Consider the following 56,631-nt stretch of genomic DNA (forward strand, 5'->3'; position numbering starts at 1 on the left):
CCCCGACAGGTGGATGCCGCACTCGGTCTTGGCGTGCCCCGCCCAGCGGCCGCTGCGGGCGTCCTCGCCAGGCTGTACCGGCTGCGTGCACGGGAAGCAGCCGATCGAGAGATAGCCATAGGCGACCAGCGGATTTTCGCGCAGCGCATGCGCGCGCATGTAGTCGGCCTGGTCCGATGTCGTCCAATGCGCCAGCGGATTGATGCGGATGCGCGAGCCGACCGCCTCGAAGACCGGGAGTGCCGCGCGCGTCGAAGCCTGGAAGCGCTTGCGCCCTGTGAACCAGGCGCGGAACGGCTCGACGCCCCGCGCCAGCGGCTCGACCTTGCGCACGTTGCAGCAGGCATCGGTGTCGGTTTCATGCAGCCTGCCTGTCGGATCGACGCGTTCGAGCGCGGCTTCCTCCGGCTTGATCACCCTGACATCGGTCAGGCCGAAATCGGCGACCAGCGCGTCACGGTAGCCGAGCGTCTCCTCGAAATGCTTGCCGGTGTCGAGGAAGATCACCGGCAGCGAGCGGTCGATCTTGGCGATCATATGCAGGAGCACCGCCGAATCAGCGCCGAAAGACGACACGGCGGCGACCTCGCCGCGGAAGAATTCGCGCGCCGAGCGCTCGATGATCTCGATCGGCTTCAGATGGCCGAGTAGCGCGTCGAGCCCTGCCGCTTCCGCGGCAACGCCGGCCTCGACGTCTACGATACGGTCAAGCGGCCTTGGTTTCGCCAGCATAGAGCGCCTCCTTGAACGGCGCGGGACCGACACGGCGGTATGCGTCGATAAAACGTTCATCGGGATTGAGCCGAAGGCCGAGATAGGTGTCGACGATCTGCTCGATGGCATCGGTGATCTCCTCCGAGGAGAAGCCGCGGCCGATGATCTCGCCGACCGACGTGTTCTCGTCGGCCGAGCCGCCGAGCGTCACCTGATAGAGTTCGGTGCCCTTCTTCTCGACGCCGAGGATGCCGATGTGGCCGACATGGTGGTGGCCGCAGGCATTGATGCAGCCGGAGATCTTCAGCTTCAATTCGCCGATCTCGCGCTGCCGCTCCAGCGAGGCGAAGCGGCGCGAGATTTCCTGCGCCACCGGAATGGAGCGCGCCGTAGCCAGCGCGCAATAGTCGAGGCCCGGGCAAGAGATGATGTCGCTGATCAGGTTGGAATTGGCGGTCGCCAGGCCGATCTCGACCAGCGCGTCATAGACCGCCTTGAGGTCGGCGCGCGCCACATGCGGCAGGATCAGGTTCTGCTCATGGCTGACGCGCAGCTCGTCGAAGGCGTATTTCTCGGCGATGTCGGCAACTGCTTCCATCTGGCTGTCGGTGGCGTCGCCGGGCACCTCGCCGATACCCTTGAGCGAGATGGTCACCGCCGCATAATCGGGGTGTCGATGCGTCACCACGTTCTGGTCGAGCCATTCCGAAAAACTCTTGGAATCGAGCCGCGCCTGCTTCACATGCGCATCGCCCTCCGGCCGGTCCGGCAATGCCGGCGGTGCGAAATAGGCGTTGATCGCCTGGATATCGGCTTCCGGCAGCTTCAGCTCGGCGTCCTTCAACTCCTGCCATTCGGCCTCGATCTGGCGAGTGATTTCCTCCACGCCGGTTTCGTGGACGAGGATCTTGATGCGCGCCTTGTACTTGTTGTCGCGGCGGCCATAGAGGTTGTAAACGCGCAGGATCGCCGTGCAGTAGGACAACAGATCGGCTTCCGGCAGGAAGTCGCGGATCTTCTTCGCCACCATCGGCGTGCGGCCCTGGCCGCCGCCGACATAGACGCCAAAGCCGAGCTCGCCGGCAGCATTCTTCTTCAGGTGCAGGCCGATGTCGTGCGTCTGGATGGCGGCGCGGTCACGCTCGGCGCCGGTCACCGCGATCTTGAACTTGCGCGGCAGGAACGAGAATTCCGGATGCACCGAAGACCATTGGCGCAGGATTTCCGCATAGGGACGCGGATCGGCGACCTCGTCGGCGGCCGCACCCGCGAAATGGTCCGCGGTGACGTTGCGGATGCAGTTGCCGCTGGTCTGGATGGCGTGCATCTCGACGCTCGCCAGGTCGGCGAGGATCGCCGGAATGTCGGACAGCGCCGGCCAGTTGAACTGAATGTTCTGGCGCGTGGTGAAGTGGCCGTAGCCCTTGTCGTATTTGCGGGCGATGTGGCCGAGCATGCGCAACTGCCGGCTGTTCAGCGTGCCGTAGGGCACGGCGATGCGCAGCATGTAGGCATGCAATTGCAGATAGACGCCGTTCATCAGCCTCAGCGGCCGGAACTGGTCCTCGGTGATCTCGCCGGCAAGCCGGCGCTGCACCTGGTCGCTGAACTCGGCGACACGGGCGTGAACGAAATCTTGGTCGAACTCGTCGTAACGGTACATGCTTCGTCTTTCAGGGCGCGTCCGCCCGCTCTTTCCTTGAACTTATGCCGCGCGCGCCGCTGCCGGGCTCGCCTGCTTGCCGATGTCGGTACGGATGGTGGGACCCGCGGCGCGGATTTTTTCGCGCAGCCGCACCGGCTCGACCAATCCATTGACCACGGTGACGTCGATCAGATTGACGTCGACCACCTCATTGTTGGCGGCGGCCGCGGCGCCGACCGCTTCGAGCCGGTCCTCCGCCGCCTTGTCATGGGCGATGTCGGCATGACCGACCGTTTCCGCCCAGCCGCCATCGGCGTACCAGACGGCGATGCCGTCGGAGAGCCTGTTCGCGGTCAAAACCTTCATTGCCGTACTCCTTCGGCCACCGTGCTGGCGGCGGCCCCTTCATGCCTGTGTGTCGCGAGCGGTTCGGACCGTTCGAAATTGGCGCCGGCGACTGCGTCGCCGATGATGGTCATGACCGGACCGGTGAGATCGACGCGCGCTTCGAGCGACGGCAGGTCGGCCAGCGTGCCGTGGAAGCGGCGGCGATTGCCCAGGCTGGCATTCTCGACGACGGCGACGGCAGTATCCGGCGACAGCCCGGCTTCGATCAGCCGGCCGGCGACTTCGGCCGCCACCGAGCGCCCCATATAGACGGCGACGGTGGCGCCGGAGATGGCAAGCTTGGCCCAGTCGGGCAGCGAGTTGCCCTTGAGATCGTGGCCGGTGGTGAACACCATCGAGGAGGTCACACCACGCAGCGTCAGCGGCAGCTCGAAATCGGCAGCGGCGGCGAAGGCTGCAGTGACGCCTGGAACCACCTCGTAGGCGACGCCGGCTTCACGCAGCGCGGCCATCTCCTCGCCGGCCCGGCCGAACACCAGCGGATCGCCGGACTTCAGCCGCACCACGCGCTTGCCGGCGCGGCCAAGCTCGATGAGCAGCGCGTTGATCTCTTCCTGGCTCTTGGAATGGCAGCCCTTGCGCTTGCCGACGGGCAGGCGCTCGGCGTCGCGGCGGCCCATGGCGACGATCGCCTCCGGCACCAGCGCGTCATAGACGATAGCGTCGGCCTCCATCAGCAGGCGGTGAGCGCGCAGCGTCAAAAGGTCTTCCGCGCCCGGACCGGCGCCGACCAGCGCGATATGGCCCGCCGCTGGCGCATGCGAAGCCAGAAGGTCGAGCGCAGCCCTATGCGCCCTGTCGAACTCTCCGGCTTCAACCGCCTTGGCCGGAGCGCCGGCGAAGAAATCGCTCCAGAAGCTGCGGCGGCGATTGCCCTTCGGCAGCCGCTCGGCAGCAATGCGGAACGACACCGCCAGGGCGGCCAGCCGGCCGAGCGAAGGCGACAGCAAGCGATCGATGCGGGCGCGCAGCAGCTGTGCCAGCACCGGGCCGGCGCCTTCGGTGCCGATGGCGATGGCGACCGGTGCGCGATTGACCAGCGCCGGGGTGAAGAAATCGCAGAGCTCCGGCCGATCGACGGCGTTGACCGGGATTCCCAGCGTGCGGGCATCTTCGGCGACGCGGCGGTCGAGCGCCTCATCGCCGCTGGCGGCAAACACCAGGGCGACCCCTTCGAGCTGCGCGGCATCATAGGCGGCATCGACATGGACGGCGCCGGCGGTGGCGATGAAACTCAGAAGTTCGGGATCGGCATTGTCCGCGATGATGCGCAGCGCAGCGCTCGACTGCGCAAGCAGCCTCGCCTTGGCCAGCGCCTCCTCGCCATTGCCGACGATGGCCACGGCTTCGCCGTCGACCCGCATGAAGACGGGGAAGGCGTTGAGCTTGGCGTTGGTTGGCGACATGGCGATAAGCCTTGTAACAACAGTCTGGCAGTTTTATGCGGGCGCGGCAAAAACCAGAAGGCAAGCACTCGCGCATCCCTTGATGGCAGGCAATCGCTTTTTCGCAACCGCGAAAGGCAGGAGAAAAAAATTCTACGCTGCAGCGTTGAGGTGGCCAGACACCTCGCCGGCACCCACTGATCCAGCGTAATTTTTAGCGTCGCCCGCTCAGCATGGCAAAATAGTTTTTTCCAATTTCTACTAAGTTAGTAGATTAAAGCCGTATGCTCGCGGGGCGGCCGGTTGATGCCCGTGCAAGAGATGATCGGGCAGTCATCGCCGACTGGAACAATCACGCTTGGCGGCACGTTTGGCTAGCGATCCCGTCCCCGCCGACAGATCGCATTCTGAAGCGCGGTCGACAGGCCCGAAAGCTGCAAAGGAGGAGCGCAATGAACATCAGGCTGAAACACGATCTTTGGGTCATCGTGGCTGACGGCGAGAAGGCGCTTTTCCTCCGCAACGAGGGCGATACCAAATATCCAAATCTGCAGGTCGTGCAGGAAATGGAGCAGGAAAATCCTGCCACTCGCGAACAGGGCACCGACAAACCGGGCCGGTACGCCGAAGGGCCTCGCAGCGCTATCGAGGAGACCGACTGGCACCGTATCGGCAAGGAGCGCTTTGCCGACGATATCGCGGAGCGGCTTTACAAACTTGCGCACCAGGGCGAGTTCGACGAGGTCGTGCTGATCGCACCCCCCAGAGTGTTGGGCGAGATGCGGCAGAAGCTGCACAAGGAGGTCTGCGACAGGGTGAAGGCGGAGATCCCGAAAACGCTGACCAACCACACCATCTTCGAGATCGAGAAGCTGCTTCAGGCGGCCTGAGCCGGACGGAGAGAATTGAGCTTAGCGCCGAGCGCCGATGCCGCTCGACCGAACGGCGCTAAGCCGACTGCGATTTTCGTCCTCCGGCGGCATCCTCGGCGCCGATTTCTACGCGACAGCGGTTGCATCATCGCTGCCCGCTCCATCATATTGCGAAAGGCGACAGCCTCGGCGGGCGCCCATCCGACATCGAGATTTTCGAAAGGCGCTCCATAGCAAATGCCGCATGACACCCCCCTTATCGCCACCATCGTCGCCGGTTTGGGGCTTGCCTTCGTCTTCGGAGCATTGGCCAACCGTTTCCGCATCCCGCCGCTGGTCGGCTATCTGGTAGCCGGCGTCCTGGTCGGGCCGAACACGCCGGGCTTCGTCGCTGATGCCGGGCTCGCCAACGAACTCGCCGAAATCGGCGTCATCCTGCTGATGTTCGGCGTCGGCCTGCATTTCTCGCTGAAGGACCTTTTGTCGGTTCGCGCGATCGCTGTGCCGGGCGCTGTCGTGCAGATCGGCTTTGCCACGCTGCTCGGCGTCGGGCTGGCCTGGCTATTGGGATGGTCGTTGGGAGCCGGCCTTGTCTTCGGCCTGGCGCTCTCCGTCGCCTCGACCGTCGTGTTGCTGCGCGCCATGCAGGAGCGGCGGCTGATCGAGACCGAACGCGGCCGCATCGCCGTCGGCTGGCTGATCGTCGAGGATCTGGCCATGGTGCTGGCGCTGGTGCTTTTGCCGGCGCTTGCCGGCGTGCTCGGCGGCCAGCCGCAGGCGGACGACCATGCGAGCCTGCTGTCGCTGCCCGCCAGCTACGGCATATGGGGCGTCGTCGGCATGACGCTCGCCAAGGTTGCCGCTTTCGTCGTCGTCATGCTGGTCGTCGGCCGCCGGGTCATCCCCTGGATCCTGCACTATGTCGCCCATACCGGCTCGCGCGAGCTGTTCCGGCTCTCCGTGCTTGCCATCGCACTCGGCGTCGCCTTCGGCGCGGCGAAACTGTTCGGCGTCTCGCTGGCGCTCGGTGCCTTCTTCGCCGGCATGATCATGAGCGAGTCCGAGCTCAGCCACCGGGCGGCCGAGGAATCGCTGCCGCTGCGCGACGCCTTTTCCGTGCTGTTCTTCGTCTCGGTCGGCATGCTGTTCGACCCGTTCAGCCTGGTCAGCAACGGCCTGCCGATCCTGGCGACTTTAGCCATCATCGTCATTGGCAAGTCGCTCGCCGCCTTCGTCATCGTCATCGCCTTCCGCTATCCGATCGCGACGGCGCTGATGATTTCGGCCAGCCTCGCCCAGATCGGCGAATTCTCCTTCATCCTGGCCGAGCTCGGCGTCGGGCTGAAGCTGTTGCCGGAGCAGGGCCGCGACCTGATCCTTGCTGGTGCCATCCTGTCGATCCTGCTCAACCCGCTGATGTTCCTCATCGTCGACTGGATGAAGCCGTGGCTGGAAAAGCGCGCAGGCAAGGCTCCCGAAGAGGTAAAGCCGATCGGCCCGGCGACCGAGCCGGGCCAGGTGGCTTCGGTGGCGCCGGCTCCGGAGAAGGAGGACGGCCCGCCGCCACGGACGACGCAGACCGGCCATTCCATCCTGATCGGCTATGGCCGTGTCGGCAGCCTCGTCGGGGCGGCGCTGAAGGAAGCCGCCCTGCCCTTCCTGGTTATAGAAGATGCAGACAAGACGCTGGCGAAGCTCAAGGCGGACGGCATCGAAACCGTCGCCGGCAATGCCGCCAACCAGGAGGTCTTTTCCGCCGCCAATCCGGAAGGCGCGAAGCGCTTGATCCTTGCCATCCCGAACGCTTTCGAAGCCGGGCAGGTCGTGCTCAGGGCCCGCGCCGCCAATCCCGGCATCAGCGTCATTGCGCGTGCCCATTCCGATGCCGAGGTCGAGCATCTCAAAAGTCTCGGCGCCGACACGGTGGTCATGGGCGAGCGCGAGATAGCGCGCGGCATCGTCGAGGTGGTGACGGGCAAAGCCACGGTCCCGGTCGAGCCCGCCATCGAGGTCAAATCGCAACCTGCTTGATCGATATCAGGCCGAGAATGCGGAACCGCCGTGCTGCGCGATATCGCTGAGATATCTTGCCGGCGGCTTGCCCAGAGCCTTCTTGAACATGGTGATGAAGGCCGTGACGGATTCATAGCCGAGATCGCCCGAAACCTGCTGCACGCTGGCGCCCGAGGCCAGTTCTCTCAGCGCGACGATCAGATGCAGCTGCAGGCGCCAGCGTCCGAAGGTCAGCCCTGTTTCCTTCACGACGAGGCGCGCCAGGCTGCTCTCGCTGAGCGCCACCCGGTTTGCCCATTCCGAGAGCGTGCTGCGGTCGGCCGGATCCTCGGCCAACGCTTCAGCGATCCGCCGCAAGCGTGGCTCGGACGAAATCGGCAGATGCAGTTGCTGCACCGGCATGCGCGGCAGTTCAGCGAGCAAAATCTTTCCCAGGAAACCGCATCTCGCATCGTCCGGCGCGCAGTCCGACAATTCGACGATCAGCTCGCGCAGCAGCGGCGAGATCGACAGCGTGCAGCACCGGTCCGGCAGATCGGCAGCTCCGGGCTCGATATAGACGAAGAAAATCCGGGCATTGGCGGTGGCGATATTGCTGTGCTTCATGGTGCTTGGCACCCACACACCGCAATGCGGCGGCACCATCCATAGGCCGCTCGGAACACGGCATGTGACACCGCCTCCCAGCGCGAAGACGAGTTGTCCCTTGCGGTGCCAGTGGTCGGGCACCTCCGCCCTGGTCTCGCTCACGTCGACGCGCACGGCGATTGCCGGCGCAAGCACGTCATCGACATCGAAATCCGGCCACGGCCAGCGGAGCGGTTGTCTCATCATTGCCTGTTTTTAGCGATTAAATGCCATAATAGCTGAATTCTTGAAAAGGGAAAGTCGTTAGGCCGCTCACGACAATCAGCCAAGGAGGTACGGTCCCATGCTCGCCCTGGTCACGTCTCACGATAGCGCCGCCGGACTGAGGCTCGCCGAAGTCGAGGAACCTCAGCTTCTCGCGAACGAGGCGCTTGTCTCGATCCGCGCAACCTCGTTGAACCGCGGCGAGTTGCGCCTGCTCGCCATACGTCCGGACGGCTGGATACCCGGCCAGGACGTCGTCGGGGTCGTCGAACGGCCGGCCGCCGACGGCTCGGGGCCAGCCGTCGGCACCCGGGTTGCGGCTTTGGTCGACCAGGCCGGCTGGGCCGAACGTGTCGCCGTTCCGACCGACCGTCTCGCCATCCTGCCGGATGGCGTCAGCTTCGCCTCCGCAGCCACGCTCCCCGTTGCCGGCACGACGGCGCTGAGGACTTTGCGCCACGGTGATGATCTGGCCGGTCGGCGGGTTCTGATCACCGGCGCAAGCGGCGCGGTCGGCCGTTTCCAGATCCAGATCGCCCGCGAGCTAGGCGCTTCGGTGACCGCGATCGCCGCCTCCCGTCATGCCGAGGATCTGCGTGGGCTGGGAGCCGAGCAGGTCGTCGAGCAGGTCGAGCTGGCCGACGGGCCATTCTCGCTGATCACCGAATCGGTCGGCGGCAAAAGCCTCGCCGACGCGATCGAGCGCATCGCACCTGGCGGAACCATCGTCATGTTCGGTTCGAGCAGCGGCGAACTCACGCCGGTCGGGTTCCGCCAGTTCGTTCCGGGTCACGAGGGAGCGAGGCTCCAGACGTTCGCGTACTATACGTCCGGCTCGGGCATTGGCGCCGACATCGCCTCGCTGCTTGGCTTAGTCGCGGCCGGCCGGCTGGAAACCCGCGTGGCCCTGACCCTGCCGTGGACGGACATCGGCCAAGCCTTGGACGCGCTGCGGCAGCGCAGCATCAGTGGCAAGGCCGTTCTCACCATGACCGGATGAGGCCTTAGCCTGTGGCCAGCCGTCTCACACGTGCTGGCCGCCGTTGATGTGGATTTCCGAGCCGGTCACGTAGGACGCCTGGCCCGAGCACAGGAAGAAGATGATGTCGGCGACCTCCGAGGTGGCGCCGAGGCGCCTGAGCGGGATCGTCTCGACGATCTTGTCGGTGCCGGGCGAAAGGATTGCGGTGTCGATCTCGCCCGGGGCGATCGCGTTGACGCGGATGCCGTGCGGGCCGAAGTCGTGCGCCATCTCGCGTGTCAGCGAGCCCAGTGCCGCTTTCGATGTCGCGTAGGCCGTGCCGGCGAACGGATGCACGCGCGTGCCGGCGATCGAGGTGACGTTGACGATCGAACCCTTGGCCGCGGCCAGTTCCTTGAACAGGCCTCTCGCCAGCATGATCGGCGCGAAGAAATTGACCTGGAACACATCGCGCCAGACATGCATCGGCGTCTCGATCGAGTTCATCCGGCCGCCGTCCTTGAGCTTCGGCGAGATGCCGGCATTGTTGACCAGCGCGTGCAGCTGTCCGCCATGCGCTTCCAGCCGGTGGCGAATCTCCGAGACAGCAATGCCGACATCCTCCTGGTCGGCGAGGTCGACCTTGATGTGGTCTTCAGGGCCGGCCGGCCACGGACAATCCTCGGCGAAGGCCTGTCGCGAGCAGGTGATGACGCGCCAGCCCTCGCGTGAAAAGCGCTTCACCGTCGCATGGCCGATGCCGCGGCTGGCGCCGGTGAGCACGATGGTTTTTCTGCTGTCTGTCTCGGCCATGGCTTGATCTCCGGCCGGACATGTAGCCGAAGGCGCCATTCATTGCGAGAGGCGAGTTGTTGTTCAGCCGCCGCTGAGGATATCGAGTATCGAGGTCTGCCGCCGCTTCTTCGGGCCGCCGACGTCGCCTGGCGGCACCGGATGCCCGACCGATGCGGTGGTGCCGCCGTCGCTCGGCATGCCAAAGCCGTCGGCATCGACCGTCTGGGCCGGACGCGCCTGGCGTGCGGGCGCTTGAGCGACAGGCGCGGACGACTGGCCGACGGCTGCCGGCGGTGTCGGCGGCGGCTGCGAGTTATCCGCCGAGGGTATCTCGTCCGGCACGACAGTATCGGATGGCGTCGACTTCCAGGTGCCGGGCAGCGGCCGCACCGGCACGCCCTCATGCGCGGCGACCATGAATTCGTGCCAGGCCTGGGCCGGCAAGGCGCCGCCGGTCACCTTCTTCATCGCGCTGCCGTCGTCATTGCCGAACCACACGCCGGTGGTGAGGTTGGCGGTGTAGCCGACGAACCAGGCGTCGCGCGAATTCTGGCTGGTGCCGGTCTTGCCGGCCGACGGCCAGTTGAAGGCCGCCTTCTTGGCGGTTCCGACCTCGACCGTGCCGGTCATCATCGAATTCATCATGCCGACGATATCGGCCTTGAGGACGCGCGGCGCGCCGCCGCCATTGTTCTCGTAGAGCACCTTGCCGCCGGCCGTGGTGATGCGCTGGATGAAATGGATGTCCGGCTTGTAGCCGCCATTGGCGAAAGGCACATAGGCGGCTGTCAGCTCGAGCGGCGTCACCTCGGAAGTGCCGAGCGCAATCGAGGTGTTCGACTGCAGTTCGGACTGGATGCCCATGCGGTGCGCCGCCTCGACCACCGCGTCGGGGCCGACCTCCATGGTGAGCTGCGCGGCCACCGAGTTCAGAGACTTCGCCAGCGCGGTCGCCAGCGTCACCTTGCCATAATATTTGCCGCCGTAATTGTCGGGCGTCCATTTGCCGATTTTGATCGGCGCGTCGTTGCGCACGCTGTCCGGCGTGCGGCCGGCCTCCAACGCCGCCATGTAGACGAACGGCTTGAAGGCCGAGCCGGGCTGGCGCCGCGCTTCCGAGGCGCGGTCGAACTGGCTGGTCGAATAGTCGTAGCCGCCGACCATGGCGCGCACGGCGCCGGAATCGTCGATCGACACCAGCGCCCCTTGCGTGACGTTGAGCTTCTTGCCGCTCTCGTCGATCAGCCGGCGGATCGACTGCTCGGCAAGCTTCTGCAGGGTGATATCAACGGTGGTGTCGATGACGATGTCGCCGCGCACGTCGCCGATCAGGTCCGGAAGCTCTTCCATGACCGTGTCGGCGACGTAGTTCTCCGAGCCGGTCCAGTAGGACGGCGCGCGCGTCGCCGGCGCGCTCAGCGCCACCTTGTATTCCTTGTCGCTGATCTTGCCTTCCTCGCGCATGGCGGCGAGCACGAGTTGCGCGCGCTCTTCCGCCGCCTTGGGATCGCGCGCCGGCGAGAGCCGCGACGGCGCCTTGAGCAGGCCGGCGAGCAGCGCCGCCTCGGAAAGCGAGACATCGCGCGCGCTCTTGCCGAAATAGCGCCGCGAGGCGGCTTCCACGCCATAGGCGCCCGAGCCGAAATAGACCCGGTTGAGATACATTTCGAGGATCTGGTCCTTGCTGTGCTTGTGCTCCAGCCAGAGCGCGAGCAGCACCTCCTGCACCTTGCGCTCCAGCGTGCGGTCCGGCGTCAGGAACAGGTTCTTGGCCAGCTGCTGCGTCAGCGTCGAGCCCCCCTGCGAGAAATGCCCGCCAAGAACGTTGGTGACCATGGCGCGCGTGAGGCCAATGGGGTCGATGCCGAAATGCGAATAGAAGCGCCGGTCCTCGATGGCGACCACGGCTTCGGGGATATAGGGCGACATTTCATGCAGGCCGACGGCCTCGCCGCCGCTCATGCCCCTGTTGGCGATGAGCTGCCCGTCGACCGAGACGATCTTGATGTTGGGCGCACGGTCGGGGATCGACCATGTCGTCGCCGCCGGCATCTTGGCACCGTAATAGACGACGACGCCCGCCACCGCGATGCCGCCCCAGATGCAGAGCACGAAGCACCAGTAGAGCAGCCGGCCGAAAATGGAAACCAGCCCACGCCGGTTGCGATCACGCCCCCGGCCGCGCGACTTCGCCTTGGCGGATTTGCGTTTTGCGGTGGATTTACGGTTACCCGGCACGACGCGATCCTCCTCGCTGACCGAAAAGCCGTCGGAGGATTTCGCCCGCGGCGACCCCTCGAAGCTCGGTTCGATGCGACTGTCTCTGCGGTTCGCCATGCGCTGTGCTTGCTGTCCCCGGTGCCGATGGCGCTCGGGTTGCAGAGTAGATGCGGCGGTTTAAAGGCGGGTTAAATTGGCACTCGGCCAGCCCTTTGAGATTCCTTACGAAATTCTTAATCCGTTACCGTGTGTTACCGCTCTGTTCACGGCACTTAAGCCGAGCCTCGGCGAAGCGATCGGCGGCCGTGGTCGGAGGCGAAGAAGCTACAGCGGCCCGCGCCGGACGATGCGTGGGTGATCATCGATAAGCCGTCGAGGCAGATCAAGTTTCCCACCGAGCCGCCGGCGCAAAGGAGAACTGCCGTGAATCACATGATCATCGCTCAGGCCCCTGCCCCAACGGAATAAGGGGCTATGTCTTTTCGTCATTCAGACCAATGCCGCGGGCAGGGTGGACCTCCGTCGATTGCGGACTTGCTGGCAAATCGGACAGTCTGCGCTCGCGCCGGCCGATAAACCCCGAGCCCCCGCCCGTCAGTCGGTGCATAGCCCGGCTTGCAAGCCTCAATCACCACCCCAAAAGCGAGCCGGGCTTACCTGCTCCGGCCGTGCGCGCAATAGTAGGGCCTTACAAGGCGAACGAGCCTTATCTCGCTGTAACGGAACCTCCGAGAAATTCGGCCTCGAATTCGGTCCGCAGCTCATCCTCACGTCCGAGATACCGAGGCGAAAGGTGTACCTGGTGGGCGGAGATAGCGCCGGCTTGCCTGGCGATCGCGCCTGCCTGCGCGGCGGTCAGATGCTTCTTCGACGCCGCGAGGTCTCGGTCTGCCTCCAGAAATCCGCCTTCGATGAAAAGCTGATCGGCGCCGCGCACCAAGTTACAGAGACGAGTGACGTTCTCCGGACCGAAGGCTAAATCGGTTGCATAGGCGATGCGTTGGCCCGGCGCACAAACCAGCGCCTGAGCCCGCAACAGTTCCCCGAGCGTCACCTTCTTGCCCGCACTCGGCATGAACTCGGTAGCCGCATCGGCGCCGCGTCGCACCGCCCGCTTGGCGTTTGCAAGCCAAGGTCCGACGGGAAGACCAAGTTCGTCCAAACGCGACCTGTGCACGTTGACCCGCAGCTTTTCCCGGAAGGCGAAGGCCAAGCAAGGAATCCCGTGATCGAGCGTGACGGCTTCGATCGTGAACTCCGGATCGTCCAAGGGGAACTGAGTGTCCCGGTTCTGCCAGTTCTGCCGCACGAAAGCTCTGCGCGCCCGGAAGGCGGCTGCGGTGGCAAAGCCTGCCTCCGTCCAATCAGAGGCGAAGATCGTAAAGTCCTGCGACCGCTCATTGAGGAGATTCCATGTGTAGGCCCGCAGCTTGGCCTCTACGGCATCCGTCAGTCCGGGCGGGCCGATGATATGGACCTGCTTTCCCCGATAGAGCGACACTCCGAGCAGACGATCGAACCCGCTGAAGTGATCCATGTGCATGTGCGACACGAACACGTGCGAAACGCGCAGGATCTCACGTGGCGAAAGCGCCGACAGATCGCCCAGGTCAAAGAGGACTGCCCTACTGCCGAAGCGGAAATCGAGAAGCAGTCCCGGGTCGGAAAACGGCTCATTCACTAAGCGCGGCTGGACGAGAAGAGTCATGATAGGGAAGGCAAGAGTTGCATCCTCCAAAATTCAGGACGGGTGCCGTTCGTTCCGCCGGCCGGTCCGAATAGGCTATGGGGACGCGCATCACGTCTACACGGTCGAACGTGTCGCCGGGGATCTCGGCGTCAGCGAAGAGCTCATCCAGGAACTGCCCCACGATCTCGCGCTCGCGCCCGAGCACGGCGTCATCAGGGTCTAGGGGCCAATGATGACGACGGGACTTTAGCCTTCGCCGATAATGGCATCGAGGAGATCGAACTGCCGCGGCGCGACGGCCGGAGATGAAAGTCGCCGTTCCTCTCAAACGCAAAGAACCGCCCGATTGATCAGATCGGGACGGCGAGCGATCTATGATGAAAGTGGTTGCGGGGACCCGCAACCATCACCATCGGACCCGACAACAACGGCGAGATCGCCTTTGGCGCCCTGCAAGCCGGCCCCGATCTGAGCTACGGCCACCCGATAGTTACGTCACATGGGGCGGATCGACGAAGTCACTGGCGATGGCCATTCCGAATTACTCGACGACGGCCCGATCGAGATCACGTTCGCCTACCGCGATGGCGACGAGGCCATCCTCAAGGCAATACGGCAGACCTCTTCAACAGCCTGCTAGACCTTCATCCTTCGAATCTCATCGACGACTTCGGGATTAGCCAGGGTTGAGACGTCACCGGCATCCTCATCATTCGAGATCGCCCTTAGGACACGGCGCATGATCTTGCCGGAACGGGTCTTCGGCATGTCGGGGACCATCACGACACGGCGCGGTCGGGCAATGGGCCCGATCTCACGGATCACGGCGTCTTCCACTCGCTTGCGGATGTCCTCGCTTGGGGCCAGCCCGGGCTTCAGCGATACGTAGAGGTCGGGTACCCTGCCTTTGATCTCGTCCCTGGCGGGGACCACCGCAGCCTCGGCGACCTCCTCAACAAGGAGACTGGCGGACTCGATCTCCTTGGTTCCGAGCCGATGCCCAGCCACATTGATGACGTCATCGATCCGACCCAAGATGCGATAATAGCCATCGGCCGCCTGCAAGGCACCGTCGTTGGCGAAGTACGGCCAGTCGCGCCAGTCGCGACTCTTTCGGTTCTTGCAATATTTTGCGTAGTATTGCTCGACGTAGCGATCGGGATTCTTCCAGATCGTCTGAAATGTGCCCGGCCACGGATTTTGGATGCAGATGTTTCCAGCGCGGCCGGAGCGCGGCGGTATCTCGTTGCCGTCCTCGTCATAGATGATCGGATGGATGCCAGGCACGCCTGGCCCCGCGCTCCCAGGCTTCATCGGGTGGATGGCCGGCACCGTGCTGCACAAGAAACCGCCGTTCTCAGTTTGCCACCATGTGTCGACGATGACCGCTTCGCCCTTGCCTACAACGTCGTGGTACCACCGCCACACCGCCGGCTCTATGGGCTCGCCCACTGTCGTCATATGCTTGAAGTGGTAGTGGTATTTTGCCGGCTCATCGGGTCCGGCGCGCCGAAGCGCTCGGATTGCTGTCGGCGAGGTGTGAAAGATGTTGACGTCGAGCTCTTGGGCGATGCGCCACGGACGCCCCGCGTCAGGATGGGTCGGGAGCCCCTCATATACGACCGAAGATGCGGCGAGCGCCAATGGTCCGTAGACGATATAGGAATGACCGGTGATCCAACCGATATCGGCCATGCACCAATAGACGTCCTCCGGATGGATGTCCTGAATGTACTTTGAGGTCCCCGCGACGTAGGCGAGATATCCACCGGTGCTGTGTTGGCAGCCCTTGGGTTTGCCGGTGGTGCCGCTTGTGTACATGAGGAACAACGGGTCTTCGGCGGGCATTTTGACAGGGTCGATCCTGCGGTGCCGGTAACCCGACAACACCTCGTTCATGATAAAGTCGCGTCCCTCGACCAGCGGCGTCTTGCTCGAGTAGCGCCCCGGGTACCTCTGCCACACGAGCACTTTCTCCAGCGTTACACCATCCTTCTTTGCTTCGGTGAAAGCGATGTCTGCTTTCTCCTTGTGATCGAGGAGCTGACCGCCCCGGTAATAGGCATCCATCGTGATCAGCGCACGGCTTTCGGAATCAACGACCCGGTCCGCCGTGGCTTTGCCGCTGAAGCCGCTGAAGACCTGCGAGTGAATGATGCCCAACCGCGCGCAGGCTAGCATCGTGATGGGAAGCTCCGGGACCATCGGCATGTGCAACGTCACTCGGTCACCTTTCTTGAGACCGCAGAACTCCCGCAACAGCGCGGAGACTTCGTTTACGCGCACGTAGAGTTCCTGGTAGGTGACATGCTGGATGGCCTCGTGCTCGGGCTCGGGGACAAAGTGGATCGCGGTCTTGTTTTTGTGCTTGGCGAGATGGCGGTCGACGCAGTTGTAGCTGGCGTTGATCCGACCCCCAATGAACCACTTCCAGAACGGCGGATTACTCGTGTCGAGTATGACGTCCCAAGGCTTATACCAGTCGAGAAGGTCAGCGTACTCTTTGAAGCAATTCGGGAATTTCTTGAGGCTGAATCGCTCAAAGACCGCCTGGTCGGTCAGATTGGCTTGAGCAATGAATTTCTCCGGTGGTTTGACATAGTCCTCTTCTTGCCAGTGCACCGCGATCTCGGCCTCGGACACCTCTGTGGTTCGATCCTGTGACATATGATGCCTCCCAGGTTTTGTGGCTTGAGGAAGCCGTGGCTCTCAAGCGAAGCAAAAAGGATAACACCTGCAGGCCTGTGGCCGAAAGTCTGGCGCTGGCCGACCGCGCAACAGGCGTTCCTCGAACGGAAAGTGAACACCGCACCCGATCTGGATGAGTTGACTGACCTTGATCGCAAAACCCGAAGGCCAGCGTGCTCTTCTCCCGGAGGGGAGCAAATAGGGTCCTCTACACCCAGGGCGAGGTCCACACCCACAGGAACAGGCTGCGCACCTACGGGGGTGACCAGGCAAAACTGGCCAATGGCAGTGTTATCGGACTTGCGTCGCCCCAACCCGTCAGCCAAGGCACCGCCTACAGCGACGACCTCTGCGGTTGAGCCCCGCAGCATAGCGTTCAGACTGGAGTGTACCCTTCGATCATCGTCAGAATCTCTTCCTCGATCGCTCGGCGCCGATCACGCAGCATGCGCGCTTCCGGGCTTGTCTTTCCGTTCTCGGTCCGCACGATCTTTGTAACTTCACGATCGGCATCAGCATACTGCTGACAAAGAGCATCGAAAACCTGGCTGTCCTGGATCAGTTGTCGAACCGCGGCCTCATTCTCCGGGAACCGTGCCAGCATATCGCGTATACGGTCGACCATAGCAGCCTCCTAGTTCCCTCTCCTGAGCTGCCTGATAATGTAGCTGTCGGCCGACGCCGGAAAAGATGCGAGTGCCGGCATTTTCAAGTTCTGGCGGGCCGCTCGTGAGGATGGTGGGGCCGTGCTCACCACGGCAGAAGCGAGGTAGCGGGAGCCATGGAACGTCAGATGGCGGCAGAGCTCGCTTGAAAGCGGCTTGCCAGCGGTGTTTGTGCGGAAGGCGGCCAAGGAATACGGGCCGGTAACAGCTAACAATAAAAACAAGCACTTACCGTTAAAGGCGCGTTAAATCGGAAAAATTCAAAGCGATTAATAATCAATTGCTTGGCGGTGGCCGGTTACCGCGCGTTACCGCTCTGTCACGGCGCAACGAGCGTCCGGCGGCGGGCCCTACCATTTTTTGACAGGAGCTCCTTCGGGGCCGCCCCCGGCATCTGGTCGGCGAGCAGCTTCTTCAGCTTCGCGTTCTCATTCGCGATCCTCACCGCTATCTCGAAGAAATCGGAACGGATAACTTCGCCATTGTTCCGTCCGGCCGCGACGCCGATCTGATTTTGGGCTTTGATCGCGGCTACCGGGCTTCGACCGGCGTTCAAACGCCAAAACTGAACAACCAAATGGTGGCCCCGGAGGGTCGTCGTTTTCTACAGAAAATCAATACGCGAGTTGCAGTTCCAGAGAGTCCGGTTCTGCGTAGCGCCCTCGACGAGGCGCGCCGCTGCATAGGTGTTGCCGGCCACGAGGCTATTTCAGCTTCTTCGAATGTCGAAGAATGGGGCAACCTGATCGAGCAAGTGGACGCGATCGTCGCAACGACCGGTCGACGATGGTCAGCGCCTTCGAGGATGCGTCATACCTTCAGCGAAAACTCCGCAAGGTTGGTGCAAGGACGGCTAGTCTTGCTATGCCAGTTCGCCACCGCAAAGCGCTGGCGAATTGGTGGTTCCCGTTGCCGAAAGGGCGGCCGGCAAACGTTAGCGGTCCGAATGGAATACTTAGCCGTGCCGAATTTCCGTGCCGAGCACCTTCAGGCATTCCCGGATGAAGGCTGCGAGCGCCGTCCAGCCTTTGGCCGAGACCATTGTGCCGTCGACATAGGCCTCCGTTGGAGACAGGTCGATATAGGTGCCGCCGGCGAGCGTCACTTCCGGTTCGCAGGCTGCCAGAGCACCTACCTTCTTGCCGCGTACGACGCCATCGACCGCAATCAGGATCTGCACGCCGTGACAGATGGTGAAGATCGGCTTCTTGGTTTCGTGAAAATGGCGCACCATCGCCTGAACGCGCTTGTCGGTGCGGATATACTCCGGTCCGCGACCGCCGGCGCAGTAGACGGCGTCGTACTGGTCGAGCTGTTTCTCCGCGTCGGCGAACGTCTTGTTGATCAGAGCATAATGACCGAGCTTCTCGGTGTAGGTCTGGTCGCCCTCGAAATCGTGAAGCGAGGTCTTGATCAGGTCGCCGGCATTCTTGTCCGGGCAAACGACATGGACGGTGTGGCCGACCGCCTCCATTGCCTGTTGGTAGACAAAGATTTCGTATTCCTCGGTGAACTCACCGGTCAGCATCAGTATCTTCTTGGCTGGCATGACTTGTCCTTTCGATTTTGGAGATGCCAAGGCGCTGCCGCGCCTGGGCCGTCGCAGGTTGGGTTGCTGATTTTCAGAAAGGAGAATCCGGGAAGTAGTATTCCTCGGCGTTGGCCTGGGTGATCAGCGGCGCGTCGAGCTTGACGTGCCCGCGGACCGGCGCTTGGCCGATCAGGTTGGCCACCGTCATGTAGATGGCGGTCTTGATCATCGATGGCGGGTAAGGCGTCTCGACGGGCGTCATGCCATCGCCATCGATCACCTTCTTGACGATGTCCTTCATTCCGTTGCCGCCGAGCGCCAGCTTGATGTCAGTGCGGCCCGACTGCTTGACCGCCTCAAGCACGCCGAGAAGCATGTCGTCGTCATTGGCCCAGACGGCGTCGATGTGCGGATATTTGGCGAGGTAATCCTGCATCAGCTTGAAAGCCTCGTCGCTGTTCCAATGGGCATATTGGATATCGAGCACGTTCAGGCCGGTGCCCTTGATCGTGTCCTGGAAGCCCTTGATGCGCTCGTCGTCGAGCCGCGCTGTGGCCGCGAGGACATCAAGACATTCATGACCCATTTCCGGGCCGCCTTTCCGGATCTGAACTTCTGGGGGCACGGCCGACCTGATTGCGGAGGGCGACTATGTCGTCGGCCAATGGGAAGGCGGCGGGACGCATACAGGCGAATGACCAAAAATGGAGCCTGAGCAGACCGTCCTCTTCCAAAAGCTGCCAATCGCGCGAAAGATCACAAGATCACGCCTTGGCGGGGCACCACGCGTGGCACGGTTGACGCAACAAGGATGGCTTAGTCGAAGAAGCTCGCATCCTCTTCGCTGAGATACTTCCTGGCCGCTTCGGCGTCGATATCGAGGCCTAGCCCCGGCGCTTCCAGCAAGTCCACCATGCTGTCCTTCACGATCTGCGCCGGCAGGCCGATCACCAGATCCTCCCACCAGGGGTCGGAGGCGCTCGGATATTCGAAGGCGACGTAGTTGGCTGGCAAGGTAGCGCAGACATTGATCAGCGCGCCGAGGCCGAGCAGGCCGTTGGCAGTGCCGTGCGGGGCCATCAGGATCGAGTGCATGTAGGCGTGCTCGGCGACCCATTTGAGCTCGGCAATGCCGCCTATGTCGGCGGGATCGGGGCCGATGACGCGCACCGCTTGCGTCTCGATCAGCTCCTTGAAATTGTGCCGCAGATAGATCTGCTCGCCGGTGTGGATCGGCGTCGAGGTGGAGGTGGTCAGTTCCCGATAGGCCTGCGGATTGACCCACGGCACATAGTCGCCCGTCAGCATGTCCTCGAGCCACATCAGATTGTACTTTTCGACCGCGCGGGCGAATTTGATCGCGTCGGGCAGCATCCAGCCCGGGCCGCAGTCGAGCGCCAGGCTGACCTTGTCACCCAGCACCTCCTTCATCGCGATCACGCAATCGAGCATGTGATTGAAACCACGCTCGCTGATCACGCCCTGATCCATGGCGCCGTGATAGCCGGCCTTCTTCTGCGTCACGCCGTAGTGGAAGCCTTCTATCGTGTCCTTCATGTTGGAGTGGAACGAGATTCCCTGCTTGATCATGAAGAAGTTCTGCGGCTGCTCCATCATCCATTTGACGTCGGCGGCGTAGTCCTCCGGCCGGTCGCCCGTACGCTTGCGGCGGATCGAGCCGTTATAGACGCGCACCTTGTCGCGCACCTTGCCGCCAAGCAGCTTGTAGACCGGCACGCCCGCGGCCTTGCCGGCAATGTCCCACAGCGCATGCTCGATCGCGCTCACCGCCGCACCATAGGGCTTGAACGAACCGCGCTGGCGGATCTTCAGCATCACGCGCTCGACGTCGGTCGGGTCTTCGCCGATCAGCGCCTCGCGGAAATGCAGCACAAAGGGCTTGAGATAGGTTTTTGTAAACTCGACTTCGCCCAGGCCATAGAGACCCTCGTCAGTGACGATGCGGACGATCGGGTGCCGCCCGATGACGGCGCAGCGCAGGTCGGTGATCTTCATGGCGCAGTCCTATTTCACAGACGAGAAAGCTGTCGGCGTGAGCAGCTGGCTGCTGATATTGGCAATGATCTGCCCGTCGCGCTCAGACTCGTCCCGGGCCCTGTGCCAGGCCGGATCGGTGACGAAAGCCGCCCATTTCGCCTCACGCTCGGCCAGCGATTCCCAGGCGAGGAAATAGGTGAGGCGATTGCTGTTTTCGCCGATCGCCGTGGTGAAAAACCCGGCTTGGCGGATGCCATGCCTCTCCCAGATGGCCAGCGTTTGGTCGGAAAAGCGCTTGAGCAAAGCCGGCAGCCTGCCCGGCAGGCAGTCATAGATACGCAGTTCGTAGATCATGGTTTCGTCCGTTTCTTTCTTCGCCTCTCCCTTGGGAGAGGTCGACACGAATGGTCGGTCGTTGGCCCTGTGAACCTGGGGGAATGAGGGCGGGGGCTCTGGGCTAACTCCAGGTCCGGTCCCAGCTATATTCATTGTCCCAATGCTCGGTGGATTGCCATATCCCCGTGACACCGGGCTGCAGATGCTGGCTGATCACCTCGTCGACCACATCGTCTATGCCCAGCCCCGGTTTGTCCGGAACAGTGATGAAGCCGTCCTTCACCAGCGGCTTGGGGAGACCTGTTACGATGTCGTCCCACCAGTCGACATCGGCCGAGTGGTATTCGAGCGCCATGAAGTTCTCGGTCGCGGTCGCGACATGCGCCGCAGCCATCGCGGCGATCGGGCTTTCAGCCATATGGATGGCCATGGCGACGCCGTGGTCCTGCGCCATGTCGCCGATCTTCTTGGTCTCGAGGATGCCGCCGCTGGTGAGCAGGTCCGGGTGGATGACAGAGAGGCCGCCGCTCTTCAGCAGAGGCTCGAAGGCCTCCTTGAGGTAGATGTCCTCGCCCGTGCAGATCGGCACGGTGGTGGCCTCCTGCAGCCGCCGGTATTGCTCGGTGTATTGCCAGGGAATCACGTCCTCGAGCCAGGCAGGGACGTATTTCTCGATACGGCGCGACAGGCGCATGCCGTCCTGCAGCGAGATGTGGCCGACATGATCGATGGCTAAAGGGATCTCGTAGCCGATGACCTCGCGAACCTCGTGGATATACTGCTCGAGCAGGTCGATGCCCTTCTCGGTGAAATGCAGGCCCGTGAACGGGTGCTGCACGTTCTGCGCGTCATAGGCGAGGTTGCGGGCCTTGCGTTCCTCCAACGAGCCGCCGCGGCCGCGTGGATTGGCATAAAACCCTTCGAGCGCGCCGGCGGGCGCGACTACGGCGCCCGGGACATGGGCGATTTGCATCAAGCCCAGGTCCATCTTGAGGAAGGTGAAACCGCGCTTCATGCGCTCCTTGAGGCGCTTACCGGTTTCGGTGCCGCTCGGTTTCTCAGCGTCGGTATCGCAATAGACGCGCACGTGATCGCGAAACTTGCCGCCGAGCATCTGGTAGATGGGCACGCCATAGGCCTTGCCGGCGAGATCCCAGAGCGCGATCTCGACCGCCGAGACGCCACCGCCCTGCCGGCCGTGCCCGCCGAATTGCTTGATGCGCCGAAACAGGCGGTCGATGTCGCAGGGGTTCTCGCCAAGCAGCCGGCTCTTCAGCATCAGCGCATAGGTGGCACTGGCGCCGTCGCGCACCTCGCCAAGCCCGACGATACCCTGGTTGGTATAGATCTTGAGCAACGCCGAGATGAACGGCGCGCCGACGATTTCGGCTACGCGCATGTCGGTGATGCGAAGGTCGGATGGCTTGGAATTCGTGCTCACACGATTGAGGGCCTCGTCGGCTCCGCCCGTCTTTGGCATGACTTTTCCTCTATTGCAGTCGGTGGGAGACCCATTGCCCCGAACAGGCATCGAGCGTTGCTAGCTCAACTCAATCTCATGGGCCTGAAGGTAGTCGCGGTTCATCTCGACGCCGAGGCCTGGCTTCGACGTCAGCTTGAGGTTGCCGTTCGAAACGTCGAGCGGTCTGTCGATGAGGTGATCGTATTTGGAGAGGTCCCACTCCGAGGTTTCAAGTTTGTAGAAGTTGGGAACGGTCATCATCACCTGCGCTCCCGCGACAACGTTGATCGGTCCCGCGGCATCGTGTGGCGAGACCGGGACATAGTAGGCTTCGCAGAGGGCGGAAATCTTCTTGAGCTCGGTAATGCCTCCGGTCCAAGTGACGTCGGGCATGATGTAGTCGGCGAGCTTGTTCTCGAGCACAGGCACGAAATCCCATTTCGTGTGGCCGCGTTCGCCCCACGAGATGGCGGCGCTGACCTTGTCACGCACCTGTTTGAGGGCGTTGAGGCTCTCGGGCGGGCAAGGCTCCTCGAACCAGTCGATCTGGCCGGCTTCCTCGAGGCTCCGGCAGAGGCGAATGGCGGTGGGAACATCGAAGCGGCCATGCGCATCGATGAGGATATCCACATCGGGTCCCGCCGTTTCGCGGATCAGGGCCGTGAGCTCGGCCGCCTCGCGCTCGTCCTTACGCGTCATGGCGCCGTCGAGGTAGCCGTCCCGCCGTTCGCGGGCCAGGCCATCGACGCTGGGACCCTGGTGGGGGAAAGGATCGAACTTGAGCCCGGTGTGTCCGGATTCGACAATATCCCGAATTTCGCGGACCACAGCCTCCTTGCTGGTGAATTTGGCCTGGTTGGGGTGGGTGTAGAGGGCGATTTCCTCGCGCACTGGTCCGCCCAGCAGCTCGTAGATCGGCTTGCCGAGAACTTTGCCGCGGATATCCCAGAGGGCTATGTCGATGGCGCTCACGCATTCGACGGCTGCGCCGCGGCTGCCCATGTAGGTGAAGCTGCGGAAGATCTTGTGCCAGAGATATTCGATGCGCGCCGGATCCTCGCCTGCCACGGCGAGACCGATCTGCCGCAGGATCGTGCAGAGAGCGCGGTTGGCCAGCTTTGTAGTCGTGGTGATCTCTCCCCAGCCGCTAACTCCTTCGTTGGTCGTCACTTCGACGAACAGGTACTCCCCCCAATAAGAAGCATCGGACTTGATCAGCCACGGCCGGATGCTCGTGATTTTCATCTTAACTACCCTTGTGAATGGCCAGGTTGACGCTGTTCTGGGCCGGATATTCTACCCAGCCCGGGCGGCGTTGCGCGCACGCATGTGTTCGAGGATGTGCCGGCCGGAGCCCTCGACATGGCGGGCAACGAGTTCGGCCGCCTTGTCGGCATCTCCCGCCTTTACGAGCGCGATGAGCTCGCGGTGCTCGCGAAGGATCGCGGCACGTCGCGCGAGGGTGAAATCGAAACGCCGGCTCACGGCGCGCAGCACTTCTCGATGCTTCCACCAAAGCTCGGCGGCATGGCGGTTGTAGTGCCGCTGATACATCACGGTGTGGAAGGCGGTATCCAGCTCACTGTGCCTGAATGTGTCGGAAAAGTTGTTCTCTTCGATCAGGCCCTGGATACGTTCGAGTTCGGCGATGTCCTCGACGGTGGCCATGTTCACAAACCATCGCGTCAGGGCCGGCTCAATCAGAACGCCGATCTCGTAGATATCGCGGACAAACTCCTGATCTATGGGCCGGACGCGCGCCCCGCGGTTGGGAGCAAAGATGACAAAGCCCTCGCCGCGCAACAGCTGCAGGGCCTCGCGCACCGGGTTGGTCGAGGTGCCGTGGCGGCGGGCGAGATCGGTGACCACAAGCCGTTCGTTGGCGGCCAGCCGTCCCTCGATGATGTCTTCCCTGATCAGTTCGTAAAGCGAGGCGCCCTCGCTCGAGGCCCCTATGGGGTCAATCCCCGCAGGCGGCTTCGCTTTAAATTCGTTTGTTTCGGCCAAAGCCCGCTCCCCTAGGCTAGTACACACTCTGTCCGATTATCACGCAAAGTTTCGATAAACAATGTACGATCTGGCGCGTTGACAGACAATTCACGATCTGAAAACGTACAAGATGACCGATAGGATACACAGAACGGTGTCCCGCGGTCGAACGAGCAAGGACCGCTTGCCTCGCAGCGAAGCGGCGTGGGAGAGAACCTGGAGGATACCCATGACGAGGATCACACTCGGCGGTGCCGTCCTGCGCGGCACTGTTTCCACTGCTTTAACGGCATCGTTGATGTCGGCATCGGCGCTGGGCGCGCCGCCAGTCGACCTGAGCAAATGGTCGCCGGAATATGTGCGTTCCATCGCGGGCACGCAGGAATTCGACACGGCGTCCGACTGCGCCAAGGTCACCCCGCTCGACTACAAGGGGCGACTGACTTTCTGGTACCAGGGCGTGTTCGAGGGCGACCCCGACCTCCTGCGCCAGTACTACAAGGATTTCTTCGAGACCTTCCGCAAGACCTATCCGAACATACAGCTCGAGGAGCAGGCCCTCACCTATAACGACCTCCTCGACAAGTTCCGCACGGCGCTCCTGGGCAATGCCGCGCCGATGGCGGTCCGCCTGCAAATCCTGGGTGGTACCGAATTCGCCTCGAAGGGCTATCTGCAGCCGCTCAAGCCCGAGGATGTGGGTTATTCGACCGAGGACTTCTGGCCCGGCGCCATGAAGGCGGTAACCTGGGACGGCGTGACCTACGGCATTCCAACCAATAACGAGACAATGGCGTTCATCTGGAACGCCGACATCTTCAAGCGTGCGGGCCTGGATCCGAACAAGCCGCCGGCAACCTGGGACGACGTCGTCAAATATTCCAAGCAGATCCACGACAAGCTCGGCATTGCCGGTTACGGCCTCGTGGCGCGCAAGAATGCCGGCAATACGCCCTACCGCTTCATGCCTCAGCTATGGGCCTATGGCGGCGGCGTCTTCGACGAAGCAAAGGCGAGCCCGACCTATAAGGACATTGAGCTTAACAGCCCGCAGAGCAAGGCGGCGCTGCAGGCCTCCTACGACATGTATGTCCGGGACAAGTCGGTTCCGGTTTCGGCACTCACCAACCAGCAGGCCGACAACCAGCCGCTGTTCCTCGCCGGCCAGCTCGGCATGATGATCTCGCACCCGTCCGACTACAACGTCATGCTCGACCTGCAGAAGAAGGCGACGGGCACCGACAAGGAGAAGGCGCAGACGGTTATCGACAACATGCGCTACGGCCTCATTCCCACGGGTCCCGACGGCAAGCGCGCCGTCGTGTTCGGCGGCTCGAACATTCACATTCTGAAGCCTGAATATGTCGAGGGCGGCAAGGTGGATGAGCCGGCGGCAAAGGCCATCATCTGCATGTGGACCAGCCCCGAATGGTCGCTGAAGATGGCCTACGCCGGCTCGAACCCGGGCAACCTTAACGGCTTCAAGACCAAATGGATGAAGGAGCGGTTGGACAACATAAAGTTCCTCGATGTCACGACGTCGATGCTGCCATACGGCATCCCGTTCCCAGCCCTGCCGCAGTCTCCCGAGATCATGAACATCATCGTCCCGGACATGCTGCAGAATGCCCTGACCGGAGCGATGACCGTCGACCAGGCAGCGGACGACGCGGCCAAGAAGGTAAAGGACCTGATGGGAGGCGGACTCTAGTCCAAACCTGACCTGCGATCTGGCCGGCTGCGCCGAGAGTGCAGCCGGTTCTTCCCGAGAATAAGGGCACGCCACAGTGACGATCGTGACCGGCCAGGCCGAGGCTCCCCGAAGATTGCAACCCGATAGGCCCGGCGTGCTGCGGAAGATCTGGGAGCATCGCGCTGACTATGCGTATGTGCTTCCTGCGATCGCCGTGATGCTGATCGTCATCGCCTATCCGATCTACTACACGATCGAGCTGTCGTTCTTCAACACACCGCCTGGCCTGCAGCTCCGGGACAAGACCTTCATCGGCGTCGACAACTACACGGCGATCCTCACCAGCGAGGTGTTCTGGAAGGTCACCTGGAACACGCTTGTCTGGACATTGGGATCCACCTTCATCTCCTTTGTCCTGGGGTTTGCCACCGCGCTCGCGCTCCATCGCGACTTTGTCGGCCGGGGTGTGCTGCGGGCTATCCTGATCATTCCATGGGTCATCAGCGCCGTCGCCGCATCCTATATCTGGAAATGGATCTACCATTCGGACTTCGGCATCATCGGCGCGGTGCTGGTCGAGCTCGGATTGGCGGACCGGCCGCCCAATTTCATCGACAGCGTCGGCACGGTGCTGCCCTCCCTGATCGTCGTCAATATCTGGCGTGAGTTTCCGTTCGCCATGATCATGATGATGGCCGGCCTGCAGACGGTCCCCGACCAGTTGCTGCGCGCCGCAAAAGTCGATGGGGCCAATGCCTGGCAGCGCTTCTGGCACGTCACTTTCCCGCACTTGAGAAACGTCTCGACGGTGACGATCCTGCTGCTGGCAGTGGCCAACTTCAATTCCTTCATCATCCCCTGGATCATGACCGGCGGCGGGCCCTCGAACGCATCGCATATCTGGATCACCCACATTTACGAGCTTGCCTTCGGCCGCCAGCGCTGGGGGGTGGCATCGGCCTATTCGGTGCTTCTGTTCCTCATCCTGATGACGCTCGGCTACTTCTATGTCCGTGCGCTCAGCGGCAACGAGCAGAAGGATAAGAGCGCATGAGCACGATTGCCGAGACAGCCCCTCGGGGCCACACCAGTCGCCGCATGCGCGTCGACGGATGGCGGTGGGGTGGGCGAGTCTTCCTCGCCTTCATGCTGCTTTATACCGCGTTGCCGATGATCTGGATGCTGCTTACCTCGATCAAGTCAGGCTTTGCGGCGATGCAATTCCCGCCGCAATGGTGGCCCGACCAGCCTACCCTTGCCAGCTACCAGAAGCTGCTCGACCCGCAAAACAGCGTCGGCCAGGACTTCCTGCGCTTCTTCTGGAACAGCCTCTTCGTGGCGACCGCAACGACCGTCCTTTCGGTGATCGTGGCGGTCCCTGCGGCCTACGCGTTTTCGCGCTTCACCTTCCCGGGCCGGAACTTCCTGTTCTTCGCCGTGCTGCTGCGCAACATGTTCCCGGCGGTGATCTTTCTCGTGCCGCTCTTCATCCTGATGCGCGCGATCGGGCTGGTGAACACGCATGGGTCGCTTGTGCTCACGTACCTCACCTTCGGGCTGCCGCTGGCGATCTGGCTGCTCAAGGGCTTCTACGACAACATCCCCATCCAGCTCGAGCAGGCGGCGCGCATCGACGGAGCGACGCGGTTCCAGGCCTTCATCCTGATCGTGATGCCGCTCTCGGCGCCGGGAATCATCGCCACCGCGATCTATTCCTTCATCGGCGCGTGGAACGAGTACATCTACGCCTACACCTTCCTCTCCAAGAACGAGCAGTTGACGTTGCCGGTCGGCATCCAGCGCTTCTTCTCGGAAAATACGACCGACTTTCCAGGCCTGATGGCTGCCAGCTTCATGATGAGCGTGCCTGTCGTGGTGCTGTTCCTCGTCCTGCAACGATACTTCGTACGCGCTCTTACAGAAGGCGCGGTCAAGCACTAGAGCCGGATGATGTCAGGTCGAAACGACCTGAAATCTGAATCCGGCTCTAAATCAAGGAGATAGAGCATGATGTCGTCCGAAAACCGCTTCACACTTTTCGGCATCATGCTCTAGGGAGCTGCCTATATGGCCCACGTGGTCCTAAAAGATCTCGTCAAGACCTACGGCGGCTTCAACGCCGTCAACGAGGTTTCGTTGACGGTCAATGACGGAGAGTTCGTTGCGCTCGTCGGTCCTTCGGGCTGCGGCAAGACAACCACGCTCAATCTCGTGGCGGGCCTGACCTCGGTCACTTCGGGCGACATATTTATAGGCGACCGGGTAGTCAATGACCTCGACCCCAAGGACCGGGACATCGCGATGGTGTTCCAGAACTACGCGCTCTATCCGCAAAAGTCGGTCTATATGAACCTCGCGTTCCCGCTGCAGATGCGCAAGCTTCCCAAGGACGAGATCGACAAGAAGGTCAGGGAAGCGGCGCGAGTGCTCGACATGACGCAATTGCTCGAGCGCAAGCCGCGCGAACTTTCGGGCGGGCAACAGCAGCGCGTGGCCTTGGGTCGCGCCCTCGTTCGAGATCCGGCGGTATTCCTGATGGACGAACCGCTCTCCAATCTCGACGCCAAGCTGCGCGTGCAGATGCGGTCTGAAATCAAGCGGTTCCATCAGGACCTGAAGGCGACGATCATCTATGTCACGCACGACCAGCTCGAGGCCGTGACCATGGCGGACAGGATGGCTGTGATGAACGGCGGCTACCTGCAGCAATACGATTCGCCGGCGCAGGTTTTCGCCCATCCGGTCAACATGTTCGTCGCGAGCTTCGTCGGCAGCCCGGCTATGAGCCTAATTCCGCTGGAGGCATCGACGGCAAACGGCGATACCGTTCTGACGAGCGCTGAGGGTTGGAGCCTCGCGCTGTCGCAACTCAACGCGCGCAAGGTCCAGGGGGCGACCACCAGGAAGGTCGTGCTCGGCGCGCGACATTCGACGATCAAGCTGCACAAGAGTGCCGTCGCGGGCGCCATTCCGGCCAAGGCCTATACGGTGGAACCGACCGGAGACGTCACCTTCGTGCAGGCATTCCTCTCCGGCGCCATCGTCAACATCAGCGTGTCGCCCAACATCGCCGTCACGCCTGACGAGCGGATCTGGCTCGAATTCGACCAGGAGCGCATGCACCTGTTCGACGGCGAAACTGAAATGGCCCTCAGGGCCGACTGACGCGGCGGACGCGTGTGGAACGTGGGGTGAATGATTACGAAGCTTAAGATCACCGCGATAAAGCCCTATCCAGTGTGGGTGGGAACCCGCAACCAGATGCTCGTCAAGGTCGAGACCGACCAGGGCATCTTCGGCTGGGGCGAGAGCGGCTTGAGTGGCCGCGAGAAGGCCGTAGCCGGCGCGCTTGAGCACTATCGCGAGTTTCTCATCGGCCGCGACCCGATGCAGATCGGCCGGATCTGGCAAGAAGTCTATCGTAGCCAGTACTTCGAAGGCGGGCGCGTTCTGCAGGCGGCGATTTCCGCCATCGACATTGCCCTTCACGACATCAAGGGCAAGGCGCTGGGGGTGCCGGTCTACGATCTGCTGGGCGGCAAGCAGCGCGACCGCGTCCCCACCTTCGCCTCGACCGGAGACGAGGCCGAGGGCGATGTCGCCATCGAACGAGCCCGCGAACTGCGCGCACAGGGATGGCAGGCGATCCGCTTCTTCCCCATCGGGCAAAGCAGCGGGGACATCTTCGAGCCGCGCGAGTCGATAGGCGCTACCGCGGGTATGCTGAACAAGGCGCGTGAGGCGCTGGGCGACGACGTCGTCCTCGGCATCGACTATCATCATCGGCTGTCGGTGGCCGAGGCAGCGAGCTTTTGCAACAAGCTCGGTCGCGGGGTGCTTGATTTCCTCGAGGAGCCCATTCGGGGCGAGACGCCGGAGGCCTACGAATCCCTGCGTACGATGACCGACATCCCGTTCGCCATCGGCGAGGAATTTGCCAGCAAGTGGCAGTTCCTCCCTTACATCGAACGCGGCATCCATCAGTTCAATCGGATCGATGTCTGCAATGTCGGCGGGCTTACGGAGGCGATGAAGGTCGCCGGCTGGAGCGAGGCGCATTATGTAGACCTGATGCCGCACAATCCTCTTGGCCCGATATGCACGGCCGCGACCATGCATCTTGCCGCCGCGGTACCGAACTTCGCGTGGATCGAGACGCGGGCGCCCGAAAGAAAGCTGGGTTTCGACAATTCTGAGTTCTTCCCGGTGCAACCCCGGCTCGACGGCGCCGACTATCCGGTGAGCGATCTGCCGGGGCTCGGCGTCGAGATCAACGAAGCGGCGATCCAGGCGCAGAGTTTCCGCTTTTGGGAAGCGCCTCACCTCAAGCGCCGCGACGGTTCCGTCACCAACTGGTAGTTCCATCTCATCCGGAGTCCGACAATGACGCATACCCCCGAGATCACGCGGCCGCCGAAGGACCTGATCGACGCACTGAAGGAGATCGGCGCCGCGACGGTTGCCGGCACGCTTGGCCACATGGGCTTCCGCAGTCCGCACATGGTCGGCCCGGTGGCGCAGAACCACGGCAAGTCGATCGTCGGACCGGCGCTGACGCTGCAATTCCTGCCGCAGCGGCCGGACCTCTTCAACGAAGGCGAATATGCCGATCCGGAAACGCAACTGCACCGGCATGTGCTCTACCATGCACAGGAGGGCGATGTGGTCGTGGTCGACGCGCGCGGCGACATGAGGTCGGGCGTCTTCGGCGATATGATGTCGACGTATTTCAAGGGCAGAGGCGGCGCGGGCATCGTCATCGACGGATGCATGCGCGACCGGCCCAATGTCGAAAAGCTCGATCTGCCCTTATGGCTGCGCGGCTGGACGCCCAACTATCATGTTCAGACCAGCATCTATCCAAACGCCGTCAACGTTCCGATCGCCTGCGGCGGCGTCACGGTGATCCCCGGTGACATCATCGTCGCCGACGATGACGGGGTGGTGGTGGTTCCGGTCGAAATGGCCCCGAAGGTAATCGAAGAAGCGAAAAAGCATCACGATTGGGAAGAGTTCTCGCGAGAGAAGCTGATGCAAGGTGCGCCGTTGCAACGCTACTATCCGCTTCATGATGATGCCCGTGGAGAGTACGAGGAGTGGCGCAAAACGAGGCGATAGCAGACCCGGGCTAACGAAAAGATTGCAACCGGATCGTTGTGTACTTGGTGTGGTGCAGCTTCAATTCAGAACCCATCACCCGCTCCAAGTACATTCTGCGTCCCGCCAATCCTGGCCGTGCCGGATTTCCGTGCCGAGCACTTTTAGGCATTCCCGGATGAAGGCTGTGAGAGCTGTCCAGCCTTTCTGGGAAACCATGATGCCGTCGACATAAGCCTCGGTCGGAGACAGGTCGATATAGGTGCCGCCGGCGAGCGTCACTTCCGGTTCGCAGGCTGCCAGAGCACCTACCTTCTTGCCGCGCGCGACGCCATCGACCGCAATCAGGATCTGCACGCCGAGACAGATTGTGAAAATCGGCTTCTTGTTTTCCTGGAAATGGCGCACCGTCGCCTGAACGCGCCTATCGGTGCGGATGTACTCCGGTCCGCGGCCACGGGGCGATAGCATACCGATCGAAACCACAGCCGTCACACCTCACGCTTGTGGGCCCGTCCGCGGACCTGCGCACCTTCGGCAATCTCGTGAGATTTGGCGGCAAGGGGGCGTGACGCACATCGTCCGAAGTATCGCCTATGATGACCTGAGGGTCGTCCGAGCGCTCTGGTGAATATTAGCACATTTGATAGTATCGCTCCCACCCTGCCAGCCAAGGCACTGAGCATGTCGGAAAAGCCTCGGGTAGAGCCTCCACTCGTGACCCTTGCCAAGGGCGATCTGAGCAAGGACGACAGTAGTGTGTCCGACGTTCGCAGCGAGCGGCGCGTTATGACAGCTCTCTGTTATGATCTGGTCGGATCAACCGATCTGCTCTCAGTTCTGGATATCGAGGACTATGAGGAACTGATGTCGGCCTTCCGGCGTGAGGCAGGACAGGCAGTATCATCGTATTCGGGCGTTATCGTGAGCGAGGCCGGCGACGGCGGTGTCGCACTTTTTCCAGCAGAGATGGAGGCAAAGGACGCCGCTTCGCAAGCGATCCGGGCAGGACTCGAAATCATTGAAGCGTGCAAGCGGGTCGGGCTGGAGAAAGACCATACGGACCTACATGTTCGGGTCGGGATTGCTACATCCATGACCCTCGTTCACGGGGACGGCGGTGACCCGGCGCATGCCACCGCCACGGGCCCTGCTTTGGCCATGGCGACGCGGCTCCAGGCCATGGCTCAGCCGGATACAATATTGGTGTCCGACGAGACCCGAAATCTGGCGCGTCGGTCCCACGTTTTCAGTTTTCGTGGCATTCACGCTATCAAGGGTTTCGCGGAGCCGGAGCAGACTTGGCGTGCCATCAGCCACAAGCGGGACGTTGACCGCTTCTTCGCCTTCGGGCGCTTGAACAATACGTTTATAGGCCGTGGGGACGAACTGGCCACCATCGCCGCCCGTTGGCATGATGCCGTCGCCGGCAAGGGCAGCGTCATTTTAGTTCAGGGTGAGGCCGGGATCGGCAAGTCCCGCCTGCTTTATGAAGTCCGCAGGAGAACACGCTTTCAGCGGGCAAAATTGCTGCTTTTTCAATGTCAGCCCGGCGGCTCCCACTCGGCCCTTTATCCTCTGCTGCAAAATGTTCGGAGTGGCCTGGCTGGCAAAGAGGGTCGGCTGGAGACTTCAGACGTAGCGGAGGTCTTCGCAAATCAAAGCGTTCACGATGACGAAGTGGTCGACATATTCTCGTTTCTGCTTGGGGCTGAAGGATCGAACCCCGCTCTGAAGGAGGCTGATCTCAAGGTCATCCGGGAGAAAGCCACCTGGGCGGTTCGCAGAAGCATCGAAGCCATATGCGAACGCGGACCACTCATCCTGGTGGTCGAAGACATACATTGGATCGACCCCACGTCGAGGCAATTGCTGGCAGAACTGGCACTCTTCATTCATCGGCTGCCCGTGCTTCTCATAATGACTGCGCGACCTGGATTCGAGACTTATTCAGGGTTCCGGCACTTGCCGCATATTACTCTGAAGCCGCTCGATCGCGAGGAAACGCGACAGGCAATCGTGGCCATGCGGCCGGAAATCGGGTCAGCCACGCACTCGGAACTTATTAGCATGGTGGAGGAGGTAACCGGGGGCGTGCCTCTTTTCATCGAGGAAATCTGCCAATGGATCGCCGAAAATGCAGCCTCCATAACGGATCGCCTTGCGCCAGCCGGCTCATCAAGCCGAATATCGGTGTTTGAAGGCATTCTTGAAGCCAGGCTGGAGCCCTTAGGCCCCGCAAAGGATGTGGCACGAGCGGCCGCCGTCGCCGGCAATCGTTTCAATCTGGAATTGCTCCGGAAGCTGTTGCCGGAATACAGTGACGAGACGATCGGGAATGCAGTGGACACCCTCATTGAGGCGGGATTCCTGATCCGGGTCAGGCCTGCCGGCGATCCTGACTATGGATTTCGCCATGCCCTTATCCGGGAGACAATCTACAATGCATTGCTGCGGAGGAGACGGCAGGCCCTCCATCAGTCGCTTTTCTCCGCTGTCGGCCGCGACCGAAATCTCGGCCCGTGGCTGGGTACGGCGGAACTGGCAGAACACGCTGAACGCGCTGGCCTTCTCGAGGAAGCGATCGATCAGTTCATCGCAGCCGGCCGGGAAAGTTACGACCGTTCCGCAATGGCCGAGGCGAGGCAGATCCTCGACCATGCCCTGACCCTTTGCCAGCGCGTGAGAACGCCGGACAAGCAGGATGTTTTGCGCCTCGCCGCGATGATGCCGCTCGGGCCGATACTTACAGCCACGGAAGGTCCAAACTCGCTGCCGGCCCGCAAACTTTACGAGGACGGGGTGGAGATCGCCAGGCGGCGGCCGCTCGCCGAGCGTGCGAAGTGGTTTCCGATCTACTGGGGCTGGTGGTTTACCGGCCCCACCATCGACGGGGAACGCGCACGGACCGTCCTCACCGACCTGAGGGATGTCGACGACCCCGAAGTGCAGTTTCAGGCCAGACACTGCGTTTGGGCAATCGAATTCAATCTTGGGCATCACAAGAACTGCATCGCGGCGGTCGACGAAGGACTTGCGCTCTATGGGACGGGCCAAAGGGCAGGGAATGCCACTCTTTTCGGCGGCCATGACGCCAGGGTCTGCGGCCTGTCGCATAGAGGTCTCTCGCAATGGTTTACCGGCCGGGCCGCAAGCGCAATTCGATCATTGGCTGAAGCCAGGCGCTGGGCAATGCAAACGGCGCATGTTGGTAGTATCGCCCATGTCTACATCAACGAAGCGATGCTTGATTGCTATCGCCGCGATTTCTCGGCGCTGCGAGGCGTCATCGCCGATATCCGCGAATTGACGAAGCGCCATCATCTGCCCTCCCTTGCCGCCTTGGCGCAAATTCTCGAAGGCTGGTGCGAAGGAAATGCTGCTCGGGTTGAGCAAGGCAGGGACCAGATCAAGGAGGGTCTCGCAATCCACTCCGAACTCCAGACACCGGAAGACTATCCTGTCTACCACGGCATGCTGGCGGAGCTTCTGGCCCGGACAGGCGAGACTGACGAGGCCCTTGGGCTTGTCTCTTCCGCGGCTGCGGAAGCCGAAGCAGGTGGCAGTCTTTCTTGGCTCGCCGAACTCTATCGGCGAAAGGCTCATCTCCTTCTGCTTAAAGGTTCCTCGGGCGCGGATGTTGTTGCCGTGCTCTCCAAAAGCCTGGCTCTCGCCGATGAGCAAAACGCGGTGCCAATCCTGCTCAATGCATACGAGATGCTCAGGACATGGGGCGTGTCAGAGGAACTATCCCAGCAGTACCGCAGTCGCGTCGGCCTGGCGAAATCAGCCATCGAGCAAGGCGCGGCGTTGTTCGTCAATCGAGAACCGAGCCTGCGCCACTAGACCGCGCGACCGGGAGATCGGGAAGCTTCCATGCTGGAACGATACGAGCGCTCGGGTCCTCCGCCGCACGAGGCGCTCATGCGGCTAATGACGATGCGCGAGCTCTTGGGCATCACACGGATTGCGGACATCACAGGTCTCGACGTGCTTGACATACCCGTGGTTCAGGCAGTCAGGCCCTTCTCCCTTTTAAATTCCGTTTCGCAAGGCAAGGGGCCGACGAGAACCGAAGCTGCGGTATCGGCCATTCTCGAGACCGCAGAGTCCTACTTTGCCGAGCGCTTGGCGCACTACGATCCCACCGCCGCCTCCGCGGACTCCCTGAATATCCCTCCTGAAAGATTCGAAGCCCATCTCCAGCCTGGTGTCGACCCGGGCTGGCGCAGCAGGGAGATAGCTTGGATTCATGCCGAGAATATCCTCAAGGGTGGTCTGCAGGATTGGGTCCCCTTCGAGCTTGTGCACACTGCCTACGTGTTCCCCCCGCGGCCGCAAGAGGAAATCTTCGCTTCATCGACGTCCGGCCTAGCGGCCTCCTTCGAGGAAACGGACTCGATCCTGCATGGGATAATGGAATGCATCGAGCGCGACGCACTCGCGCGGGCGGAGCGAATCCATGGCTTTTTCCAGCGCCGTCGAATTGACCCGAGAACGATCGACGATCCGACAGTTGCGAACCTTCTCGAAAGCCTGGAGGCCAAAGGCCTGCTGGTGGGGCTTTGGCACGCCCCCTCACCGCTGGGACTACCGGTGGTCTGGTGCCATCTCATGGAGGATCGGCCGCCGGAAACTGCAATTCTTCACCACCCGGCAGAGGGCTCGGCTGCAGGTTTCGATGCCGCGTCCGCGATCGTTCACGCAATCTACGAGGCGGCGCAGTCGCGACTGACAGCGATCTCCGGCGCCCGTGATGACCTGACACGCGCGTCCTATCCAAAATATCCCGATTGGCAAAAAATTGCGGCGCACCGACACCTCCTGTCCGACGGCCCTCACGAGGTTCATTTCCATGCGATTGCCGGGCAGAATTGCAGCGCGGGAAATAGGATGTCCGCTCTTCTCGCACAGATCGAGGGCGCAGGAATCGAATCAGTGTACAGGATTCAGTTCGATACGAGACCGCTCGGCGACCTGTCGGTCGTCAGGATCGTCATACCGGCCTTGACGCCGCTGTTGCATGGCTAGGCGAATGCGTCCGAAGCTGGTCTTTGCCGGTCCCACCCTGTCACAGAGCGAAGTGCTGGAAGTGGCGGAGGCGATCTGCCTTCCGCCGGCCGTGCAGGGTTCGATCATTGCGGCTGTGCAGCATTTTGATCCGAGTGCGATAGTCATCATCGACGGCGGCTTTCAGTCGGAGCCGGCGGTCAGGCACAAGGAAATCCTTTGGGCAATAGCGAAAGGTGTTCCTGTTATAGGCGCAGCGAGCATGGGGGCTCTTCGCGCTGCGGAACTCTTTCCCTACATGCAGGGAGTGGGGCTCATCTACCGGTGGTATCGTCGTTTTGCGTTTGCGCCTGACGACGCGGTGGCTGTGCTGCACGGACCATCGGAGGTAAACTCCGCGCCCATAACCCACGCGCTGATCGATCTTCGCATGACGGTTCGCAGGGCCTGCCGTCGCGGCATCATTTCGGCTGAATACGGGACGAGGCTGGATCGCGCCGCGCAAGCTCTCAATTTTCGCGAGCGCACGCTCGCCCGCATGGTCAGTGACGCCTTGTCATGCGAAGGCGATCTCGTCGTCGAGAAATATCAGGCGATCCTCGTCGCAGCTTTCGTTCAGCAAAAGAAGCAGGATGCGCGTGACGCACTCCGGCTTTTGCGTCACGGTTTATTCAAGGAGCCCGCACCCCTGCCGGATTTCCAATTGACGGCGGCTTTCTTTAAGGATCTTGACGAAGCCGGGCTAGAGATTTGAAAGCTTCATGGCGAGAACTCTCAAATCCTGATTTACAATACGTTTTAGATTTTGCTAATGTACTAAAATGAGAGGGGCTGAGCTACCAGGAACGCTCGATCGATCCAACGACGAGAGTCGCTCCGTCGGCACGCGCTTCCTGCTATTCCCCCAGGTGCCCCACCTTGCCGATTACGGCACACCCGAGACCGTCTGGATATCGACCCCGCCGGGCCGGCTACACCCCGGTCCGCAGGACCATCGCATCTATGTCCGCGATCCGCTCCTCGACAAGGAACCTTACGAATATCCCTATCTACCGCCCTTCGTTGGCGAGGTCTTCCCGCCGGCGGAACCCGCCTACGACGGTCACTTCGACCAGATTTCATTGAATTCACGTCAGTTCCTGGCGGCACATGCCTTCGGCGCAGTCAGCCGGGTCCTGGACATCTGGGAAAGCTACCTTGGGCGGCCGATAACCTGGTACTTCGCGGAAACTTATGAGCGGCTGGAGATCATCCCGTGGGTCGACTGGAACAACGCCCAGTCTGGCTACGGTTATCTGGAACTCGGTGCGGACAAGGCGCCCGACGGTCGAAATTTTCCCTATGCCCTCAACTTCGATACGATTGCCCATGAGGTCGGCCATGCGATTCTGTTTTCCCTTTTTGGGGTGCCGGCAAATGGCTTGAAGACCGGCGACTTCGCGTCGTTCCATGAGGCGAGCGCCGATATAACGTCGCTTTTGTCCTTCCTGCATTTCGACAGCGGTCTCGACCGGCTGCTCCGCCACTGCAACGGCAATCTCCTCATACTGAACGAACTCAACCGCATCGCCGAACTGATCGGTGACCGGCAGATTCGCCTCGCCAGCAATTCGCGCCGCATGTCTGAAGTCTCCGACGAAATCCATGACAGGTCGCGGCCTTTCACGGGGGCGGTATTCGATACGATCGTAGACGCCTATCACGCGAATCTCGTGGGTGATGGACTAGCCGACGAGCGGCTTCTCGATATCGACATCAGGGATATCGACGAGGCCGCCATGCACCGCATCTCGGATTTTACGGCGCTGGCCTTCCGCGCCAGGCCGTTCCTGTTCAAGAGCGCGCTTACCCGGGCGCGCGACGATGTGGCGCTGACCCTCGCCCGGACCTGGTCCGGCCTCGACGCGGACGATCTGACATTTGAGAATGCCGCGATGGCCGTAACCGAAGCTGGCGGTCGCATCGCGCCGGCGTTGCGCGAAAAGTTCGAAGAAAACTTCAGATGGCGTGAAATTTCATGAACTGAATTGCCGAAGCGAGGAGGAGCATCATGAGCGACGACTATCACCGTCCGACACTGACATTCCCCAACGGTGCATATAATGCAACGCAGGTCAGGCTCTACGGAATTGAAGCGGACATTGGTATTTCCTTTCCCGGACAGGCCAGCGAAATCTCAGACACCAACATTTATGTCCAAACAGCAGATGACGTTGACGCCGACGAACGGGACATCAACGCAGCGAAAGAATTACTTAACAAAGCCACATCGAATAAGGCCCGCCGCGGCATAATTCTCGGCAGAGACAAGTATTCTCCTATTCCGATAAGAGCCAGCTTCAGTATTAAATTGGATATGAAGGAACTTGGCATAGCCGTTGTGACTGCGAGTACACATACATATATCCTCGGCAGCAAGCCAGAGAAAGAGCTTTCTTGCGGATTGATGGTCGGCTATGCCTACGAAGGCCATACATATGACCTGCCAAAACCCAAGATAATGCTAGTTAATAAGTTGCCAGAATGGGAGATTCCAAAGGATGACTCTGACTACAAATTGAAAGAAGACGAAGGTTATGCTGTCTGGATCGTTGATAAACTCGACCAATGCGTCGAGATCGAAATGAACCAGGGCTTTGTCGAACAGCTTGTACTCGAGGCGAACCTTCCCGGCAAACGCTCGCCGACCATGTACGCGGCCAGGCAGGCGCTTGGGCACCGTAGCGGCAGACTGACTGAGTAGTGCTTCCTGTTACTTCGCGGCCCGTCGAAGGGTATGTCAGCCCGTCCAAGTTTGGTGGTGTCGGAAACGACAACTGGGCGTCGAGTTGGCTGCGGCGCTGCCCGATCAATGGTCTGGCGAACCTAAAGACGATGAACGAGATTAAGTGCTGGCTCCTTTAAAGGCGCGTTAAGTGGGGAAAAATCGAAGCGATTGAAAATCAAAATGCTTGGTAAGTACCCAATCCGCGTCGGTTCCGCACGGCGGAGGTCCCGGTTACCGTGACCGGACGGCCTGGGCGATACTGCATTCGTTTGAGCCTTTTTGGAGCGCGATCGGCCTGAGATCCGATCGCGCTTCTTGCCGGATCGCATCCGGCAGGCAGGTCGGCCGTGGACTAGTCGAGAATGGCGCGGACCGACAACGCCGCTCTCGATGCCTGCATCACATCGCCGACATGGCAGTAGCAGACGATCTCGTGCAACTGATAATCGGTCAGCTCGAAGAAGCGCTTTGCTTCCCCATAGCTGTCGTTTCTCAAACCCTCGTCGTGCAAAACAGGGTCTTCCAGGGCGACGGATATCGGCGAGCCGTCGCCGCGCATCATATTGCGTTCCCGCGGCGCACGATATTCGGTGCCGGTAAGCGCGGTCAGGAGCCGGCTGGGCTCACGTTCGAGAAGTTTCGCCCAACGTTCGAGGCGCTGGGTTCGGCTCATGACGGATTTGGCGGTGCGGACCTCGGCAACAGCATGCAGTTGGTCCAGTGTTTGGTGTTTCATGGCAACCTCCTAGTGGCTAGGTTGGTCGGCCCCAAACTCCCTATGCTGAGGATGATATCGCTGAACCGCCCGGACGTCATCTTGTTTGCCGTCCCGCTCCCGCAAGATTGATGGGAGCTGTTGTCCGGAGCAGGCCGGTCAAGCGGCGAGATGCGCCGGCGATCGGATCAATTCTGTTGGATCGAGATGCCCTTGTCGTCGATCTTGAGCTCCACGCCTTTCGGCCTGGTCTGCTCGCGATAGATGTAGACGCCAAGCGCGATAACCACGACGACCAATGCGCCGATGATGAGATAGAGCACGTTCTGTCTCATTGCGCCCCCTTCCAGCGGTCGAGTCTCACGCCCGCTTCAAAGCCCTGCGGCGATTGCTCACTGGTCGTCATCATCATCGGATGCCGGCCGCCAGCTCGTCGGATCGACCTTCTTCTGCGTGTCGCTGTCGGTATAGACCCACCAGCCGCCGTCACGATATTGACCAACGGATTCGTTGACCACGCCGTCACTGTCCTTCCATAGGATCGTGACCTTGGAGCCGTCCTTCGGCGCGCTCTCTATCGGTTTGCGCTCTGCCATTTCATTCCCTCCCATCTCGCTCGACAATGGACCGGCAGGAACGTTGCTCGACGCGCCGGGTTCCGTCAGCTGTGCGCGAAGATATCTTCCTCCGCCCAGCCCATCAGGTCGAGCTTCGCCCGCGTCGGCAGGAAGCGGAAGCAGGCCTCGGCCTCCTTGGTGCGATCCTCGCGCGCCAGCCGCGCGGCCAGCACCTCGCGCAGCCGGTGCAGGTAAAGCACGTCGGAGGCGGCATATTCGATCTGCTCGGGCGAGAGCGTCTCCGCCGCCCAGTCCGAGGATTGCTGCGCCTTGGAGAGGCCGATGCCGAGCAGCTCGTTGCAGAGATCCTTCAGCCCATGGCGGTCGGTGTAGGTGCGGGTCAGCCGCGAGGCTATCTTGGTGCAGAAAACCGGCTCCGGCATGACGCCGAAAGCGTGATAAAGGACAGCAATGTCGAAGCGGCCGTAGTGAAACAACTTCACCACGGCGTCATTCCTGAGAAGGCTGACGAGGTTGGGCGCCTCCTTCTGGCCGGGCGCGATCTGTATGACGTCGGCGCTACCGTCACCGGGCGAGATCTGCACCACGCAGAGCCGGTCGCGATGCGGGTTCAAGCCAAGCGTTTCCGTATCGATGGCCACCGCCCCGACATTGTAGCGGGACAGGTCCGGCAGATCGTTCTTGTGGAAACGGATGTCAGTCATTCTCTTCTCCGGATCGCGGCCTGCGGCGCCGCGCAGCCTTTGGGATGCGCAATGGACGCCGCACATTGCGCTGGAAAGCCCGTCCTTGCCGCGATCTGGAAAAAAATCAACAGAAAGTTGATTTTCAAGCCTTCCGTGCGTTCGCCTCAGCGTGTCAGCGCATCGAGAATGCGCGCCCAGGAACGCTGCCCCTTGTGGAAGGAGGTGAGCTCGTATTTCTCGTTTGGCGAATGGATGCGGTCATCGTCGAGGCCGAAGCCGACCAGCAGCGATTCCATGCCGAGATAGGCCTGGAAATCGCCGACCACGGGAATGGAGCCGCCGCCGCCGGTGGTGACGGCCTGCTTTTCCCATTCGTCGGAGAGCGCATCCTTGGCCTTGGCGAGGAACGGCGAGTCGTAAGAAAGCTGGATCGCCGGCGAGCCGCCATGCGGATGGAACTCGACCGAGCAGTCGGCCGGGATCCGCTCGCGCACGAAAGCCTGGAAGGCGGCGCGGATTTTCTTCGGGTCCTGCTTGTGGACGAGCCGGAACGACACTTTCGCCGAGGCTTCCGCAGCGATCACCGTCTTGAAGCCCTTGCCGGTGTAGCCGCCGATGATGCCGTTGAACTCGGCCGTCGGCCGCGCCCAGGTGAGCTCGAGCAGCGAGCGGCCCTTTTCGCCGGCGGGAATGGAAAGCCCGACCGGGCCGAGGAAGGTCTCGGCGGTCTCGCCGAGTCCCTCCCAGGATTTCAGCACCTGCGAAGGTGTCTCCTCGACGCCGTCATAGAAGCCCGCGATGGTGACGCGGCCGTCCTTGTCATGCACGTCGGCGAGGACCTTGGCGAGGATCCGTATGGGATTGGCGGCGGGGCCGCCATAGAGGCCGGAATGCAGGTCGCGGCTGGCCGCCTTGACGGTGACTTCCTCGCCGACCATGCCGCGCAGCGACACGCAGATCGACGGCGTCTCGCGGTTCCACATGCTGGTGTCGCAGACCAAAGCGAAATCCGCTTTCAGCTCGGCGGCGTTCGCCTCGAGGAACGGTTTCAGCGACGGCGAGCCGGATTCTTCCTCGCCCTCGAACAGGATGGTGATGCGGCACGGCAGGTTGCCATGCACCTGCTTCCAGGCGCGGCAGGCCTCGACGAAGGTCATCAGCTGTCCCTTGTCGTCGGCCGAACCGCGCCCGGTGATCACCTTGCGGCCGGGCTCGATCTCCTTGATCGAGGGCGCGAACGGATCGGTTTCCCACAGCTCGATCGGATCGACCGGCTGCACGTCATAATGGCCGTAGAACAGCACATGCGGCGCGCCGGCCGGCCCTTCGTGATGCGCCACCACCATCGGATGTCCGGGCGTGTCGCGCAGGCTGGCGTCGAAACCGATCAGCTTGAGCTCTGCCACCAGCCATTCGGCGCCCTTGCGGCAGTCGGCGGCATAGGCGGGGTCGGTGGAGATAGACTTGATGCCGAGCAGGCCGAACAGCCGCTCCAGGCTCTGGTCGAGATTCTGGTCGAGGCGGTCGAGGACGGGGGAAATTCTGGACATGCTTTTTGCCTTTCGATTTTGGCGCCGACCCTAAAGGGCAAGACCAAAAACGAAAAGCCGTGATCGTTGGACCAAGGATCGGGGCATGTCGAAAGGCAAAAAAGAACCGCCGTGGTGGAGGGGGAACCACGGCGGTCTTTACTCGAAACGTTGCGGCAGCCCGGAGAGGGGGGATAGGCTGCCGCAGTTTGCCCGGGATAGGCGGGGGACGGGCCTTACTCCGGACTTCGGCGAAAAATGCCGATGCCAACTATTTGGGTCTCTGAACATGGCGATTCAAGGGCACGAAGATTACACTTTTGTAACATGCCCGTGAGCGGTCGGATTCGCCCGAGACAGTGTCTGTCAGGGGTGTTGCCTGAAGCGGTGGTTTGCACAGCCTTTGGCATGGACCGCGAAGCTTGGCCGCGCTATCCCTGCCGGCATGAAAAAAGGCGATCATCTCTTTCTTGTCGACGGCTCCGGCTACATTTTCCGCGCCTACCACGCGCTGCCGCCGCTCAACCGCAAATCCGACGGCCTGCCGACCAGCGCCGTGCTCGGCTTCTGCAACATGGTGTGGAAGCTGATGCAGGACGCCCGCAACACGAGCGTGGGCATCGTGCCGACGCATTTTGCCGTCATATTCGACTATTCCTCGAAGACCTTCCGCAGCGATCTTTATCCCGAATACAAGGCCAACCGCTCGGCGCCGCCGGAAGACCTCATCCCGCAATTCGGCCTGATCCGCCAGGCGACCGTGGCGTTCAACCTGCCCTGCATCGAGATGGAAGGCTTTGAGGCCGACGACATCATCGCCACTTATAGCCGGCTGGCCTGCGAGGTCGGCGCCGACACCACCATCGTCTCCTCCGACAAGGACCTTATGCAACTGGTCGGCCCGACGGTCGGCATGTACGACCCGATGAAGGATCGCCAGATCGGTATTCCCGAAGTGATCGAGAAATGGGGCGTGCCGCCGGAGAAGATGATCGACCTGCAGGCGCTGACCGGCGACTCCGTCGACAATGTGCCCGGCGTGCCCGGCATCGGGCCGAAGACGGCGGCGCAGCTTCTGGAGCAGTTCGGCGACCTCGACGGCCTCTTGGCGCGCGCCTCCGAGATCAAACAGGAGAAGCGGCGCGAGACGATCATCGCCAATGCCGACAAGGCGCGCATCTCGCGTGAGCTGGTGACGCTCAGGAACGACGTGCCGCTGAAGGAGGGGCTGGACGATCTGGTGCTGCATGCGCCGGACGGGCCGAAGCTGATCGGTTTCCTGAAGACGATGGAGTTTACCACGCTGACCCGCCGCGTGGCGGAGGCGACCGCAACCGAGATCGGCGACGTCCAGGCCGCGTCGGTCACCATCGAGCGCGCCGACACCGCGCATGGCCCCGATGTTGGCGCCGGCGCGCCGCCGGCCCCAAGGCCGGCGACGCCGAACGGTGCCGCCAAGCCGGCCGCACCGATCAGGAGCGAGGACGCGCCGCCGCAGGGCGACACCCCTTCCCTGCTCTCGGCGCTGCGGCTGGAACAGGCGACGGCGCGCAAGATCGACCCTTCAGCCTATACAGCCATTCGCGACGCGGCCACGCTGAAGGCCTGGATCGCCGAGGCGAAGGAAGCCGGAATCCTGGCCTTCGACGCCGAGACCACCTCGCCCGACCCGATGCAGGCCGACTTGATCGGCCTTTCCATGGCGATCGCGCCGGGCAGGGCTGTCTACGTGCCGCTCGCCCACACGAGCGGCAACGGCGACCTGCTTGGCGGCGGCCTGCTGGCGGACCAGATCCCGGTCCGCGAGGCGCTGGCGCTGCTCAAGCCGCTGCTCGAGGACAGGTCGGTGCTCAAGATCGTCCAGGACATGAAATACGATATCGTCGTGATGAGCCGGCACAGCATCGAGGTCGGCCCGTTCGACGACACAATGCTGATCTCCTATGTGCTCGATGCCGGCACGTCCGGCGGCCACGACCTCGCTTCGCTGTCGGAGAAGTGGCTGGGCCATGCCCCGGCCACGAAGAAGGAGCTTGCCGGCTCCGGCAAGAGCGCCGTCGGCTTCGACCAGGTCGACATCGAGCGGGCGACCGCCTATGCCGGCGAGCAGGCCGATCTGGCGCTGCGGCTCTGGCAGCTGCTGAAGCCCCGGCTTGCCGCCAAGGGCCTGGTTTCCGTCTATGAGCGGCTGGAGCGGCCACTGGTGCCTGTGCTCGCCCGCATGGAGCAGCGCGGCATTTCGGTCGATCGCCAGATCCTGTCCAGGCTGTCGGGCGAGCTGGCGCAAGGCGCCGCCCGTGTCGAGGAAGAGATCTACGGGATCGTCGGCGAGCGCATCAACATCGGCTCGCCGAAGCAGCTCGGCGATATCCTGTTCGGCAGGATGGGCCTGCCGGGCGGCTCCAAGACCAAGACCGGCCAATGGTCGACCTCGGCGCAGCTTCTGGAGGACCTTGCCGCGGAAGGCCACGAGCTGCCGCGCAAGATCGTCGACTGGCGCCAGCTCACCAAGCTGAAATCGACCTATACCGACGCCCTGCCCGGCTTCATCAATCCCGGCACCAATCGCGTCCACACCTCCTATGCTCTGGCGGCGACAACGACCGGGCGGCTGTCTTCATCCGACCCCAATCTGCAGAACATCCCGGTGCGCACCGCGGAAGGCCGCAAGATCAGGACCGCTTTCATCGCCGAAAAGGGTCACAAGCTGGTTTCGGCCGACTACAGCCAGATCGAATTGCGCGTGCTGGCCCATGTCGCCGAGATCCCGCAGCTCAAGCAGGCCTTCGCCGACGGCGCAGACATCCACGCCATCACCGCGTCGGAGATGTTCAACGTGCCGGTCGAGGGCATGCCTTCGGAAGTGCGCCGCCGCGCCAAGGCGATCAATTTCGGCATCATCTACGGCATCTCGGCCTTCGGCCTCGCCAACCAGCTGTCGATCCCGCGCGAGGAGGCGAGCGCCTATATTAAGCGCTACTTCGAGCGCTTCCCGGGCATCCGCGACTATATCGAGGAAACCAAGGCCTATGCGCGCGAATACGGCTTCGTCGAGACCATCTTCGGCCGCCGCATCCACTATCCGGAGATAAGGTCGTCCAATCCCTCGGTCCGCGCCTTCAACGAGCGCGCCTCGATCAACGCGAGGCTCCAGGGCACCGCAGCCGACATCATCCGCCGCGCAATGGTGCATATGGAGGAAGCACTGGACAAAGCAAAGCTCTCGGCCCGCATGCTCTTGCAGGTGCATGACGAGCTGATCTTCGAGACAGTGGAAGCGGAGGTCGAAGCGACGATCCCGGTCGTTCGCCGCGTGATGGAGAACGCGCCGATGCCGGCCGTCTCGATGTCGGTGCCGCTGCATGTCGACGCCCGCGCCGCCGACAACTGGGACGAGGCGCATTAGCTCGGGCCACCGATACCATCCAGCCGCCGCGATCCTTCACACCCCCCTCTGTCCTGCCGGACATCTCCCCCGCAAGGGGGGAGATTGGCCGTCACTTCAGATTCCGCCAATCTTCAACGTTGCAGAATGAGCGGGGGCTTTAAGCTGCCAATCTCCCCCCTTGCGGGGGAGATGCCTGGCAAGGCAGAGGGGGGTGCTGTCCCGCCAGCATCAATCGGTTAGCAGGCCTGCCCTCAAGCCGCCTCGGCGCGGCACTTGGCACACACGCCGCGAAATTCGATCACCGCCTTCTTGGCGGCGAAGCCCGTCGAGCGCACCCATTCGTCCAGCCGGTGGTCGACATCGTGGTCAGACATCTCGGTCACCTGGCCGCAGCTGTCGCAGATCGCAAAGGCGGTCATCGAATGGCTGTGGTCGTGCGGCTCGGCGCAGGCAACGAAGGAGTTGAGGCTTTCCAGCCGGTGCACGAAGCCCGACTTCACCAGCGTGTCGAGGGCGCGGTAGACCTGCAGCGGCGCTCGGAAGCCGCGCTCGCGCAGCTGGTCGAGCAGCATATAGGCGCTGAGCGGCCCGCTGGCGGCTTCGAGCTTCTCGAGCACGCACAGCTGGTTCTTGGTCAGCGCATCCCTTGCCGTCATCTATTCCGTTCCGCTCGCCGCGCCGTTTCGCGTGTCGATTGTGCACGCAAACGGCCTCCGCTCCATGAGATAGCGACGAACGCGCATTTTTGCCACTGTTTCCGCAGTTGGCCGCCGGCGCGGCAACTACTTGCGCGGCGGTCCCTTGCGCTCGGCGGATGCCGCCCAAAGGTTGATGTCGGCCTCGCGCGCGTAAGTGTCGATCTCGGCGAGCTCGGCATCGCAGAATTCGAGCGCCTTGAGCGCGCCGACGCAATCCTCGACCTGTTCCGGCCGACTGGCGCCGATCAGCGCTGTGGTCACGCGTCCCTTGCGCAATACCCAGGCCAGCGCCATCTGCGCCAGCGTCTGGCCGCGCCGGCCGGCGATGGCGTTGAGCGCCTTGATGTTGGCGATCGACTTGTCGTTGATGAAGGCCGGACGCAGCGACTTGCCTTGGCTGGCGCGGCTGCCTTCCGGGATGCCGCCGAGATATTTGTCGGTCAGCATGCCTTGCGCCAGCGGCGAGAACACGATCGAGCCGATGCCGAGCCCGTCCAGCGTGTCGAGCAGCCCGTCCTCCTCCACCCAGCGGTTGAGCATGGAATAGCTCGGCTGGTGGATGAGGCAGGGTGTGCCGAGCCGCTTCAGTATGTCGGCGGCCTCACGCGTGCGCTGCGAATTGTAGGAGGAGATGCCGGCGTAGAGCGCCTTGCCTGAGCGCACGGCATGGTCGAGCGCGCCCATGGTTTCTTCCAGCGGCGTCTCGGGATCGAAGCGATGCGAATAGAAGATGTCGACATAGTCGAGCCCCATGCGCTTCAGGCTCTGGTCGAGGCTCGCAAGCACATATTTGCGACTGCCCCATTCGCCGTAGGGGCCGGCCCACATCTCATAACCCGCCTTGGTCGAGATGATCAGCTCGTCGCGATAGGCGGCGAAGTCGGTGCGCAGGATCTCGCCGAACGCCGTCTCGGCCGAGCCGGGCGGCGGGCCGTAATTGTTGGCGAGGTCGAAATGCGTGATGCCGAGGTCGAAGGCCTTGCGCACGATCGCCTGCTTGGTCCTTTGCGGCGTGTCGTTGCCGAAATTGTGCCACAGCCCGAGCGAGATCGCCGGCAGCTTGAGGCCGGACCGCCCGCAGCGATTGTAGATCATCTTCTCGTAGCGGTTCTCGGCGGCGACATAGGGCATGGGGATCCTCGGGAGCGAAGCGGCGCGGCGAACGCCGCGGCGAATTTGAATCGATGCTTGTCCCCCATCCATACCCTCTCCCCGCCGAAACGGGGAGAGGGTAGTTGCCACCTACTTTTTCTTCGTCAGCAGCGCCTTGGCTTCCTTGATGCCGAGCGCCGCCGGCCGCTCGCAGGTCGTCTGCATGGCGACGAACTTGCCGCTTTCGCCGGAGCGCAGGGTACCGGTCATGACATCGACGGCGTGCAGCGCCAGCTCCATCGAGCAGCGGTGCGGCCGCTCTTCGGCGATCGCGATCGCCATGTCGGCAAGGCCGGCGGTGCGGTAGTTGGCCATCATGCCATGGCTGTGCATCTCGTTGGGCACACCGAACGGATGGTCCCACTTCGGCAGCTTCTTCACCGGCTTGGTCGCGTCGGTGAAGCGCACCTCGCCGCCGAAGAAGTTCGGGTCCGGCACGAAGACAGTGCCCGCCTCGCCATAAAGCTCCATCGGCGCATGGCCGTGGCTCCAGACGTCCCACGAGGTGTTGAGCGTCACCACCGCGCCGTTCGCGAATTCGAGCAGCGCATGGATGGTGGTCGGCGTGTTGACCGGGATCTTTTCGCCCGCGCGCGGTTTGGAGCTGATGGTGCGCTCCTTGGCCGGCATCGCGGCGAAAGCCGCCACCTGCTTCACCGGCCCGATCAGCTGGATCAGGTTGGTGACATAATACGGACCGATATCGAGTACCGGGCCGGCGCCTGGCTGGAAGAAGAAGTCGGGGTTGGGGTGCCAGTGCTCCATGCCGTGACCCATCACATGGCAGGTACCGCTGGTGATCCTGCCGAGCTTGCCGCTGTCGATCAGGTCGCGCGCCAGCTGATGCGCGCCGCCGAAGAACGTGTCCGGCGCCGAACCGATGCGCAGCCCCTTCTTCTCGGCCCGCTTCTTGAGGTCGAGCCCTTCCTCGATCGACAGCACGAAAGGCTTTTCCGAATAGACGTGCTTGCCGGCGTCGAGCACCTGCTTCGACACCTCGTAATGCACCGCGGGAACCGTCAGGTTGACGACGATGTCGATCTCTTCGTCCTTGAGCAGGTCATTGACCGTCTCGGCGCGGAGCTTGAACTCCTTCGCCCGCGCCTTCGCCGCGTCCATGTTGATGTCCGCACAGGCACGCATCTTGATGCCGCGGAAGAGCGGCGCCAGCGAGAAATACGCTTTCGAGATGTTGCCGCAGCCGATGACGCCTACGCCAAGTTTGCTTGCCATTTATTCTGCTCCTACCAGCTCTTGGCTGCCGCGATCGAGCGACGGGCAAAGCGCTCGATGTCGTTGGGGTTGTCCTGTTCCATGACGAAATACTGGGCCGCGCTCTTCGTTCGCAACGCCTTGATCAGGCCGGGCCAGTCAATGGTGCCGTGGCCGACATCCGACCAGCCGTCCTCGTCCAGCCCCTCGCCGGGCTTGGCCATATCCTTGACGTGGACGGCGCTGATGCGCTTGCCGTGCTTCTCGATCCAGGGCAGCGGATCGGCGCCGCCGCGCACCACCCAGGCGACGTCCATTTCCCAGCCGATGTCGGGCGCGGCCGACAGGATGTGGTCCTGCGGCAGCGAGCCGTCGGCGAGCGCCTTGAACTCGAAATCATGATTGTGCCAGGCAAAGCCGTAGCCGGCCTTCTTCGCGGCCTCGCCGACCTTGGCGAGACGCTCGCCGAAGCCGCGCCAGCCGGCTGCATCGGAGGGCCGCGCATCGGGCATGAGATAGGGGCAGATCAAAAGCTTGACGCCAAGCGCATCGGCGATTTTGCGCACGCCGTCGAAATCTTTCTGCAGCGCATCGATCGAGAAATGCCCGGTCGGCATGGCGAGTCCGTTCTTGTCGAGCTCGGCGCGGAAAGCCTTGGGATCGTCATAGACGCCGCCAAAGCCTTCGACTTCCTTGTAGCCCAGCTCGCCGAGCATTTTCAGCACGCCGTCCCATGGCTGGAAGTTTCGGGCGCTGTAGAGTTGGAATGACCATTTCATCTGTCCTGTCCGTTCTGCTTGGGGGATGATTTTTCGGAGTTAGAGGCGACTGTCGGTCTCGGCGTCAAACAGCGAGGCGCGCGCCGGATCGAAGCCGATGCGGATCGCATCGCCGTTGCGCAGCGTCTTGTCCGCTTCGACGCGGAAGGAAAGGATCTGGCCGCCGAGCTTCGTCCACACCAGCGTGTCGGAGCCCATCGGATCGACGATCTCGACCGTCGATTCGGCGGTGAACGGCATGGCCTTTGCGGCGTCGCCGAAGGCGATGTGCTCAGGGCGGATGCCGAAGATGCAAGGCTTGGCGACGCGGCCACCGTCGCCGTCGAACTGATAGCGGCCAAGCGGCACCGACACGCCGTCGGCCTTGAACACCGGCTCCTCGCCCGCTTCCAGCTGCCCGTTGATAAAATTCATTGCCGGCGAGCCGAGGAAGCCGGCGACGAAGCGGTTGACCGGCCGGTTGTAGATCTTCTGCGGCGCATCGAGCTGCTGGATAACGCCGCCCCTCATGACGGCGATGCGGTCGGCCAGCGTCATCGCCTCGATCTGGTCGTGCGTGACGTAGATCATCGTGTTCTCGAGGTTGCGGTGCAGCAGCTTGATCTCGACGCGCAGCTCCGAGCGCAGCTTGGCGTCGAGATTGGACAGCGGCTCGTCGAACAGGAAGACGTCGACGTCGCGCACCAGCGCCCGCCCGATCGCCACGCGCTGGCGCTGGCCGCCGGAAAGCGCCGAGGGCTTCCTCTGCAACAGCGGTTCGATCTGCAGGATCTCGGCCGCGCGCGCTATGCGTTTGGCGATCTCCTCCTTCGGCACGCCGGCCACGCGCAGGCCGAAGGAGAGGTTCTTCTCGACCGTCATCTGCGGATAGAGCGCATAGGACTGGAACACCATTCCGATGCCGCGATCCTTCGGCTCTTCCCAGGTGACGTTCTTGCCCTTGATGAAGATGCGGCCTTCCGAGATGTCGAGCAGGCCGGCGATGCAGTTGAGCAAGGTCGACTTGCCGCAGCCGGACGGCCCGAGTAGCACGATGAATTCGCCCTCGGCGACGTCGAGATTGAGCGTCTGCAGAACCGAGACCGCGCCGAAATTGAGCGACAGGTTCTGGATCGAAACGCTGGGATTGGCGATCGCTGCTGCCATCATCATCCTTTCACCGCGCCGGCGGCGATGCCGCGCACGAAGAGCTTGCCGGAAACGAAGTAGACGATGAGCGGCACGAGGCCGGTCAGGATGGTCGCGGCCATGTTGACGTTGTATTCCTTCACGCCCTGCACCGAGTTGACGATGTTGTTGAGCTGCACCGTCATCGGATAGGTGTCGGGGCGGGTGTAGACGACGCCGAACAGGAAGTCGTTCCAGATGCCGGTCACCTGCAGGATGATGGCGACGACGAAGATCGGCAGCGACATCGGCAGCATGATGCGCAGGTAGATGCCCCAGAAGCCGGCGCCGTCGACGCGCGCGGCGCGGAACAGCTCTTCCGGCATCGACGTGAAATAGTTGCGGAACAGAAGCGTCAGGATCGGCATGCCGAAGATGGAGTGGACGATCACCAGGCCTTTGAGGCTGCCGTAGAGGCCGATCTCGCGCAGGATGATGACGATCGGATAAATCATCACCTGATAGGGAATGAAGGCGCCGACGATCAGGATGATGAAGAACGTGTCGGCGCCCTTGAAACGCCAGTTGGCAAGCGCATAGCCATTCACCGAGGCGATCGCGATCGACAGCAGCACCGACGGAACGGTGATGCGCACCGAGTTCCAGAAGCCGCGCGAGAGCCCATCGCAGTTGAGGCCCGTGCAGGCCGTCGACCAAGCCTTGACCCAAGGCTCGAAGGTGATCTCCAGCGGCGGCGAGAAGATGTTGCCGAGGCGGATCTCCGGCATGCCTTTGAGCGAGGTAACCACCATCACGTAGAGCGGCAGGAGGTAATAGAGCGCCACGACGATGAGCGTGCCATAGAGGAAGATGTTGCGGCGCGAGAACACATGTCGCGGTTTCGTTCCGCTCGGCCCGGACACCGTGGATCTGATGGCGGCCGCTTGAGCGGCGAGGGAAACGTCAGCCACGCTTCTTGCCTCCGAATTCGAGGTAGGCCCATGGCACGATGACGATCACCACCGACAGAAGCATCATCGTCGAGGCAGCGAAACCCTGGCCGAGGTTCTGGGCGAAAAACATGTAGTCGTAGACGTACTTTGCCGGCACCTCGGAGGCGATGCCGGGACCGCCGCTGGTCTGGGCCACCACCAGATCGTAGACCTTGACGATGCCGGCGGCGATGATGACCAAGGTGGTTATGAAGACCGGCCGCATCATCGGGATGACGATGAAGAGATAGGTCTTCCACATCGGTATGCCGTCCACCCGCGCGGCTTTCCAGATGTCCTCGTCGATGCCGCGCAGGCCGGCGAGCATCAGGCACATGATGAGCCCCGTGCCTTGCCAGAGCGCCGCGATCGAAATGCCGTAAATGACGATGCTGGAATTATAGAGCGGATCGAAGCTGAAGCTCGTCCAGCCGAGGTCGCGCACCACGCGCTGGATGCCGAAGTCCGGATTGAGCAGCCACTGCCAGACCAGCCCGGTGACGATGAAGGAGAGCGCGAACGGGTAGAGGAAGATGGTGCGGAACGTGTCCTCGAAGCGGATCTTCTGGTCGAGCAGCGCCGCGAGGATGAAGCCGATCACCAGCGAAAACACCAGCGCGATCACGCCGTAGATCAAAAGGTTCTCGATCGACACCAGCCAGCGCGGCGTCGCCCACAGCCGGTAGTACTGGTCGAGCCCGACGAAATTCAGCCGCGGCAACAGCTTCGAATTGGTGAAGGAATAGAGCACCGTCCAGGCCGTGCCGCCGACGAAGACCACCAGCGCGGTCAGGATCATCGGGATCGACGCGACCTTGGCATTGAGATTGCGGAAAAGCTGGTTGGGGCGTTCGCTGTTGCTCATCTCGGCAGCCGGGCTGGGACAATGAGGGCATCACGCTCCCGACCCCGGATGGGCAGGGGCCGGGAGCTGGCGGGGGCGCCGTCGATCAGTCGGCCGAAGCGATGATGTCGGCGAAGCGCTTCTGCGCCTCTTCGAGCGTCATGTCTGGCTTGGCGAAGAATTCGGAGAACAGATCCTCCTTCTGCTTCTGGCTGTCCTGCGAGAGCAGCTGGTCCGTCCACGGGATGACGGCGCCCTTGGCGAGGATCGCGAGGCCCTTCTTCATGCAGTCGTTCGCCGTGTTGAGGTCGACGTCGCCGCGCACCGGCAGCGAGCCCTTCTTGAGATTGAAGGCGACCTGGGTCTTCGGATCGAGCAGCGTCTCGGCCAGGACTTCCTGCGCCTTGGCCTTGTCGGCGTCCTTCAGCAGCGGGAAGTAGAAGGCGTCGCCGCCGGTGGCGATGACCTCGTTCAGGCCGAGGCCGGGCAGGCAGGTATAGTCCTTGCCGGCAGTCTTGCCGGCGACCTGGAACTCGCCCTGCGCCCAGTCGCCCATGATCTGCCCGCCGGCCTTGCCGGTGATGACGAGATTGGTCGCCTGGTTCCAGTCCTGCACATTGGTGTTCTTGGCCATCTTGCGGGCGTCGTCGGCTGCCTTGAACACCTTGGCGATCTCGGGGCCGCCGGCGAATTTGGCGTCCTTTTCCTTGTAGACCTTGAGGAAGGCGTCGGTGCCGCCGACCGCGGCGAGCAGCACGTCGAAGGCGCCCGATGCCTGCCAGGGCTGCCCGCCGACCGCGAGCGGGATGATGCCGGCCTTTTCCAGCGCCGGCGCGGCTGCCACGAATTCATTCCAGTCCTTCGGCATCGGCACGCCGGCCTTCTGGAAGGCCTCGCTCGACAGCCACAGCCACTGCCAGGAATGGATGTTGACCGGCACGCAATAGATCTTGCCGTCGATGGTGCAGCTGTCGAGCAGGCTCTTCGGCCGCACGATTTCCGTCCACTTGTCCTTGGTGGCGAGATCGGTGAGGTCGCGCATCAGCCCGGCCTGGACAAGCTCCTCCGCCTGGCGGCCGTGGTTGAACTGGGTGGCGCCCATCGGGTCGCCGCCGGTGATGCGGCTGATCATGATCGGCCGCGCCGTGCCGCCGGAGCCGGCGATGGCGCCGTCGACCCAGTGATTGCCGGTCGCGTCGAATGCCTTGGCGAGTTCAGCCACCGCTGCCGCCTCGCCGCCCGAAGTCCACCAATGAGTGACTTCGAGGTCGGTCGCGCCCGCCGGTCCGGCGAAATTCAGCGCGACCGTCGCGGCGAACGCGGCAGTCAGGAATTTGTATCGCATTTCGGTTCCTCCCAGAATCTGAAACGTTACAGATTTTCGATACGGCAATTGGCAGACATAGGCAACCCCTCGAATGGAAACGGCATGATATTTTTTCGGAGCGCGAACAAAATCCTTCTCCGGGAGCAGCTCGACAGCCCCTGACGGGATCGTTTGATGCCGAAAGCCCCGAGAAATTGAGATTTCTTTGTGATTCCAGTGGCTTTCGGCCGCTCCCTTCGACGCTGATCGCCGCTATCGCGATCCGCCCACCGGTCGCGGGCGTTGGCAATCTGTAACGTTTCAGTATATTGAACCGTATCACGGGTTGAAGGCCGCGCAAAATGTCGAAGCGCACGATTGCCGGCCGGCCCCGCGGCTGCTATGCGCCTGATGGGCGGGACGAATGGACAGACGAGCAAGCGAGAAGGACGACGACACGTCGGCCAAGGAACGGCCGACGCTGAAGACGCTTGCCTTCATGACCGGGCTTGGCGTCACCACCGTCTCGCGCGCGCTGAAGGATGCGCCGGAGATCGGCGCCGAGACCAGGCGGCGCGTCCAGCTCGTGGCCAAGCAGATCGGCTACCGGCCGAACCGCGCCGGCGTGAGGCTCAGAACCGGCAAGACCAACGTCATCAGCCTGGTGCTCAACACCGAGCACGAGCTGATGAGCTTCGTCTCGGACATCATCTATGGCGTCACCGAGGTGATCGCCGACACGCCCTATCACCTGATCGTCACGCCCTACTCGCGCTCGCAGGATCCGCTGGATCCGGTGCGCTATCTGGTCGAGACGGGCTCGGCCGACGGCGTCATCATTTCCCGCGCACAGCCCAACGATCCCAGGGCCCGCTACATGCTGGAGCACGGCATTCCCTTTGCCACGCATGGCCGCACCGACATGGGCCTGGTGCATCCCTATCACGACTTCGACAACTACGCTTTTGCCAGCGAAGCGGTGCGGCATTTGGCCGGCATCGGCCGGCGTCGGCTCGCCTTGCTGACGCCACCCATCGGTCTGACCTATCGCGGCCACACCGTCGACGGTTTCACCGATGCGTTGAGCGAAGTCGGCGCCAGCGAAGTGCCGTTCAACACCGTTACGATCGACCATTCGATCGAGCAGATCAGGATGCGGACCGCGCAGTTGATGCGGCGCGAGGATCGGCCGGACGGCTTCGTCAGCAGCGCCGCGGCGGCGACGCTCGCCATCGTCGCCGGCATCGAGGATGCCGGCCTCAAGCTTGGCCGCGACGTCGACGTCGTGTCGAAACAGTCGTCGGAACTGCTGCATTTGTTCCGGCGCGAACTGTTCGTCGTAAACGAGAATTTTCGGCTCGCCGGCTCCGAGCTCGCCCGCGCGGTGCTGGGCTGGATCGGTGGTGCCGCGCCCGGTTCCCTGCAATCGCTCAGCAAGCCTGGCGAAGTCCTGCCCTATCGGCATTCAGGAGGCCAGTGACGCTGCGCTTTCTGCGACGGCAATCATCATGCAAAGACGTTCAGTTGCGGCTTCGCGGTCATCAAGGCGACAATGAGCGCAAAGAGCATGATCATGGTTAGGCGTCCGACCAGCGCCCGTTTGTCGCCAGCAAATGCTTTGATCTCTTTACCCGAGATGGCGCCGCGGAGCGCTGCCTGGGCCTGCGTCGCCCAGGGGCGTACGAGCTTGTGCTCGACCGCCATCAAGGCGGCGACAAGCGCAAGCGACACCACCAGCCAAGGCGTCAACAGGGACCAGCCGCCAAGAAAGACAAGGACAATGCCGGCAAGCACACCGGCGCCCACCAGGAGCCCTGCAAAACGACTGGCAAAGAAAGCCAATCTGGCCGGCCCTGGCTGCCCTCGTCGGGCAGGAATTAGCAGAAGTTCGTTTGCCACGAACAATAGCAAAGCGGCGCACATGGCGTACGCATGGATTCCTAAAACAGTTCCATAGAGCATCTGTCATCGTCCAGATCGTTGGGGGCGTTGCTAGACATAATGCGAGCGATAGCTCACAATTGTCTACTCGCATTGGGACCGACAGGAAGATGACACCTAAGCCGCTCACAAATCCAAGGAAGAACGCCTCTCAGGAGAGGTCGCGCGCGACGGTGGACGCGCTTGTTGACGCGACCGCTCGCATTTTGGTCCGCGACGGTTTCGACAGGGCCAGCACCAACCGGATCGCCGAAGAGGCCGGCGTGAGCATCGGCTCGCTTTACCAGTACTACCCGGGCAAGGAAGCGCTCGTTGCCGCCGTCATCGATCGTCACAACCAGCATATCATGCAGGTCGTGCGACGGGTGTTTGCGGAGGTCGCCTCGCAGCCGGTCGAGAGGGCAGTGCGCCGGCTTGTTGCTGTCGCGATCGAGGCGCATCGCATCGACCCCAAGCTGCATCGTGTCCTTGCCGAGCAGATTCCGCGCACGGGACGCCTCGAAAATGTGGAAGCGTTCAATCGTGAAGCCCATGCTCTCTTCAAGAGCTATCTCGAAAGCCGCAGCGACGAACTACGCGTGGCCGATCTTGGACTTGCAGCCTTCGTGTGCGTGACTTCGATCGAAGCGCTGGCCCATACTGCGGTGTTGCACAGATCTGAGAAGCTATCGAATAAAGCGGCCGAAACGCTCATCGACGAGGCCACTCGGCTCGTGATCGGATATCTGAAATAGACGTTCCGCGAGAGCGGCGGCGCGTCTCACCCGCTCGCCCCGCTGCCCCACGGGCCATGGAACGCCCCCTGCTCGCCGATGCGCTCGAAGCCATGCGCGCCGAAGAAATCACGCTGCGCCTGGATCAGGTTCGAGGTGCCGCGGCCCTGGCGGTAGCTGTCGAAATAGGCGAGCGCCGA

General features: G+C 62.3%; 51 protein-coding genes and 3 pseudogenes (2 of these 54 running past the window's edge). 20 read left to right on the forward strand and 34 right to left on the reverse strand.

All coding sequences use genetic code 11. The features are described 5' to 3' along the window. The 4 genes in view from RFN30_RS08735 to cysG are tightly spaced (at most 42 nt apart) and all read right to left on the reverse strand, a layout consistent with a single transcriptional unit that may run on beyond the window. Positions 1-732, reverse strand: the 5' portion of a protein-coding gene (locus RFN30_RS08735) for a phosphoadenylyl-sulfate reductase (RefSeq protein WP_320261694.1). It extends 33 nt beyond the left edge of the window; only the first 732 of its 765 coding nucleotides appear in the window; it begins with the start codon at positions 730-732; its stop codon lies beyond the left edge, outside the window. After that, positions 707-2,377 carry a nitrite/sulfite reductase gene (locus RFN30_RS08740; RefSeq protein ID WP_320261695.1) on the reverse strand — a complete coding sequence of 557 codons (1,671 nt, stop codon included), beginning with the start codon at positions 2,375-2,377 and terminating at the stop codon, positions 707-709. Before RFN30_RS08740 ends, RFN30_RS08735 begins: the two co-directional genes overlap by 26 nt. A 42-nt stretch (positions 2,378-2,419) precedes the next feature. Beyond that, positions 2,420-2,725, reverse strand: a complete 306-nt coding sequence (locus RFN30_RS08745) for a DUF2849 domain-containing protein (RefSeq protein ID WP_320261696.1) — start codon at positions 2,723-2,725, stop codon at positions 2,420-2,422. Then, complete coding sequence (gene cysG / locus RFN30_RS08750) at positions 2,722-4,173, reverse strand: siroheme synthase CysG (protein WP_320261697.1); 1,452 nt, start codon at positions 4,171-4,173, stop codon at positions 2,722-2,724. The genes RFN30_RS08745 and cysG overlap by 4 nt, the downstream gene beginning before the upstream one ends. A 431-nt stretch (positions 4,174-4,604) precedes the next feature. Here cysG and RFN30_RS08755 point away from each other — a divergent pair, with 431 nt between their 5' ends. Both RFN30_RS08755 and ybaL read left to right on the forward strand, forming a co-directional pair. Next, positions 4,605-5,042 (forward strand): baeRF12 domain-containing protein, encoded by a 438-nt coding sequence (locus RFN30_RS08755; RefSeq protein ID WP_320261698.1) that lies wholly within the window; start codon positions 4,605-4,607, stop codon positions 5,040-5,042. 219 nt (positions 5,043-5,261) lie between these two features. Continuing rightward, a complete protein-coding gene (ybaL, locus tag RFN30_RS08760) occupies positions 5,262-7,055 on the forward strand; it encodes a YbaL family putative K(+) efflux transporter (RefSeq protein WP_320261699.1) in 1,794 nt (597 codons plus the stop codon). A gap of 6 nt (positions 7,056-7,061) precedes the next feature. Here ybaL and RFN30_RS08765 read toward each other — a convergent pair whose 3' ends face one another. Continuing rightward, positions 7,062-7,868, reverse strand: a complete 807-nt coding sequence (locus RFN30_RS08765; protein WP_320261700.1) for an AraC family transcriptional regulator — start codon at positions 7,866-7,868, stop codon at positions 7,062-7,064. A gap of 100 nt (positions 7,869-7,968) precedes the next feature. Here RFN30_RS08765 and RFN30_RS08770 point away from each other — a divergent pair, with 100 nt between their 5' ends. Further along, on the forward strand, positions 7,969-8,889 hold the full coding sequence (locus RFN30_RS08770) for a zinc-binding dehydrogenase (protein ID WP_320261701.1): 921 nt from the start codon (positions 7,969-7,971) through the stop codon (positions 8,887-8,889). Positions 8,890-8,913: 24 nt separating this feature from the next. Here the strand turns inward: RFN30_RS08770 and RFN30_RS08775 are convergent, their stop codons facing one another. The 3 genes from RFN30_RS08775 to RFN30_RS08785 form a co-directional block, all read right to left on the reverse strand. Continuing rightward, on the reverse strand, positions 8,914-9,663 hold the full coding sequence (locus tag RFN30_RS08775) for an SDR family NAD(P)-dependent oxidoreductase (RefSeq protein WP_320261702.1): 750 nt from the start codon (positions 9,661-9,663) through the stop codon (positions 8,914-8,916). Positions 9,664-9,726: 63 nt separating this feature from the next. Next, positions 9,727-11,982 (reverse strand): transglycosylase domain-containing protein, encoded by a 2,256-nt coding sequence (locus RFN30_RS08780; RefSeq protein ID WP_320261703.1) that lies wholly within the window; start codon positions 11,980-11,982, stop codon positions 9,727-9,729. Between the two features lie 589 nt (positions 11,983-12,571). Then, positions 12,572-13,573 carry an MBL fold metallo-hydrolase gene (locus RFN30_RS08785; protein ID WP_320261704.1) on the reverse strand — a complete coding sequence of 334 codons (1,002 nt, stop codon included), beginning with the start codon at positions 13,571-13,573 and terminating at the stop codon, positions 12,572-12,574. Here RFN30_RS08785 and RFN30_RS08790 point away from each other — a divergent pair. Beyond that, positions 13,572-13,778, forward strand: coding sequence for a hypothetical protein (locus RFN30_RS08790; RefSeq protein ID WP_320261705.1), 207 nt, complete (start codon positions 13,572-13,574; stop codon positions 13,776-13,778). The two genes, RFN30_RS08785 and RFN30_RS08790, sit on opposite strands and share 2 nt — an antisense overlap. Before the next feature lie 276 nt (positions 13,779-14,054). After that, positions 14,055-14,195, forward strand: coding sequence for a hypothetical protein (locus RFN30_RS08795; RefSeq protein ID WP_320261706.1), 141 nt, complete (start codon positions 14,055-14,057; stop codon positions 14,193-14,195). Here the strand turns inward: RFN30_RS08795 and acs are convergent. The 5 genes and pseudogenes from acs to RFN30_RS08820 all read right to left on the reverse strand — a co-directional run. Further along, the gene (gene acs / locus RFN30_RS08800) at positions 14,192-16,222 is read right to left on the reverse strand and encodes an acetate--CoA ligase (RefSeq protein WP_320261707.1); all 2,031 of its coding nucleotides are present in this window, start codon (positions 16,220-16,222) and stop codon (positions 14,192-14,194) included. The genes RFN30_RS08795 and acs overlap by 4 nt on opposite strands. A 397-nt stretch (positions 16,223-16,619) precedes the next feature. Then, positions 16,620-16,868, reverse strand: coding sequence for a hypothetical protein (locus tag RFN30_RS08805; protein WP_320261708.1), 249 nt, complete (start codon positions 16,866-16,868; stop codon positions 16,620-16,622). 359 nt (positions 16,869-17,227) lie between these two features. After that, positions 17,228-17,485 carry a hypothetical protein gene (locus RFN30_RS08810; protein WP_320261709.1) on the reverse strand — a complete coding sequence of 86 codons (258 nt, stop codon included), beginning with the start codon at positions 17,483-17,485 and terminating at the stop codon, positions 17,228-17,230. 378 nt (positions 17,486-17,863) lie between these two features. Then, positions 17,864-18,457: a DJ-1/PfpI family protein gene (locus tag RFN30_RS08815; RefSeq protein WP_320261710.1), complete on the reverse strand. Its 594-nt coding sequence runs from the start codon at positions 18,455-18,457 to the stop codon at positions 17,864-17,866. A gap of 73 nt (positions 18,458-18,530) precedes the next feature. Beyond that, positions 18,531-18,983 (reverse strand): annotated as a pseudogene (locus RFN30_RS08820) (substrate-binding domain-containing protein); the annotation flags it as partial. Here RFN30_RS08820 and RFN30_RS08825 point away from each other — a divergent pair. Further along, positions 18,981-19,131: pseudogene (locus tag RFN30_RS08825) on the forward strand (ester cyclase); the annotation flags it as partial. The pseudogenes RFN30_RS08820 and RFN30_RS08825 overlap by 3 nt on opposite strands. Before the next feature lie 124 nt (positions 19,132-19,255). Here the strand turns inward: RFN30_RS08825 and RFN30_RS08830 are convergent. From RFN30_RS08830 to RFN30_RS08850, 5 genes are all read right to left on the reverse strand, one after another. Beyond that, the gene (locus RFN30_RS08830) at positions 19,256-20,455 is read right to left on the reverse strand and encodes a mandelate racemase/muconate lactonizing enzyme family protein (RefSeq protein ID WP_320261711.1); all 1,200 of its coding nucleotides are present in this window, start codon (positions 20,453-20,455) and stop codon (positions 19,256-19,258) included. 9 nt (positions 20,456-20,464) lie between these two features. Continuing rightward, positions 20,465-20,791 carry an NIPSNAP family protein gene (locus RFN30_RS08835; RefSeq protein ID WP_095486584.1) on the reverse strand — a complete coding sequence of 109 codons (327 nt, stop codon included), beginning with the start codon at positions 20,789-20,791 and terminating at the stop codon, positions 20,465-20,467. Positions 20,792-20,894: 103 nt separating this feature from the next. Then, positions 20,895-22,253, reverse strand: coding sequence for a mandelate racemase/muconate lactonizing enzyme family protein (locus RFN30_RS08840; RefSeq protein WP_320261712.1), 1,359 nt, complete (start codon positions 22,251-22,253; stop codon positions 20,895-20,897). A 60-nt stretch (positions 22,254-22,313) separates the two neighbouring features. Continuing rightward, positions 22,314-23,480, reverse strand: coding sequence for a mandelate racemase/muconate lactonizing enzyme family protein (locus tag RFN30_RS08845; protein WP_320261713.1), 1,167 nt, complete (start codon positions 23,478-23,480; stop codon positions 22,314-22,316). 51 nt (positions 23,481-23,531) lie between these two features. Continuing rightward, complete coding sequence (locus RFN30_RS08850; RefSeq protein ID WP_320261714.1) at positions 23,532-24,242, reverse strand: GntR family transcriptional regulator; 711 nt, start codon at positions 24,240-24,242, stop codon at positions 23,532-23,534. Between the two features lie 211 nt (positions 24,243-24,453). Here RFN30_RS08850 and RFN30_RS08855 point away from each other — a divergent pair, with 211 nt between their 5' ends. The 6 genes from RFN30_RS08855 (at position 24,454) to RFN30_RS08880 (ending at position 31,035) form a co-directional block, all read left to right on the forward strand. Continuing rightward, the gene (locus tag RFN30_RS08855; protein ID WP_320261715.1) at positions 24,454-25,935 is read left to right on the forward strand and encodes an ABC transporter substrate-binding protein; all 1,482 of its coding nucleotides are present in this window, start codon (positions 24,454-24,456) and stop codon (positions 25,933-25,935) included. Between the two features lie 76 nt (positions 25,936-26,011). Then, on the forward strand, positions 26,012-26,971 hold the full coding sequence (locus RFN30_RS08860) for a carbohydrate ABC transporter permease (RefSeq protein ID WP_320261716.1): 960 nt from the start codon (positions 26,012-26,014) through the stop codon (positions 26,969-26,971). Next, positions 26,968-27,858, forward strand: a complete 891-nt coding sequence (locus RFN30_RS08865) for a carbohydrate ABC transporter permease (protein ID WP_320261717.1) — start codon at positions 26,968-26,970, stop codon at positions 27,856-27,858. Before RFN30_RS08860 ends, RFN30_RS08865 begins: the two co-directional genes overlap by 4 nt. 126 nt (positions 27,859-27,984) lie before the next feature. Continuing rightward, the gene (locus tag RFN30_RS08870) at positions 27,985-29,082 is read left to right on the forward strand and encodes an ABC transporter ATP-binding protein (RefSeq protein ID WP_320261718.1); all 1,098 of its coding nucleotides are present in this window, start codon (positions 27,985-27,987) and stop codon (positions 29,080-29,082) included. A 30-nt stretch (positions 29,083-29,112) separates the two neighbouring features. Next, a complete protein-coding gene (locus RFN30_RS08875; RefSeq protein ID WP_320261719.1) occupies positions 29,113-30,276 on the forward strand; it encodes a mandelate racemase/muconate lactonizing enzyme family protein in 1,164 nt (387 codons plus the stop codon). A 24-nt stretch (positions 30,277-30,300) separates the two neighbouring features. After that, a complete protein-coding gene (locus RFN30_RS08880; RefSeq protein WP_320261720.1) occupies positions 30,301-31,035 on the forward strand; it encodes a ribonuclease activity regulator RraA in 735 nt (244 codons plus the stop codon). 75 nt (positions 31,036-31,110) lie between these two features. Here the strand turns inward: RFN30_RS08880 and RFN30_RS08885 are convergent. Next, a pseudogene (locus RFN30_RS08885) lies at positions 31,111-31,470 on the reverse strand (DJ-1/PfpI family protein); the annotation flags it as partial. A 261-nt stretch (positions 31,471-31,731) separates the two neighbouring features. Here RFN30_RS08885 and RFN30_RS08890 point away from each other — a divergent pair. From RFN30_RS08890 to RFN30_RS08910, 5 genes are all read left to right on the forward strand, one after another. Further along, on the forward strand, positions 31,732-34,860 hold the full coding sequence (locus RFN30_RS08890) for an ATP-binding protein (protein WP_320261721.1): 3,129 nt from the start codon (positions 31,732-31,734) through the stop codon (positions 34,858-34,860). Positions 34,861-34,890: 30 nt separating this feature from the next. Next, positions 34,891-36,045, forward strand: coding sequence for a YcaO-like family protein (locus RFN30_RS08895; RefSeq protein WP_320261722.1), 1,155 nt, complete (start codon positions 34,891-34,893; stop codon positions 36,043-36,045). A 4-nt stretch (positions 36,046-36,049) separates the two neighbouring features. Then, the gene (locus RFN30_RS08900; protein WP_320261723.1) at positions 36,050-36,778 is read left to right on the forward strand and encodes a TfuA-like protein; all 729 of its coding nucleotides are present in this window, start codon (positions 36,050-36,052) and stop codon (positions 36,776-36,778) included. Positions 36,779-36,845: 67 nt separating this feature from the next. Further along, positions 36,846-38,045, forward strand: coding sequence for a gluzincin family metallopeptidase (locus RFN30_RS08905; protein ID WP_320261724.1), 1,200 nt, complete (start codon positions 36,846-36,848; stop codon positions 38,043-38,045). A 29-nt stretch (positions 38,046-38,074) separates the two neighbouring features. Next, positions 38,075-38,767, forward strand: coding sequence for a hypothetical protein (locus RFN30_RS08910; protein WP_320261725.1), 693 nt, complete (start codon positions 38,075-38,077; stop codon positions 38,765-38,767). 376 nt (positions 38,768-39,143) lie between these two features. Here the strand turns inward: RFN30_RS08910 and RFN30_RS08915 are convergent, their stop codons facing one another. From RFN30_RS08915 to RFN30_RS08935, 5 genes are all read right to left on the reverse strand, one after another. After that, entirely contained in the window at positions 39,144-39,527 is a 384-nt protein-coding gene (locus tag RFN30_RS08915) for a hypothetical protein (protein ID WP_320261726.1), read from the reverse strand. Between the two features lie 167 nt (positions 39,528-39,694). Next, complete coding sequence (locus tag RFN30_RS08920) at positions 39,695-39,841, reverse strand: hypothetical protein (protein ID WP_320261727.1); 147 nt, start codon at positions 39,839-39,841, stop codon at positions 39,695-39,697. 57 nt (positions 39,842-39,898) lie between these two features. Further along, the gene (locus RFN30_RS08925) at positions 39,899-40,102 is read right to left on the reverse strand and encodes a hypothetical protein (protein ID WP_320261728.1); all 204 of its coding nucleotides are present in this window, start codon (positions 40,100-40,102) and stop codon (positions 39,899-39,901) included. Between the two features lie 65 nt (positions 40,103-40,167). Next, positions 40,168-40,788, reverse strand: a complete 621-nt coding sequence (locus RFN30_RS08930) for a ribonuclease D (RefSeq protein WP_320261729.1) — start codon at positions 40,786-40,788, stop codon at positions 40,168-40,170. 146 nt (positions 40,789-40,934) lie between these two features. Next, positions 40,935-42,320, reverse strand: coding sequence for a M20/M25/M40 family metallo-hydrolase (locus RFN30_RS08935; RefSeq protein WP_320261730.1), 1,386 nt, complete (start codon positions 42,318-42,320; stop codon positions 40,935-40,937). A gap of 424 nt (positions 42,321-42,744) precedes the next feature. On the opposite strand from RFN30_RS08935, the gene polA reads away from it, so the two are divergent. Beyond that, positions 42,745-45,705, forward strand: coding sequence for a DNA polymerase I (polA, locus tag RFN30_RS08940; RefSeq protein ID WP_320262071.1), 2,961 nt, complete (start codon positions 42,745-42,747; stop codon positions 45,703-45,705). A gap of 233 nt (positions 45,706-45,938) precedes the next feature. Here the strand turns inward: polA and RFN30_RS08945 are convergent, their stop codons facing one another. The 8 genes from RFN30_RS08945 to RFN30_RS08980 all read right to left on the reverse strand — a co-directional run bounded on the left by RFN30_RS08945 (position 45,939) and on the right by RFN30_RS08980 (position 53,816). Beyond that, a complete protein-coding gene (locus tag RFN30_RS08945) occupies positions 45,939-46,343 on the reverse strand; it encodes a Fur family transcriptional regulator (RefSeq protein WP_059184736.1) in 405 nt (134 codons plus the stop codon). 126 nt (positions 46,344-46,469) lie between these two features. Then, complete coding sequence (gene mgrA, locus RFN30_RS08950; RefSeq protein WP_320261731.1) at positions 46,470-47,516, reverse strand: L-glyceraldehyde 3-phosphate reductase; 1,047 nt, start codon at positions 47,514-47,516, stop codon at positions 46,470-46,472. A gap of 111 nt (positions 47,517-47,627) precedes the next feature. After that, the gene (locus tag RFN30_RS08955; protein ID WP_320261732.1) at positions 47,628-48,770 is read right to left on the reverse strand and encodes a Gfo/Idh/MocA family protein; all 1,143 of its coding nucleotides are present in this window, start codon (positions 48,768-48,770) and stop codon (positions 47,628-47,630) included. A gap of 11 nt (positions 48,771-48,781) precedes the next feature. Next, positions 48,782-49,528: a sugar phosphate isomerase/epimerase family protein gene (locus RFN30_RS08960; protein WP_320261733.1), complete on the reverse strand. Its 747-nt coding sequence runs from the start codon at positions 49,526-49,528 to the stop codon at positions 48,782-48,784. A 39-nt stretch (positions 49,529-49,567) separates the two neighbouring features. Then, positions 49,568-50,677, reverse strand: a complete 1,110-nt coding sequence (locus RFN30_RS08965; protein WP_320262072.1) for an ABC transporter ATP-binding protein — start codon at positions 50,675-50,677, stop codon at positions 49,568-49,570. Further along, on the reverse strand, positions 50,677-51,606 hold the full coding sequence (locus tag RFN30_RS08970; RefSeq protein ID WP_320261734.1) for a carbohydrate ABC transporter permease: 930 nt from the start codon (positions 51,604-51,606) through the stop codon (positions 50,677-50,679). The genes RFN30_RS08965 and RFN30_RS08970 overlap by 1 nt, the downstream gene beginning before the upstream one ends. Beyond that, on the reverse strand, positions 51,599-52,492 hold the full coding sequence (locus RFN30_RS08975) for a carbohydrate ABC transporter permease (RefSeq protein WP_320261735.1): 894 nt from the start codon (positions 52,490-52,492) through the stop codon (positions 51,599-51,601). The genes RFN30_RS08970 and RFN30_RS08975 overlap by 8 nt, the downstream gene beginning before the upstream one ends. Positions 52,493-52,577: 85 nt before the next feature. Then, the gene (locus tag RFN30_RS08980; protein WP_320261736.1) at positions 52,578-53,816 is read right to left on the reverse strand and encodes an ABC transporter substrate-binding protein; all 1,239 of its coding nucleotides are present in this window, start codon (positions 53,814-53,816) and stop codon (positions 52,578-52,580) included. A gap of 385 nt (positions 53,817-54,201) precedes the next feature. Here RFN30_RS08980 and RFN30_RS08985 point away from each other — a divergent pair, with 385 nt between their 5' ends. Then, the gene (locus RFN30_RS08985; protein ID WP_320261737.1) at positions 54,202-55,257 is read left to right on the forward strand and encodes a LacI family transcriptional regulator; all 1,056 of its coding nucleotides are present in this window, start codon (positions 54,202-54,204) and stop codon (positions 55,255-55,257) included. A gap of 26 nt (positions 55,258-55,283) precedes the next feature. Here RFN30_RS08985 and RFN30_RS08990 read toward each other — a convergent pair whose 3' ends face one another. Further along, complete coding sequence (locus RFN30_RS08990; protein ID WP_320261738.1) at positions 55,284-55,739, reverse strand: DUF2269 family protein; 456 nt, start codon at positions 55,737-55,739, stop codon at positions 55,284-55,286. 152 nt (positions 55,740-55,891) lie between these two features. Here RFN30_RS08990 and RFN30_RS08995 point away from each other — a divergent pair, with 152 nt between their 5' ends. Then, positions 55,892-56,452, forward strand: coding sequence for a TetR/AcrR family transcriptional regulator (locus tag RFN30_RS08995; protein ID WP_320261739.1), 561 nt, complete (start codon positions 55,892-55,894; stop codon positions 56,450-56,452). 26 nt (positions 56,453-56,478) lie between these two features. Here RFN30_RS08995 and gnd read toward each other — a convergent pair whose 3' ends face one another. Next, positions 56,479-56,631 carry the end of an NADP-dependent phosphogluconate dehydrogenase gene (gnd, locus tag RFN30_RS09000; protein WP_320261740.1) on the reverse strand. The gene runs 1,275 nt beyond the window's last position, so 153 of the gene's 1,428 nt are visible here — the last part of the coding sequence; its start codon lies beyond the right edge, outside the window — the gene reads right to left on this strand; its stop codon occupies positions 56,479-56,481.

Source organism: Mesorhizobium dulcispinae, from assembly GCF_033977345.1.
Taxonomy (GTDB): Bacteria; Pseudomonadota; Alphaproteobacteria; order Rhizobiales; family Rhizobiaceae; genus Mesorhizobium; species Mesorhizobium dulcispinae.

What these genes read in the sequence shown, in the direction of transcription:
- RFN30_RS08740 (WP_320261695.1), bottom strand. Translation starts at nt 2,377, where the DNA reads ATGTACCGTTACGACGAGTTCGACCAAGATTTCGTTCACGCCCGTGTC.
- RFN30_RS08745 (WP_320261696.1), bottom strand. Translation starts at nt 2,725, where the DNA reads ATGAAGGTTTTGACCGCGAACAGGCTCTCCGACGGCATCGCCGTCTGG.
- cysG (WP_320261697.1), bottom strand. Translation starts at nt 4,173, where the DNA reads ATGTCGCCAACCAACGCCAAGCTCAACGCCTTCCCCGTCTTCATGCGG.
- RFN30_RS08755 (WP_320261698.1), top strand. Translation starts at nt 4,605, where the DNA reads ATGAACATCAGGCTGAAACACGATCTTTGGGTCATCGTGGCTGACGGC.
- ybaL (WP_320261699.1), top strand. Translation starts at nt 5,262, where the DNA reads ATGCCGCATGACACCCCCCTTATCGCCACCATCGTCGCCGGTTTGGGG.
- RFN30_RS08765 (WP_320261700.1), bottom strand. Translation starts at nt 7,868, where the DNA reads ATGAGACAACCGCTCCGCTGGCCGTGGCCGGATTTCGATGTCGATGAC.
- RFN30_RS08770 (WP_320261701.1), top strand. Translation starts at nt 7,969, where the DNA reads ATGCTCGCCCTGGTCACGTCTCACGATAGCGCCGCCGGACTGAGGCTC.
- RFN30_RS08775 (WP_320261702.1), bottom strand. Translation starts at nt 9,663, where the DNA reads ATGGCCGAGACAGACAGCAGAAAAACCATCGTGCTCACCGGCGCCAGC.
- RFN30_RS08780 (WP_320261703.1), bottom strand. Translation starts at nt 11,982, where the DNA reads ATGGCGAACCGCAGAGACAGTCGCATCGAACCGAGCTTCGAGGGGTCG.
- RFN30_RS08790 (WP_320261705.1), top strand. Translation starts at nt 13,572, where the DNA reads ATGATAGGGAAGGCAAGAGTTGCATCCTCCAAAATTCAGGACGGGTGC.
- RFN30_RS08785 (WP_320261704.1), bottom strand. Translation starts at nt 13,573, where the DNA reads ATGACTCTTCTCGTCCAGCCGCGCTTAGTGAATGAGCCGTTTTCCGAC.
- RFN30_RS08795 (WP_320261706.1), top strand. Translation starts at nt 14,055, where the DNA reads ATGGGGCGGATCGACGAAGTCACTGGCGATGGCCATTCCGAATTACTC.
- acs (WP_320261707.1), bottom strand. Translation starts at nt 16,222, where the DNA reads ATGTCACAGGATCGAACCACAGAGGTGTCCGAGGCCGAGATCGCGGTG.
- RFN30_RS08805 (WP_320261708.1), bottom strand. Translation starts at nt 16,868, where the DNA reads ATGGTCGACCGTATACGCGATATGCTGGCACGGTTCCCGGAGAATGAG.
- RFN30_RS08815 (WP_320261710.1), bottom strand. Translation starts at nt 18,457, where the DNA reads ATGCCAGCCAAGAAGATACTGATGCTGACCGGTGAGTTCACCGAGGAA.
- RFN30_RS08830 (WP_320261711.1), bottom strand. Translation starts at nt 20,455, where the DNA reads ATGAAGATCACCGACCTGCGCTGCGCCGTCATCGGGCGGCACCCGATC.
- RFN30_RS08835 (WP_095486584.1), bottom strand. Translation starts at nt 20,791, where the DNA reads ATGATCTACGAACTGCGTATCTATGACTGCCTGCCGGGCAGGCTGCCG.
- RFN30_RS08840 (WP_320261712.1), bottom strand. Translation starts at nt 22,253, where the DNA reads ATGCCAAAGACGGGCGGAGCCGACGAGGCCCTCAATCGTGTGAGCACG.
- RFN30_RS08845 (WP_320261713.1), bottom strand. Translation starts at nt 23,480, where the DNA reads ATGAAAATCACGAGCATCCGGCCGTGGCTGATCAAGTCCGATGCTTCT.
- RFN30_RS08855 (WP_320261715.1), top strand. Translation starts at nt 24,454, where the DNA reads ATGACGAGGATCACACTCGGCGGTGCCGTCCTGCGCGGCACTGTTTCC.
- RFN30_RS08865 (WP_320261717.1), top strand. Translation starts at nt 26,968, where the DNA reads ATGAGCACGATTGCCGAGACAGCCCCTCGGGGCCACACCAGTCGCCGC.
- RFN30_RS08870 (WP_320261718.1), top strand. Translation starts at nt 27,985, where the DNA reads ATGGCCCACGTGGTCCTAAAAGATCTCGTCAAGACCTACGGCGGCTTC.
- RFN30_RS08875 (WP_320261719.1), top strand. Translation starts at nt 29,113, where the DNA reads ATGATTACGAAGCTTAAGATCACCGCGATAAAGCCCTATCCAGTGTGG.
- RFN30_RS08880 (WP_320261720.1), top strand. Translation starts at nt 30,301, where the DNA reads ATGACGCATACCCCCGAGATCACGCGGCCGCCGAAGGACCTGATCGAC.
- RFN30_RS08895 (WP_320261722.1), top strand. Translation starts at nt 34,891, where the DNA reads ATGCTGGAACGATACGAGCGCTCGGGTCCTCCGCCGCACGAGGCGCTC.
- RFN30_RS08900 (WP_320261723.1), top strand. Translation starts at nt 36,050, where the DNA reads ATGCGTCCGAAGCTGGTCTTTGCCGGTCCCACCCTGTCACAGAGCGAA.
- RFN30_RS08905 (WP_320261724.1), top strand. Translation starts at nt 36,846, where the DNA reads ATGAGAGGGGCTGAGCTACCAGGAACGCTCGATCGATCCAACGACGAG.
- RFN30_RS08910 (WP_320261725.1), top strand. Translation starts at nt 38,075, where the DNA reads ATGAGCGACGACTATCACCGTCCGACACTGACATTCCCCAACGGTGCA.
- RFN30_RS08915 (WP_320261726.1), bottom strand. Translation starts at nt 39,527, where the DNA reads ATGAAACACCAAACACTGGACCAACTGCATGCTGTTGCCGAGGTCCGC.
- RFN30_RS08920 (WP_320261727.1), bottom strand. Translation starts at nt 39,841, where the DNA reads ATGAGACAGAACGTGCTCTATCTCATCATCGGCGCATTGGTCGTCGTG.
- RFN30_RS08925 (WP_320261728.1), bottom strand. Translation starts at nt 40,102, where the DNA reads ATGGCAGAGCGCAAACCGATAGAGAGCGCGCCGAAGGACGGCTCCAAG.
- RFN30_RS08930 (WP_320261729.1), bottom strand. Translation starts at nt 40,788, where the DNA reads ATGACTGACATCCGTTTCCACAAGAACGATCTGCCGGACCTGTCCCGC.
- RFN30_RS08935 (WP_320261730.1), bottom strand. Translation starts at nt 42,320, where the DNA reads ATGTCCAGAATTTCCCCCGTCCTCGACCGCCTCGACCAGAATCTCGAC.
- polA (WP_320262071.1), top strand. Translation starts at nt 42,745, where the DNA reads ATGAAAAAAGGCGATCATCTCTTTCTTGTCGACGGCTCCGGCTACATT.
- RFN30_RS08945 (WP_059184736.1), bottom strand. Translation starts at nt 46,343, where the DNA reads ATGACGGCAAGGGATGCGCTGACCAAGAACCAGCTGTGCGTGCTCGAG.
- mgrA (WP_320261731.1), bottom strand. Translation starts at nt 47,516, where the DNA reads ATGCCCTATGTCGCCGCCGAGAACCGCTACGAGAAGATGATCTACAAT.
- RFN30_RS08955 (WP_320261732.1), bottom strand. Translation starts at nt 48,770, where the DNA reads ATGGCAAGCAAACTTGGCGTAGGCGTCATCGGCTGCGGCAACATCTCG.
- RFN30_RS08960 (WP_320261733.1), bottom strand. Translation starts at nt 49,528, where the DNA reads ATGAAATGGTCATTCCAACTCTACAGCGCCCGAAACTTCCAGCCATGG.
- RFN30_RS08965 (WP_320262072.1), bottom strand. Translation starts at nt 50,677, where the DNA reads ATGATGGCAGCAGCGATCGCCAATCCCAGCGTTTCGATCCAGAACCTG.
- RFN30_RS08975 (WP_320261735.1), bottom strand. Translation starts at nt 52,492, where the DNA reads ATGAGCAACAGCGAACGCCCCAACCAGCTTTTCCGCAATCTCAATGCC.
- RFN30_RS08980 (WP_320261736.1), bottom strand. Translation starts at nt 53,816, where the DNA reads ATGCGATACAAATTCCTGACTGCCGCGTTCGCCGCGACGGTCGCGCTG.
- RFN30_RS08985 (WP_320261737.1), top strand. Translation starts at nt 54,202, where the DNA reads ATGGACAGACGAGCAAGCGAGAAGGACGACGACACGTCGGCCAAGGAA.
- RFN30_RS08990 (WP_320261738.1), bottom strand. Translation starts at nt 55,739, where the DNA reads ATGCTCTATGGAACTGTTTTAGGAATCCATGCGTACGCCATGTGCGCC.